This window comes from Clostridium guangxiense (genome assembly GCF_021043395.1).
In the GTDB taxonomy this organism is placed as follows: domain Bacteria; phylum Bacillota; class Clostridia; order Clostridiales; family Clostridiaceae; genus Clostridium_S; species Clostridium_S guangxiense.
This window is the reverse complement of the sequence record NZ_JAJNKE010000001.1, coordinates 57,672-115,342: the sequence shown is the minus strand read 5'-3', so window position 1 is coordinate 115,342 and position 57,671 is coordinate 57,672. Positions and strand designations below refer to the sequence as shown.

70 protein-coding genes (2 of these 70 cut by a window edge) are annotated in these 57,671 nt (G+C 28.8%); 65 read left to right on the top strand and 5 right to left on the bottom strand.

Features of this window, described 5'->3' with window-relative positions; translation table 11 throughout:
- The 18 genes from LQK79_RS00690 to uraA all read left to right on the top strand — a co-directional run.
- A protein-coding gene (locus LQK79_RS00690) for a UDP-N-acetylmuramoyl-L-alanyl-D-glutamate--2,6-diaminopimelate ligase (protein WP_231015067.1) crosses the window boundary here: on the top strand, positions 1 to 931 show its 3' portion. The gene continues 518 nt to the left of window position 1, outside the view; only the last 931 of its 1,449 coding nucleotides appear in the window; the start codon falls outside the window, past its left edge; the stop codon is at positions 929 to 931.
- On the top strand, positions 932 to 2,308 hold the full coding sequence (locus LQK79_RS00685; RefSeq protein WP_231015066.1) for a UDP-N-acetylmuramoyl-tripeptide--D-alanyl-D-alanine ligase: 1,377 nt from the start codon (positions 932 to 934) through the stop codon (positions 2,306 to 2,308).
- Position 2,309: 1 nt separating this feature from the next.
- Positions 2,310 to 3,263 (top strand): phospho-N-acetylmuramoyl-pentapeptide-transferase, encoded by a 954-nt coding sequence (gene mraY / locus LQK79_RS00680; RefSeq protein WP_231015065.1) that lies wholly within the window; start codon positions 2,310 to 2,312, stop codon positions 3,261 to 3,263.
- Positions 3,264 to 3,319: 56 nt separating this feature from the next.
- The gene (gene ftsW / locus LQK79_RS00675; protein ID WP_231015064.1) at positions 3,320 to 4,432 is read left to right on the top strand and encodes a putative lipid II flippase FtsW; all 1,113 of its coding nucleotides are present in this window, start codon (positions 3,320 to 3,322) and stop codon (positions 4,430 to 4,432) included.
- 182 nt (positions 4,433 to 4,614) lie between these two features.
- On the top strand, positions 4,615 to 5,370 hold the full coding sequence (locus LQK79_RS00670; RefSeq protein WP_231015063.1) for a cell division protein FtsQ/DivIB: 756 nt from the start codon (positions 4,615 to 4,617) through the stop codon (positions 5,368 to 5,370).
- 11 nt (positions 5,371 to 5,381) lie between these two features.
- Positions 5,382 to 6,122 (top strand): DUF881 domain-containing protein, encoded by a 741-nt coding sequence (locus LQK79_RS00665; protein ID WP_231015062.1) that lies wholly within the window; start codon positions 5,382 to 5,384, stop codon positions 6,120 to 6,122.
- Between the two features lie 17 nt (positions 6,123 to 6,139).
- Entirely contained in the window at positions 6,140 to 6,478 is a 339-nt protein-coding gene (locus tag LQK79_RS00660) for a small basic family protein (RefSeq protein WP_231015061.1), read from the top strand.
- Positions 6,479 to 6,490: 12 nt separating this feature from the next.
- On the top strand, positions 6,491 to 7,222 hold the full coding sequence (locus LQK79_RS00655; protein ID WP_231015060.1) for a DUF881 domain-containing protein: 732 nt from the start codon (positions 6,491 to 6,493) through the stop codon (positions 7,220 to 7,222).
- A gap of 155 nt (positions 7,223 to 7,377) precedes the next feature.
- Positions 7,378 to 8,037, top strand: a complete 660-nt coding sequence (locus LQK79_RS00650) for a YggS family pyridoxal phosphate-dependent enzyme (protein WP_231015059.1) — start codon at positions 7,378 to 7,380, stop codon at positions 8,035 to 8,037.
- A 17-nt stretch (positions 8,038 to 8,054) separates the two neighbouring features.
- Positions 8,055 to 8,519 carry a cell division protein SepF gene (locus LQK79_RS00645; RefSeq protein WP_231015058.1) on the top strand — a complete coding sequence of 155 codons (465 nt, stop codon included), beginning with the start codon at positions 8,055 to 8,057 and terminating at the stop codon, positions 8,517 to 8,519.
- A 112-nt stretch (positions 8,520 to 8,631) separates the two neighbouring features.
- Positions 8,632 to 8,880, top strand: a complete 249-nt coding sequence (locus LQK79_RS00640) for a YggT family protein (protein ID WP_231015057.1) — start codon at positions 8,632 to 8,634, stop codon at positions 8,878 to 8,880.
- A 36-nt stretch (positions 8,881 to 8,916) separates the two neighbouring features.
- Positions 8,917 to 9,546: a DivIVA domain-containing protein gene (locus LQK79_RS00635; protein ID WP_231015056.1), complete on the top strand. Its 630-nt coding sequence runs from the start codon at positions 8,917 to 8,919 to the stop codon at positions 9,544 to 9,546.
- A gap of 160 nt (positions 9,547 to 9,706) precedes the next feature.
- Positions 9,707 to 10,399: a 5'-methylthioadenosine/adenosylhomocysteine nucleosidase gene (locus tag LQK79_RS00630; protein ID WP_231015055.1), complete on the top strand. Its 693-nt coding sequence runs from the start codon at positions 9,707 to 9,709 to the stop codon at positions 10,397 to 10,399.
- A gap of 92 nt (positions 10,400 to 10,491) precedes the next feature.
- The gene (locus tag LQK79_RS00625) at positions 10,492 to 11,097 is read left to right on the top strand and encodes a TraR/DksA C4-type zinc finger protein (protein ID WP_231015054.1); all 606 of its coding nucleotides are present in this window, start codon (positions 10,492 to 10,494) and stop codon (positions 11,095 to 11,097) included.
- A 42-nt stretch (positions 11,098 to 11,139) separates the two neighbouring features.
- Positions 11,140 to 11,592, top strand: a complete 453-nt coding sequence (gene lspA / locus LQK79_RS00620) for a signal peptidase II (RefSeq protein WP_231015053.1) — start codon at positions 11,140 to 11,142, stop codon at positions 11,590 to 11,592.
- Positions 11,589 to 12,500 carry an RluA family pseudouridine synthase gene (locus LQK79_RS00615; protein WP_231015052.1) on the top strand — a complete coding sequence of 304 codons (912 nt, stop codon included), beginning with the start codon at positions 11,589 to 11,591 and terminating at the stop codon, positions 12,498 to 12,500. Before lspA ends, LQK79_RS00615 begins: the two co-directional genes overlap by 4 nt.
- Before the next feature lie 143 nt (positions 12,501 to 12,643).
- Complete coding sequence (gene pyrR, locus LQK79_RS00610; RefSeq protein WP_231015051.1) at positions 12,644 to 13,180, top strand: bifunctional pyr operon transcriptional regulator/uracil phosphoribosyltransferase PyrR; 537 nt, start codon at positions 12,644 to 12,646, stop codon at positions 13,178 to 13,180.
- Positions 13,181 to 13,206: 26 nt separating this feature from the next.
- Positions 13,207 to 14,484: a uracil permease gene (gene uraA, locus LQK79_RS00605; RefSeq protein WP_231015050.1), complete on the top strand. Its 1,278-nt coding sequence runs from the start codon at positions 13,207 to 13,209 to the stop codon at positions 14,482 to 14,484.
- A gap of 126 nt (positions 14,485 to 14,610) precedes the next feature.
- Here the strand turns inward: uraA and LQK79_RS00600 are convergent, their stop codons facing one another.
- Positions 14,611 to 16,338 (bottom strand): Rqc2 family fibronectin-binding protein, encoded by a 1,728-nt coding sequence (locus LQK79_RS00600; RefSeq protein WP_231015049.1) that lies wholly within the window; start codon positions 16,336 to 16,338, stop codon positions 14,611 to 14,613.
- Positions 16,339 to 16,531: 193 nt separating this feature from the next.
- Here LQK79_RS00600 and LQK79_RS00595 point away from each other — a divergent pair, with 193 nt between their 5' ends.
- From LQK79_RS00595 to scpB, 41 genes are all read left to right on the top strand, one after another.
- Positions 16,532 to 18,031: a GspE/PulE family protein gene (locus tag LQK79_RS00595; RefSeq protein WP_231015048.1), complete on the top strand. Its 1,500-nt coding sequence runs from the start codon at positions 16,532 to 16,534 to the stop codon at positions 18,029 to 18,031.
- Positions 18,032 to 18,035: 4 nt separating this feature from the next.
- On the top strand, positions 18,036 to 19,229 hold the full coding sequence (locus LQK79_RS00590; RefSeq protein WP_231015047.1) for a type II secretion system F family protein: 1,194 nt from the start codon (positions 18,036 to 18,038) through the stop codon (positions 19,227 to 19,229).
- A 15-nt stretch (positions 19,230 to 19,244) separates the two neighbouring features.
- Positions 19,245 to 19,610, top strand: a complete 366-nt coding sequence (locus LQK79_RS00585) for a prepilin-type N-terminal cleavage/methylation domain-containing protein (protein WP_231015046.1) — start codon at positions 19,245 to 19,247, stop codon at positions 19,608 to 19,610.
- The gene (locus tag LQK79_RS00580) at positions 19,591 to 20,046 is read left to right on the top strand and encodes a pilus assembly FimT family protein (protein WP_231015045.1); all 456 of its coding nucleotides are present in this window, start codon (positions 19,591 to 19,593) and stop codon (positions 20,044 to 20,046) included. The genes LQK79_RS00585 and LQK79_RS00580 overlap by 20 nt, the downstream gene beginning before the upstream one ends.
- Positions 20,027 to 20,461 carry a type II secretion system protein gene (locus LQK79_RS00575; RefSeq protein ID WP_231015044.1) on the top strand — a complete coding sequence of 145 codons (435 nt, stop codon included), beginning with the start codon at positions 20,027 to 20,029 and terminating at the stop codon, positions 20,459 to 20,461. Before LQK79_RS00580 ends, LQK79_RS00575 begins: the two co-directional genes overlap by 20 nt.
- Positions 20,458 to 20,919, top strand: a complete 462-nt coding sequence (locus tag LQK79_RS00570) for a type II secretion system protein (RefSeq protein ID WP_231015043.1) — start codon at positions 20,458 to 20,460, stop codon at positions 20,917 to 20,919. Before LQK79_RS00575 ends, LQK79_RS00570 begins: the two co-directional genes overlap by 4 nt.
- A complete protein-coding gene (locus LQK79_RS00565; RefSeq protein WP_231015042.1) occupies positions 20,877 to 21,074 on the top strand; it encodes a hypothetical protein in 198 nt (65 codons plus the stop codon). Before LQK79_RS00570 ends, LQK79_RS00565 begins: the two co-directional genes overlap by 43 nt.
- 19 nt (positions 21,075 to 21,093) lie before the next feature.
- Positions 21,094 to 21,822, top strand: coding sequence for a hypothetical protein (locus tag LQK79_RS00560; RefSeq protein ID WP_231015041.1), 729 nt, complete (start codon positions 21,094 to 21,096; stop codon positions 21,820 to 21,822).
- Between the two features lie 12 nt (positions 21,823 to 21,834).
- A complete protein-coding gene (locus LQK79_RS00555) occupies positions 21,835 to 22,278 on the top strand; it encodes a hypothetical protein (RefSeq protein ID WP_231015040.1) in 444 nt (147 codons plus the stop codon).
- Entirely contained in the window at positions 22,275 to 22,664 is a 390-nt protein-coding gene (locus LQK79_RS00550) for a hypothetical protein (RefSeq protein ID WP_231015039.1), read from the top strand. Before LQK79_RS00555 ends, LQK79_RS00550 begins: the two co-directional genes overlap by 4 nt.
- A 270-nt stretch (positions 22,665 to 22,934) precedes the next feature.
- Entirely contained in the window at positions 22,935 to 24,002 is a 1,068-nt protein-coding gene (locus LQK79_RS00545; protein ID WP_331000613.1) for a M24 family metallopeptidase, read from the top strand.
- A 68-nt stretch (positions 24,003 to 24,070) separates the two neighbouring features.
- Positions 24,071 to 24,634, top strand: a complete 564-nt coding sequence (gene efp, locus LQK79_RS00540) for an elongation factor P (RefSeq protein WP_231015038.1) — start codon at positions 24,071 to 24,073, stop codon at positions 24,632 to 24,634.
- Between the two features lie 124 nt (positions 24,635 to 24,758).
- Positions 24,759 to 25,679, top strand: coding sequence for a stage III sporulation protein AA (gene spoIIIAA / locus LQK79_RS00535; protein WP_231015037.1), 921 nt, complete (start codon positions 24,759 to 24,761; stop codon positions 25,677 to 25,679).
- A 2-nt stretch (positions 25,680 to 25,681) separates the two neighbouring features.
- Positions 25,682 to 26,200: a stage III sporulation protein SpoIIIAB gene (gene spoIIIAB / locus LQK79_RS00530; RefSeq protein WP_231015036.1), complete on the top strand. Its 519-nt coding sequence runs from the start codon at positions 25,682 to 25,684 to the stop codon at positions 26,198 to 26,200.
- A gap of 12 nt (positions 26,201 to 26,212) precedes the next feature.
- Positions 26,213 to 26,410 (top strand): stage III sporulation protein AC, encoded by a 198-nt coding sequence (gene spoIIIAC, locus LQK79_RS00525; protein WP_231015035.1) that lies wholly within the window; start codon positions 26,213 to 26,215, stop codon positions 26,408 to 26,410.
- 9 nt (positions 26,411 to 26,419) lie between these two features.
- Positions 26,420 to 26,803 carry a stage III sporulation protein AD gene (spoIIIAD, locus tag LQK79_RS00520; RefSeq protein WP_231015034.1) on the top strand — a complete coding sequence of 128 codons (384 nt, stop codon included), beginning with the start codon at positions 26,420 to 26,422 and terminating at the stop codon, positions 26,801 to 26,803.
- Between the two features lie 9 nt (positions 26,804 to 26,812).
- Positions 26,813 to 27,952 (top strand): stage III sporulation protein AE, encoded by a 1,140-nt coding sequence (gene spoIIIAE, locus LQK79_RS00515; RefSeq protein ID WP_231015033.1) that lies wholly within the window; start codon positions 26,813 to 26,815, stop codon positions 27,950 to 27,952.
- Positions 27,953 to 27,973: 21 nt separating this feature from the next.
- Complete coding sequence (gene spoIIIAF / locus LQK79_RS00510) at positions 27,974 to 28,564, top strand: stage III sporulation protein AF (RefSeq protein WP_231015032.1); 591 nt, start codon at positions 27,974 to 27,976, stop codon at positions 28,562 to 28,564.
- 35 nt (positions 28,565 to 28,599) lie between these two features.
- Positions 28,600 to 29,220, top strand: coding sequence for a stage III sporulation protein AG (spoIIIAG, locus tag LQK79_RS00505; RefSeq protein ID WP_231015031.1), 621 nt, complete (start codon positions 28,600 to 28,602; stop codon positions 29,218 to 29,220).
- A gap of 78 nt (positions 29,221 to 29,298) precedes the next feature.
- Positions 29,299 to 29,841, top strand: a complete 543-nt coding sequence (locus tag LQK79_RS00500) for a SpoIIIAH-like family protein (protein ID WP_231015030.1) — start codon at positions 29,299 to 29,301, stop codon at positions 29,839 to 29,841.
- 553 nt (positions 29,842 to 30,394) lie between these two features.
- Positions 30,395 to 30,790 (top strand): Asp23/Gls24 family envelope stress response protein, encoded by a 396-nt coding sequence (locus LQK79_RS00495; protein WP_231015029.1) that lies wholly within the window; start codon positions 30,395 to 30,397, stop codon positions 30,788 to 30,790.
- A gap of 187 nt (positions 30,791 to 30,977) precedes the next feature.
- Positions 30,978 to 31,391, top strand: coding sequence for a transcription antitermination factor NusB (nusB, locus tag LQK79_RS00490; protein WP_231015028.1), 414 nt, complete (start codon positions 30,978 to 30,980; stop codon positions 31,389 to 31,391).
- Positions 31,392 to 31,427: 36 nt separating this feature from the next.
- On the top strand, positions 31,428 to 32,264 hold the full coding sequence (locus tag LQK79_RS00485) for a tetrahydrofolate dehydrogenase/cyclohydrolase catalytic domain-containing protein (RefSeq protein WP_231015027.1): 837 nt from the start codon (positions 31,428 to 31,430) through the stop codon (positions 32,262 to 32,264).
- A gap of 1 nt (position 32,265) precedes the next feature.
- Positions 32,266 to 33,462 (top strand): exodeoxyribonuclease VII large subunit, encoded by a 1,197-nt coding sequence (gene xseA / locus LQK79_RS00480; RefSeq protein WP_231015026.1) that lies wholly within the window; start codon positions 32,266 to 32,268, stop codon positions 33,460 to 33,462.
- 13 nt (positions 33,463 to 33,475) lie between these two features.
- Complete coding sequence (locus LQK79_RS00475) at positions 33,476 to 33,706, top strand: exodeoxyribonuclease VII small subunit (RefSeq protein WP_231015025.1); 231 nt, start codon at positions 33,476 to 33,478, stop codon at positions 33,704 to 33,706.
- Positions 33,699 to 34,568: a polyprenyl synthetase family protein gene (locus LQK79_RS00470; protein ID WP_231015024.1), complete on the top strand. Its 870-nt coding sequence runs from the start codon at positions 33,699 to 33,701 to the stop codon at positions 34,566 to 34,568. Before LQK79_RS00475 ends, LQK79_RS00470 begins: the two co-directional genes overlap by 8 nt.
- A 742-nt stretch (positions 34,569 to 35,310) precedes the next feature.
- On the top strand, positions 35,311 to 35,895 hold the full coding sequence (locus LQK79_RS00465) for a hypothetical protein (RefSeq protein WP_231015023.1): 585 nt from the start codon (positions 35,311 to 35,313) through the stop codon (positions 35,893 to 35,895).
- Positions 35,896 to 35,897: 2 nt separating this feature from the next.
- Complete coding sequence (dxs, locus tag LQK79_RS00460) at positions 35,898 to 37,757, top strand: 1-deoxy-D-xylulose-5-phosphate synthase (protein WP_231015022.1); 1,860 nt, start codon at positions 35,898 to 35,900, stop codon at positions 37,755 to 37,757.
- A gap of 24 nt (positions 37,758 to 37,781) precedes the next feature.
- Positions 37,782 to 38,597, top strand: coding sequence for a TlyA family RNA methyltransferase (locus LQK79_RS00455; protein ID WP_231015021.1), 816 nt, complete (start codon positions 37,782 to 37,784; stop codon positions 38,595 to 38,597).
- A gap of 12 nt (positions 38,598 to 38,609) precedes the next feature.
- Positions 38,610 to 39,461: an NAD(+)/NADH kinase gene (locus LQK79_RS00450; protein WP_231015020.1), complete on the top strand. Its 852-nt coding sequence runs from the start codon at positions 38,610 to 38,612 to the stop codon at positions 39,459 to 39,461.
- A complete protein-coding gene (locus LQK79_RS00445; RefSeq protein WP_231015019.1) occupies positions 39,461 to 39,913 on the top strand; it encodes an arginine repressor in 453 nt (150 codons plus the stop codon). Before LQK79_RS00450 ends, LQK79_RS00445 begins: the two co-directional genes overlap by 1 nt.
- An 11-nt stretch (positions 39,914 to 39,924) precedes the next feature.
- Complete coding sequence (gene recN, locus LQK79_RS00440; protein ID WP_231015018.1) at positions 39,925 to 41,631, top strand: DNA repair protein RecN; 1,707 nt, start codon at positions 39,925 to 39,927, stop codon at positions 41,629 to 41,631.
- A 160-nt stretch (positions 41,632 to 41,791) separates the two neighbouring features.
- Positions 41,792 to 43,003 carry a SpoIVB peptidase gene (gene spoIVB, locus LQK79_RS00435; protein ID WP_231015017.1) on the top strand — a complete coding sequence of 404 codons (1,212 nt, stop codon included), beginning with the start codon at positions 41,792 to 41,794 and terminating at the stop codon, positions 43,001 to 43,003.
- Between the two features lie 352 nt (positions 43,004 to 43,355).
- Positions 43,356 to 44,201 (top strand): sporulation transcription factor Spo0A, encoded by an 846-nt coding sequence (gene spo0A, locus LQK79_RS00430; RefSeq protein WP_231015016.1) that lies wholly within the window; start codon positions 43,356 to 43,358, stop codon positions 44,199 to 44,201.
- 280 nt (positions 44,202 to 44,481) lie between these two features.
- Positions 44,482 to 45,132 carry a stage II sporulation protein M gene (spoIIM, locus tag LQK79_RS00425; RefSeq protein ID WP_231015015.1) on the top strand — a complete coding sequence of 217 codons (651 nt, stop codon included), beginning with the start codon at positions 44,482 to 44,484 and terminating at the stop codon, positions 45,130 to 45,132.
- A complete protein-coding gene (locus LQK79_RS00420; RefSeq protein ID WP_231015014.1) occupies positions 45,126 to 45,353 on the top strand; it encodes a hypothetical protein in 228 nt (75 codons plus the stop codon). The genes spoIIM and LQK79_RS00420 overlap by 7 nt, the downstream gene beginning before the upstream one ends.
- Before the next feature lie 46 nt (positions 45,354 to 45,399).
- Positions 45,400 to 46,278 carry a site-specific tyrosine recombinase XerD gene (xerD, locus tag LQK79_RS00415; protein WP_231015013.1) on the top strand — a complete coding sequence of 293 codons (879 nt, stop codon included), beginning with the start codon at positions 45,400 to 45,402 and terminating at the stop codon, positions 46,276 to 46,278.
- Between the two features lie 38 nt (positions 46,279 to 46,316).
- Positions 46,317 to 47,132 carry a purine-nucleoside phosphorylase gene (locus tag LQK79_RS00410; protein ID WP_231015012.1) on the top strand — a complete coding sequence of 272 codons (816 nt, stop codon included), beginning with the start codon at positions 46,317 to 46,319 and terminating at the stop codon, positions 47,130 to 47,132.
- Between the two features lie 86 nt (positions 47,133 to 47,218).
- On the top strand, positions 47,219 to 48,427 hold the full coding sequence (locus tag LQK79_RS00405) for a D-alanyl-D-alanine carboxypeptidase family protein (RefSeq protein ID WP_231015011.1): 1,209 nt from the start codon (positions 47,219 to 47,221) through the stop codon (positions 48,425 to 48,427).
- A gap of 71 nt (positions 48,428 to 48,498) precedes the next feature.
- Positions 48,499 to 49,245 carry a segregation/condensation protein A gene (locus tag LQK79_RS00400; protein ID WP_231015010.1) on the top strand — a complete coding sequence of 249 codons (747 nt, stop codon included), beginning with the start codon at positions 48,499 to 48,501 and terminating at the stop codon, positions 49,243 to 49,245.
- Positions 49,232 to 49,822: an SMC-Scp complex subunit ScpB gene (scpB, locus tag LQK79_RS00395; protein WP_231015009.1), complete on the top strand. Its 591-nt coding sequence runs from the start codon at positions 49,232 to 49,234 to the stop codon at positions 49,820 to 49,822. Before LQK79_RS00400 ends, scpB begins: the two co-directional genes overlap by 14 nt.
- Positions 49,823 to 49,983: 161 nt before the next feature.
- Here the strand turns inward: scpB and ytfJ are convergent, their stop codons facing one another.
- Together ytfJ and LQK79_RS00385 are read right to left on the bottom strand one after the other, a co-directional pair.
- Positions 49,984 to 50,436 (bottom strand): GerW family sporulation protein, encoded by a 453-nt coding sequence (gene ytfJ, locus LQK79_RS00390; protein ID WP_231015008.1) that lies wholly within the window; start codon positions 50,434 to 50,436, stop codon positions 49,984 to 49,986.
- 44 nt (positions 50,437 to 50,480) lie between these two features.
- Positions 50,481 to 51,020 carry a DUF2953 domain-containing protein gene (locus LQK79_RS00385; protein WP_231015007.1) on the bottom strand — a complete coding sequence of 180 codons (540 nt, stop codon included), beginning with the start codon at positions 51,018 to 51,020 and terminating at the stop codon, positions 50,481 to 50,483.
- A gap of 215 nt (positions 51,021 to 51,235) precedes the next feature.
- On the opposite strand from LQK79_RS00385, the gene LQK79_RS00380 reads away from it, so the two are divergent.
- Positions 51,236 to 52,339: a D-alanyl-D-alanine carboxypeptidase family protein gene (locus LQK79_RS00380; RefSeq protein WP_231015006.1), complete on the top strand. Its 1,104-nt coding sequence runs from the start codon at positions 51,236 to 51,238 to the stop codon at positions 52,337 to 52,339.
- Positions 52,340 to 52,420: 81 nt separating this feature from the next.
- Here LQK79_RS00380 and LQK79_RS00375 read toward each other — a convergent pair whose 3' ends face one another.
- Positions 52,421 to 52,678, bottom strand: coding sequence for a helix-turn-helix domain-containing protein (locus tag LQK79_RS00375; RefSeq protein WP_231015005.1), 258 nt, complete (start codon positions 52,676 to 52,678; stop codon positions 52,421 to 52,423).
- Between the two features lie 225 nt (positions 52,679 to 52,903).
- On the opposite strand from LQK79_RS00375, the gene LQK79_RS00370 reads away from it, so the two are divergent.
- The 3 genes from LQK79_RS00370 (at position 52,904) to LQK79_RS00360 (ending at position 56,227) form a co-directional block, all read left to right on the top strand.
- On the top strand, positions 52,904 to 53,317 hold the full coding sequence (locus tag LQK79_RS00370) for a hypothetical protein (RefSeq protein WP_231015004.1): 414 nt from the start codon (positions 52,904 to 52,906) through the stop codon (positions 53,315 to 53,317).
- A gap of 513 nt (positions 53,318 to 53,830) precedes the next feature.
- On the top strand, positions 53,831 to 55,000 hold the full coding sequence (locus LQK79_RS00365) for a S53 family peptidase (RefSeq protein WP_231015003.1): 1,170 nt from the start codon (positions 53,831 to 53,833) through the stop codon (positions 54,998 to 55,000).
- A 429-nt stretch (positions 55,001 to 55,429) separates the two neighbouring features.
- Positions 55,430 to 56,227: a S1 RNA-binding domain-containing protein gene (locus LQK79_RS00360; RefSeq protein ID WP_231015002.1), complete on the top strand. Its 798-nt coding sequence runs from the start codon at positions 55,430 to 55,432 to the stop codon at positions 56,225 to 56,227.
- A gap of 48 nt (positions 56,228 to 56,275) precedes the next feature.
- Here LQK79_RS00360 and LQK79_RS00355 read toward each other — a convergent pair whose 3' ends face one another.
- Positions 56,276 to 56,695 carry a helix-turn-helix domain-containing protein gene (locus LQK79_RS00355; protein WP_231015001.1) on the bottom strand — a complete coding sequence of 140 codons (420 nt, stop codon included), beginning with the start codon at positions 56,693 to 56,695 and terminating at the stop codon, positions 56,276 to 56,278.
- 143 nt (positions 56,696 to 56,838) lie between these two features.
- On the opposite strand from LQK79_RS00355, the gene LQK79_RS00350 reads away from it, so the two are divergent.
- Entirely contained in the window at positions 56,839 to 57,210 is a 372-nt protein-coding gene (locus tag LQK79_RS00350; protein WP_231015000.1) for a sigma-70 family RNA polymerase sigma factor, read from the top strand.
- Between the two features lie 13 nt (positions 57,211 to 57,223).
- A protein-coding gene (locus LQK79_RS00345) for a sigma-70 family RNA polymerase sigma factor (protein ID WP_231014999.1) crosses the window boundary here: on the top strand, positions 57,224 to 57,671 show its 5' portion. It continues 284 nt past the right edge of the window; 448 of the gene's 732 nt are visible here — the first part of the coding sequence; the start codon lies at positions 57,224 to 57,226; its stop codon lies beyond the right edge, outside the window.

Here is a 57,671-nt window from a genome sequence, read left to right as displayed (position 1 = left end):
TTGTGTTATGGAAGTTTCATCTCATTCTTTATATTTAAATAGGGTATATGGTATTCAATTTAATCAAGGCATATTCACTAATTTAACAAGGGATCATCTTGATTTTCATAAAACCTTTAAAAATTACTATAAAGCTAAAATGATACTTTTTCAAAATAGTAAAAATTCTATAATAAATATTGATGATAAATATGGTAAAAGGGTTTTTGATGATGTTAAAAACTCCAAAATTACATATGGAATAGATAATGCTTCAAATATAAAAGCAGAAAATATAAAAATGAGTTCTAAAGGAACAGAATTTGAATTAAACTATAATGGAAATAGAATAAAAACATTTATAAATATACCTGGTAAATACAATGTATATAATGCACTTGGAAGTGCAGCGGCTTGTCTTGCAGAAGGTATTTCTTTGGAAAAGGTAAAGGCTGGACTGGAAAGATTATCTGCTGTTCCTGGAAGATGTGAGATAGTTTCAAAAGGCTATAATGTTGGCTTTGATATTATTGTTGATTATGCGCATACTCCCGATGGACTCCAAAACATACTTTCAACTGCAAGAGAATTTACTAAGGGGAAACTTATTTCTGTATTTGGTTGTGGTGGAGATAGAGATAAAACAAAGAGACCTATAATGGGTAAAATTGGCTCCGAGATGAGTGATATTGCCATAGTCACTTCAGATAATCCAAGAAGTGAGAATCCTTCTGATATTATAAAGGATATATTAAAAGGAATAGATAAAAATAATTACATAGCGGTTGAAAATAGAATGGAAGCAATAAGAGAAGCGTTAAAAATGGCAGAAAAAGATGATGTTATAGTTATTGCAGGAAAAGGACATGAAGACTATCAAATATTAAAAGATAAGACCATTCATTTTGATGAAAGAGAAATTGTTGGAAAGCTAGTAAAGGAGCTGTTTTAATTGGAATGTTTAACTTTTGATCAAATTTTAAATGCTGTAAATGGTAAAACTTTAGTTCGCGGAAAAAAATCCTTATTTAATAAAGTAAGCACAGATACAAGAAAGATAGAGGAAGGTTCAATTTTTATAGCATTAAAAGGCGAAAATTTTAATGGAAATGAGTTTATTTGTAAGGCTATAGAAAATGGAGCTAGTTTATGCATAGTGGATGAAGTTTTAGAAAAGAACGCAAAACAGTATGGAGATTCTTCAGTAATAGTTGTAAGGGATACTAAACAGGCACTTTTAGATTTGGCTGAGTATTACAGAAAAACTCTAAAGAATATAAAAGTAGTTGGAATTACAGGCTCAACTGGAAAAACTTCAACGAAAGATATAACTTGTTCTGTTCTTCAAAGTGAATTTAAAGTTTTTAAAACCTCTGGTAATTTTAATAATGAGATAGGGCTTCCGCTTATGATTTTTCAGCTTGATAATACATATGATGTGGCTGTACTTGAAATGGGAATGAGCAATTTAAATGAAATACATAGAATGGCTAAGGCTGCAAGACCAGATATAGCTATTATAACAAATATAGGAATATCTCATATAGAAAATTTAAAAACTCGTGAGAATATATTGAAGGCTAAACTTGAAATAACAGATTTTTTTAATGAAAATAATATTTTAATAGTAAATGGAGATAATGACCTTTTAAGTTCCATTTCTTCTTCAAAATATAAAATTATAAAGACATCTGCAAGTGGAAATGGAGATTTTAATGCTATTAATTTGGAGTTAAATGAAAGTAGTTCTAGTTTTAAAATAAGTTCACATGGTAAAGTTGAAAAAACTAAATTTAATATAACAGTACCAGGTAAGCATAATATTGAAAACAGCTTGCTTGCAATTGCATGTGGAAGAAAACTTGGAATTGATTATAACAAAATAAACAGTGGATTAGAAAATATTGAAATGACATCTATGAGACTTGATATTGTTAAAAGAGAAAAATTTACAATAGTCGACGATTCATATAATGCAAGTCCAGATTCTATGAAAGCTGCAATCGAAGTTGTTAAAAATATACCTGGTGAAAGAAAAATAGCTGTATTTGGAACTATGAGAGAACTAGGGGAAGAAGCCTTTAATGGGCATAAAGATGTTGGAGAATATGCTGCTTTAAATGGAATAGACTTACTTATAACTGTTGGAGAATTTAATAAAGCTTATGGCGTTGGATTTAACAACATAAATAAGCATAAAGAGTTCTTAAATACCGAAGAGGCTACTAAATATATAGAAAGTATAATTAATAAAGGTGATGTGGTACTTGTAAAAGCATCTAGACTCATGAAGTTTGAAAATATAGTAAAAAGACTTAAGGAGATATAACATGGGAGTAATAATTTATTCAGTATTAATTGCATTTTTGTTGTCCATTCTTCAAGGACCTTTGCTTATACCTATTTTACATAAATTAAAGTTTGGACAGAACATAAGAGAAGAGGGACCAGCTAGTCATAGGAAAAAAGCAGGTACACCTACCATGGGAGGAATAATATTTATAACAACAGCAGTAGTTTCAATGCTTATTATGAATAAAAATATAAATAGCAATGTGATTTTTGTATTTTTATGTTTCTTAGCATTTTCACTTATAGGTTTTTTAGACGATATGCTTAAAATTGTTCATAAACAAAATGAAGGATTGACTGTAAAGCAAAAATCTTTGCTCGAACTTATAGCATCATGTGGTGTTGCTTATTATTCATATTTTCATTTTGGAACAGATATTTATATTCCTTTTCTTAAAATAAGTATGACACTTAATCCAATTATATATATTTTGTTAGTGATTTTTTATATGGTAGCAGTTACAAATGCTGTTAATTTAACCGATGGGCTTGATGGACTTGCTTCATCAGTAACGCTTCTTGTTATGACTTTCTTTGGTGTAATATGCTTTTCATGGCATGAATATTCTCTTTCTGTATTTTGTGGAATTATTATAGGAACACTTTTGGGGTTTCTTAAATATAATTCCTATCCAGCACAAATTTTTATGGGAGATACAGGATCACTTGGACTTGGTGGAGCAGTAGCTGCAGTAGCACTTGTATTGAAATTACCTATTTTGGTTATAATTGTAGGTGGAATATATGTTATAGAAGCGGCTTCAGTAGTAATACAGGTTACATACTTTAAGCATACAGGAAAAAGGTTCTTTAAAATGGCCCCTATTCATCATCACTTTGAAAAACTTGGCTGGCATGAAACTAAAGTTGTATCAGTATTTTGTATTGTAACTGTTGTACTTTGTCTTATTTCATTTTTAGCTTTATTTTAGAAAAACTAAAGTTAATGTGATGGATTAGGTTAAATAATTTTATGGGAGGATTGGGTATGGCAAAACCAAAACTTTTTCAAAAGGTTGAGGTGGATTTTATACTTCTTGCAACAGTTTTACTTCTTGTTGCAATTGGTGTAGTAATGGTGTATAGTGCAAGCTCTTACAGTGCACTTAACAGCTCTGACTTTAAGTATGACGATATGTTTTTTTTAAAGAAGCAAGGGTTTGCAGCAATAATAGGATTAATAGCTCTTTTTGTAGTAGAGAAAATTGATTATCATAAAATGAAAAAATTCACTGGTATTATTATTATTGTAACTGTAATTTTGCTTTTAGTGGTTCTTATGTTTCCAGCGATAAATGGTGCCAAAAGATGGATACCAATACCTGGATTCAATTTGCAGCCGTCAGAAATAGCAAAATATGCAGTGGTAATTGTTTTAGCAAAGGCAATCGAAAAAAATGGGAATAGAATAAAGAGGTTTTTTCCTAATTTCATAGTTTATCTTGTTATGGCAGCTTTCTTTGCAGGACTTGTATATATTGAAAAAAACCTAAGTATTGCAACTGTAATAATGGTTGTAAGTATAATAATAATGTTTGTTGGAGGAGCAAAAATAAAACATATTGCATTTGTACTTGCTTGTGGGGTGGTTCCACTTGGAGTATTTTTTACTATGTCAGTTGGATATAGGCATACTAGATTCTTGGCTTTTCAAAATCCATGGAAATATTCTCAAAGTTATGGATATCAAACTTGCCAATCATTACTAGCATTAGGTTCTGGTGGTCTTAAAGGATTGGGACTTGGACAATCGAGACAAAAGTGTTATTATATACCTGAACCTTATAATGATTTTATATTTTCTATAATTGGAGAAGAACTTGGATTAATAGGATGTGCTTTTATAATAATGTTGTTTTTAATATTAATCCAAAGGGGAATACGAACAGCTATGCGTTCAAAGGATATGTATGGGACCCTTCTTGCAGTTGGTATAACCTCTGTAATTGCTGTTCAAGCAATTATTAATGTAGCTGTTGTTACTAATTCAATGCCAGTAACTGGTGTACCACTTCCATTTATAAGTTATGGAGGTTCTTCATTGCTATTTAATTTAATTGCTATTGGCATACTTTTAAACATATCATCCCAAACTTCGTGAATTATAAAAAAGGAAAATTTGTAAATAAATATTCATAAATTTTTGAGTTGAAAACTGATATAATATAAAAAACAGTAAAAATAAAAGTAGAATGTGGAATCACATAATTTAGTGATTTTATATTCTACTATTGCTTAATAAGGAAATTCACATAATAATATTTTAGAAAATAGGGTGAATCTATGGTAAACGAAAAAAATGAGCTTATAGAAAAAAGAAGAAAAAAGATAAGAAGAAAAAAATTAATTTTATTTAGTATTATATTAATTTGTGTGCTTGTAACATTATGCCTTAAATTATCGTATTTTAATATAAAAAATGTAGTGGTAAATAATAATTATATTATAAGCTCTAATGAGATAATAAAACAATCAGGTATTATAAAAGGGGTAAATATATTTACTGTTTCTCTTAAGTCATATAAAGGCAATATAAAACAAAATCCATATATAATGGATGTGAATATACATAAAGAATTTCCAGATACTATTAGCATAACGGTTAAAGAAAGAAAAGCAGTTTTTTATGCGCAAAATCAAAATAAATACATTATTATAGATAAAAATGGTATTATACTAGAAAAAAGGGACAATCTTGATGGAATGAAGCTTATACGATTAGATGGTTTTAATACTAGTAGTTCTGAGATTGGTAAGATAATAAAATGTGATGATGAAAGAAAGCTAAAAAGTATATCGATGCTTACGGATGCTGTTCTTCAAAGTAGTGGTTTAAATTTAACAACTGTTGATGTATCAGATGGAGTGAATTTAAAGGCTTATATTAATAATATGTGTATAATTTTAGGTTCGCCAGAGGAATTAAGTGAAAAATTGAATAAAGCAATTAATATAGTGCTTCAGCAAAATCTTAAAGATAAAAAAGGGTATGTAGATGTAAGCTTTAATGGAAATCCTGTATATTGTATTCAAAATTAGGTGGTGAAGAGATGAAAAAGCTAGGTTCTCAGATAGCTGTTGCTGCTGTGTGCTGTATTCTTGGATTTATGATAGCACATCAGCTTAAAATTGTAAGTATTCAAGAGAACAGTGAAAATGCGAGTAGAAGTAGCACCGAAATTTCTGGGGAAGTTGATAAATTGTCAAAAGAAAAAGGTGAACTGCAAAAAAAGGTTGATGACCTTCAAAAACAGGTTAAAGGATATCAAAGTGCAGCAGCGGATAGCAGTAGTACAAACAAGCAAATACTTGATGAATTAAATAAGGATAAAATGGTACTCGGAGTTGTAGATGTATCCGGACCAGGAGTAGAGATAGTTATAACCCCACAAAACATATCCCATTCCAATAATTCAACTTCGGACAATACTTCTGATAAAGGAGATCCTATAAAGGGGGAAGATATTGTAGATCTTATTAATGAACTTAATTTTTCACAAGCAGAAGCCATTTCTATAAATGACAATAGAATAACGGCGCTAACAGGAATAAAAAGTTCAAGTGGTGGCTCAGATATATTTATTGGAGATGATAGAATATCCCCTTATGAAAAGATAACAATAAAGGCTATTGGAAATAGCAAACTTTTATATTCAGCTCTATCTTATCCTGGTGTTTTATCTATGATACCTGAAAATTATAAAGTTGAATACAACAAAGTTGATAATATTAAGATTAAAAAATCAAGCAAGATTATAAAGTTTGACTTTGCTAAACCTTCAAATAAATGATAAGGAAGTGATTAATTATGATTGCTGTTTTTGGGCTACTTATTGGAATAATAATAGGAGTAGTTTGGAATGTGCCTATTCCAGATAAATTTTCACCGTATCTTTCAGTGGCTATTTTTGCATGCCTTGATTCTGTTTTTGGAGCAATAAGAGCTGGACTTGAAAAGCAATTTAAAGCAGATGTTTTTATATCAGGTTTCTTTGGAAATGCAGTTCTTGCTGTAGCACTTGTTTATCTTGGTGATAAGCTCAGCCTTCCAATATATCTTGCTGCTGTCATTGTTTTTGGAACAAGGATATTCAACAACTTTGCTTCGATAAGAAGAATTCTACTTGAAAAAGCTAAGATTCACTAATGAGGTGATCCAATGAAAAACAATGAAGCCTCTATATTTATTTTTATTGCTTCAATTTTTATAGGTATACTTATTTCATCTAGCATTACTTTTGGAAATACTAAAAAAACAGTGTATCTTAATTCAAAACAGTATCAGGACGTCTATAGGGAAAGAAGTAAGCTTATAAGTGATATAAATGATTTGAGAGAACAATATTTTGATTCGAAACAAAAAATTATTGATTTTAGTAAAACTACAAATGATATTTCAGAGACTAATACACAGATGCAGGATGAACTAAAACTTTATAGAATGGCACTTGGAAAAGTTGATATAGAAGGAGAAGGCGTTGAAATAATTTTAAATGATAGTGGAGGAGAGTTTACAGGAACTGTAAAAAGTTCTAATAATGTTGGAGAAATGCTTCACGATTATGATATTAGATATGTACTGAATGCTTTAAAATCTGCTGGAGCAGAAGCTATTTCTGTAAATGGTCAAAGAGTTTTAAGTAATAGTGAAATATATTGCAATGCAGAGTTTATATTAATAAACGGGATTAAAACTGGAGCTCCGTTTAACATAAAAGCTATTGGAGACGAAGATAAATTAAAAAGTTATATGCTTGCTGATGGCAGTTATCTTAAGTTTTTAGAAATGAGAAGTAATGGAAATATAAAATTTAAATTGAGCACTAATTCAGATGTGAAAATGTTCTCAAGCAACAATAATATTAAATATAAAAATATGAGCGCAAAATGACTATTTTTATAAAAAGTTATAATTTAGTAATTAAATTTTTTCTTAATTTAAAATGATTAAAAAAAATATTAATTATTTTAGAGGATTTTCTAGATTTATGGAGAATATATCTAATAATAAGAATTCTACTTTTTTTATTTAAGGAGACGGTTAATTTGAGTATAGCAGAAAATTTAGAAAAAGTTAGGGCTAGCATTCCAGATGGTGTCAAACTTGTAGCTGTATCAAAAACTAAACCTGTGGAAGATATTAAAGAAGCTTATGATCTTGGAATTAGAGATTTTGGAGAAAATAAGGTACAGGAGTTTTTAACCAAGTATGATAATTTTGGAAGTGACGTTAGGTGGCATATTATTGGTCATCTTCAAGCTAATAAAGTAAAATACATTGTTGGAAAGGTATTTTTAATACATTCTTTAGATAGTGTAAAATTGCTTAAAGAACTTGAAAAAAGATATTCTAAAGAAAATCTTTTTGCTGATGCTCTTATAGAAATAAACATAGGTAGAGAAGAAAGTAAAAGTGGAATTTTATTGGAAAATTTGGATGAACTTCTTGGTGAGTGCCAAAGATGTAGTAATGTAAGAGTCAAAGGGCTTATGACTGTGATTCCAATTGGAGATGAAGAAAGCAACAAAAAATATTTCTCACAGATGAAAAGTTTATTTGAGAAATTAAAAGGTATGAAACTTAAAAATGTTGAAATGAAATATTTATCTATGGGAATGACAGGTGACTATAAAACCGCAATACTAGAGGGTGCTAATATAGTAAGAATAGGCCAAGGGATATTTGGTAAAAGAAATTATAATTAATATAGGAGGGTAAACTAATGGCTAGTAAAGTTTTAAACAAAGTAATGGGTATCATAGGACTTAACGATGAGGAATATGAAGAAGAAGAAAGTGAACTTGAAGACAACAAAAATTTAGAGGAAGAAGAAGCTTATGATTATGACAATAGTTTAATTCAAAATAAAAAATCAAGTAAGGTGGTAAATATACATACGGCTAATTCTATAAAAGTATCTATAGTTAAACCAAGCGATTATGATGAAGCAACTCAAATCTGCGATGATCTTAAAAATAGGAAAATAGTTGTAGTCAATGTATCTGAACTTGAGCCTAAGATAGCTCAGAGGCTTTTGGATTTTATGGGTGGAGCAAGTTACGTACTTAATGGTGAACTTCAAGAAATTGAAAAAGGTGTTTATTTGCTGTCTCCTTCTAATGTGGAAGTTAGCAAAGATTTAAAAAATGAACTTTCAAGTAAGGGAATATTTAGCTGGAGTAAATAAACTTTATGTATAATGAAATGCCATTTTTTATATATTTTGATACACATGAATTTGAATTTCAAGAGGTATGAAACTTTAATGTGAGGAGAATTTTATTGCTATGGTTATTACTATGCTAATATATTTAATAAGATTGTTGGAATGGGCTGTAATTATAGATTGTGTTCTATCGTTTTTACCAATAGATTCATTATATGATTTTAAAAGGATAATTAGAACTATAACTAATCCATTTCTTGAACCATTTAGAAGTATTCAAGAAAGGTTTATGCCTAATTTTATGATTGATTTTTCTCCATTTTTTGTTTTGATTTTATTTAACATAATTGAAAGAATAATTATTACATTAGCTTTAAGGTGATTTTTAGAGAAAAACTTATGAGATTGAGGTGATAAAATGAGCAGCGATAGGCTTACTGCTATGGATATAACTAGCAAGGAATTTAAAAAAACTTTAAGAGGCTTTGATCCAGATGAAGTGGATGAATTTTTGAATCAAATTGCTGATAGTTATGAGGAATTGTATAAAGAAAATTCTAATCTTAAGGAAAAAAATGTTATTCTTAAAGAAAAGTTAGAGCATTATGCGCATATTGAAGAGACTATACAAAATACTCTTGTTTTAGCACAAAATGCGGCGGAACAGGCAAAGCAGTCTGCAAAAAAAGAAGCAGAACTTATGGTTAGGAATGCAAATGATTCTGCACAAAAAATAATTGATAAGGCAAATGAGGACGTTGTTAAAATTAACGAGGATTATGATAAAATAAAGCAGGAATTTGTAAAATTTAGATCAAAGTATAGAACTTTTATAAATGCACAAATGGATATGTTTAATTCTCTTGAAAATGAATTTGATAAAAATTATAGCATCGCTACTTTAAAGGATGAAGAAGCTATAAATGCAAAAGAAATAGAAAAGAATGATAAGGAACAAATTATTAAAGAGGAAGCTAAGGCTTTAAGTGAAAGTGAAGAAAGCTTTACAAATGACTTAAATGAAATAAAGAGTTTTTTTGTAAAATAGAAACAGTTTAAAGCTTTAACTTTAATAAAAGTAAAAGGACTGTATCAAAATTTGAATTGTATTATTTTGATGCAGTTCATTATTTTGATTAAGGATATGTTTTAAATAGGTGTTAAAATTAAAGCAAAGCCTTGATTAAAAAATTTGCGGAGGTAATAAAATGAATATTGGAATTATAGGGGCAATGGATGAAGAACTAGAGCTTCTTTTAAAAAAAATAGAACTAGAAAAAACTGAAGATAAAGCAGGGATGATATTTAATTTTGGCAAAATAAATAATAAAAATGTGGTAATAGTAAGATGCGGTATAGGAAAAGTAAATGCTTCAATATGTACTCAAATACTTGCAGATGATTTTAAAGTTGATTGTGTTATAAATGTTGGAGTTGCTGGAGGAATAGGAAAAAATGTATATCCTGGTGATATAGTGATAGCTAATAACTTAGTTGAACATGATATGGATACCACAGCTTTTGGAGATAAACATGGGCAAGTACCAAGAATGGATACTTTCGATTTTAAATGTGATAAAGCATTAGTAGAAAAGGCTAAGGAAGCTTGCAAAAATTTTAAGGATTATAATGTTTTTGTAGGTAGAATTGTTTCAGGAGATCAATTTATTGCTGATGTTGATAAAATAAGATGGCTTGAAAAAGAATTTGGTGCTATGGCATGTGAAATGGAAGGTGGAAGTATTGCACATACCGCTTATCTTAATAAGATACCTTTCGTTGTTATAAGGTCGATTTCAGATAATGCTAATAATGGTGCTAGCATGGATTATGAAAAATTTAAACCTATTGCAATAAAAAGTTCTACTGTCATTTTGGAAAATATGATTAATTTAATATAAATTTAAAGTTATAATATTATTTGTTTTTTGAAATAATAATTCTAAAGACTTCGTACACATTAAATTTTAGGTATTGGAGGAATAGAATTATTATGGAAAAAAATAAACTTGATTATTATGAAAAAAAACTTATAAATGAGAAAAAAAAGGTTAATGATTTGCTCGAAAATATGAGAAAAAACGAAACAATTGATTCTAAAAGTGAAATAGCCTCTGAATTATCATTTTACGATAACCATCCTTCAGATTTAGCAACGGAAATAAGTGATATAGAAAGAGGAATGGCATTTAGAGAAAACGAAACTACTATATTAGAAAAAATAGATGCAGCTATCAATAGAATACAGGATGGAAGTTATGGAATATGTAAAAATTGTGGCAAAAAAATAAGTGAGGAAAGACTTGAATTTTTACCTTATGCTGAAAATTGTGTAGAGTGTCAAACAAAGATATCAAGCATAAAACCTAGGCCAGGTGAGAATAGACCTGTTGAGGAAGAAGTTTTGGGATATCCTTTTAGCACTGGATTCAGGAGATATAGTAGTAAAACAGGTTTTGATTTAGAGGATAGCTATGATGCTGTACAAAATTTTGATAAACGTCCTAATACTATGGATGATTTTATTGATGATGATGAATATGTTGATTTTATGGATAAAGTAAGCAATGCTCAATACAAAGATCAGCTCCCAGATTGACATTAGTTTATTCTCAAGTTTCACTTTTTAAGGGGGAAATTAATGGAGTTAGTAGTAATAATAATAGGATTTTTATTAGATAGAGTTACAAAACTATGGGCTGTGAGTTCGCTAAAAGATTCAAATGAAATGGTTATAATAAAAGGATTTTTCAGTTTAACCTATGTTGAAAATAAGGGCGCAGCATGGAATATATTTACTGGTAAAACTATATTTTTAATAGTATTTACATTTGTAATATTATGTGGAGTAGTGTTTTATCTTATAAAATATAGATCTAAAAACAAATTTATGACAATGGCGTTAAGTATAATAATTGCAGGAGCACTTGGAAATTTAGTGGATAGAACTATCTATAAGCATGTAGTTGATTTTATTCTATTTCACTATAAAGACGTGTATTATTTTCCGGTATTTAATATTGCCGATGTATGTGTTGTTGTAGGAACTTTTTTGCTTTTAATATGTATGCTTAGGGATGATAAAAAGAAATGAATATGCTTAAATTTGTAGTAGATTCTTATAGTGAAGATTTAAGACTTGATGTCTATCTTTCAGAAAATATTAAAGATAAATCAAGATCATACATCCAAAATCTAATTAGAAGTGGAAAAGCATCAGTTTGTGGAGGCATAAAGAAGGGCAGCTATAAATTAAGATTGAATGATGAAATTGAAGTTGAAATTCCAGAAAATGAAAAGCTTAATGTAGAACCTGAAAATATTCCTATTGACATAATATATGAGGATAGTGATGTAATTGTAGTTAATAAGCCGCAGGGAATGGTAGTTCATCCGGCGCCTGGAAATTACACAGGCACATTAGTAAATGCACTTTTATATCACTGTACTGATTTATCAGGTATAAATGGTATATTAAGGCCTGGAATAGTTCACAGAATAGATAAAGATACATCAGGAATATTAGTTGTTGCAAAAAATGATATGGCTCATAAAAAGCTAGCAGAGCAGCTTAAAGAGCACTCTATGAATAGAATTTACAATGCGCTTGTGGAAGGTGTTATTAAGGAGGATACTGGTACTATAGATAAACCTCTTGGAAGACATCCAAATCAAAGAATAAAGATGGCAGTGGTCAAGAATGGAAGAAGAGCGGTTACACACTATAAAGTTCTTAATAGATATAAAAATAATACGCTTATAGAATGCAAGCTTGAAACAGGAAGGACACATCAAATACGAGTTCATATGGCGTATATGGGTCATCCTATTGTTGGAGATCCTATTTATGGATATAGTAAACAAAAATTTAAGCTTAATGGGCAGCTGCTTCATGCCAAAAAACTTGGTTTTATACATCCATTGACAAATAAATATATGGAATTTGACAGTGAACTTCCGGAATATTTTAAAAAGGTAATTGAAATAATAAGTAATATGTGATAATATAAAAAATGTTGATTTATTTCCTTTAAATGATCCTGTGAGGTCGTAAGGTACAATAATGGATTTTAAGAATGCAAACCCTACCTTACTATGGTTGGGTTTTTTTTATGCAAATTATATTTTACAGGAGGTGCTTTAGTATGTTATTAAAGGCTGTGCTTTTAGATGAAAAAGCTATGAAAAGAACTCTTACCAGAATCTCACACGAAATAATAGAAAAAAATAAGGGAATAGAGAACATAATACTACTAGGAATCAAAAGAAGAGGAGTTCCAATTGCAAACAGAATAGCAGATATTATTGAAAGTATTGAAGGCAAAAAGGTTACTGTAGCAAGCGTAGATATAACTTTATTCAGAGATGATTTAATAAGTTTAGATGAGCAAACCTCAATAAAAAGCAATAATATAGAAATTGACGTAAAAGATAAGATAATAATTTTGGTTGATGATGTTCTATATACAGGCAGAACAGTTAGAGCTGCAATTGAAGCAATTATACATTCGGGAAGGCCTGGTATGATACAACTTGCTGTATTGATTGATAGAGGACACAGAGAACTTCCAATAAGAGCAGATTATGTAGGGAAAAATGTTCCTACATCAAAAACTGAAATGGTATCTGTTAAAGTTTCAGAGTTGGATGGAAATGATTCCGTAAGTATTTACGAAGCTTAAAATAAAATATTTGATGGAGGAAATTTATGAAAAAATATGTGGATGTAGAAGAGAAAATGCCGCTTCTTAAGACAATACCTCTTAGTTTTCAACATTTATTTGCTATGGTTGGTGCTACTATTTTGGTTCCTATTCTTACAGGAATGAGTCCGGCTATTGGTTTATTTTGCAGTGGAGTTGGTACACTTTTGTATATTTTATGCACTAAAGCAAAACTTCCTGCTTATATAGGTTCTTCTTTTGCATTTATAGGACCTATGATTGTTGCCTCTAAAAATTATGGGGCAAATTCAATGCTTTCTGGAGTTATTTGTGCAGGTCTAGTATACATATTGGTTGCAACAATAATAAGATTTACAGGAAGTGATTGGCTAAATAGAATACTATCTCCTGTTGTAGTTGGTTCAGTAGTAATAGTAATTGGATTAAGCCTTGCTGGAAATGCTATAAACTGGGCTGGATTAAATCCTTCCTATGCTATATCTCAAAGTGTTCCAAGATGGGCATGGATAACAGTAGCAGTAATAACTCTTGCAGTTGGAATTATTGGTACAATGTATTTTAAAGGCTTTTTAGGAGTAATTCCAATACTTATTGCTATGATATGTGGTTACATAGTTGCCTTGTGTCTTGGAGTAGTACCAGATAAAACAATACATAGTATCTTAAGCGCAAAATTATTTCAACTTCCACCTTTTATAACACCAAAATTTAATTTAAATGCAATGATTATAATGGCACCGGTTTCGTTTGTTACAATAGCAGAACATATTGGACATATTTATGTAACTAACAATGTAGTTGGAAGAGATTTTACAAAAGATCCAGGACTTCATAGATCTATTTTAGGAGATGGAGTTGCTACAATTTTTGCAGGACTTGTTGGAGGTCCTCCAAATACAACTTATGGAGAAAATATAGGTGTTATGGCTATAACAAGAGTTTATAGTGTTTGGGTAATAGGTATTGCCGCTGTAATTGCCATAATACTTTCATTTATTGGACCTGTAGCAGTTTTAATAGCAAATATGCCTTTTCCTGTAATGGGTGGGGTAAGCATACTTCTCTTTGGAATAATAGCATCTTCAGGATATAGAATTTTTGTAGAAGATAAAATAGATTTCTCACAGAAAAGAAATTTACTTATAACTTCTGTAATAATAGTTTTAGGAGTAGGTGGAGCATCAATTAAATTTAAATTTAATGGTTCTGACGTAGAAATAGCTGGGGTTGCTCTTGCAACAATAGTTGGAATTATACTTAATTTAATATTGCCTCAGAAGAGTCTTTCGGAAAAAGAGTAGAGTGAAGGATAATTTCTGTTGTCACAGAAAATTTTGAGTTTGAAAGTAGCTGGTGCACTATGTAAGTACAACAGCTGCTTCGTTTTATTTGATGTAAAAAGAATAAATTTACATTAACTGTACTCTCTACTCTGTACTCTCTACTCTGTCTTTTGGTGCTTTGGGATTTATATATATTGTTTTATTTGTATAGTATATGACCATTCCAGGTTTTGCACCAGAAGGTTTTTTTACATTCTTAACCTCTGTATAATCAACTGCAACATTTAAAGATTCTTTTGCTTTACTGTAAAAGGCGGCTAAGGATGCAGCTTCCTCAAGAGTGCTATCTGGCACCGAACCATAATTTTTAATTATAACATGTGAACCAGGTATATTTTTAGTATGAAGCCATATATCTCTTTTGTCTGCAAACTTTAAAGTTAAATAATCATTTTGATAATTGTTTCTGCCTATGTATATATCTATATTATCCTTTGATTTTATATGCATAGGTTTTGAAGTCTTACTTTTTCTTACTTTATTTTTCTTTGAGAACTTTATATATCCAGTTTCAATGAGTTCTTGTTTTATTTCTTCTATTTCTGCATAAGTTTCACTATTCTCTATATTGGTAAGTACTGACTGTAAATATTCAAGTTCATTATTATTATTTTCTATTTGAATAAGTGCATTTTCTTCTGTTTTTTTAAGCTTATTGTATTTTTTAAAATAAGCTTGAATATTTTCAGAAGGAGTCTTGTTTTTATCCAGCTTTATATCTACGCATTCACTATTTTCGCTGTAATAATTTAAAACATTTATAACTTTGTCACCTTTTTTTATTGAGTATATATTTGAGGTTAGTAGTTCGCCATATATTCTAAATATATCTTTATTATCACATTCTTTTAATTTCTTATTATAAATCTCATCTTTTTTTATGCATCTTTCAATATTGTTCTTTATTATTTTTTGTAAATCTGAACTCTTGTTGTTAAGTCTGTCTATTTTATCTTTTTCTGCATAGAAATCATCTAAAAGCTCAGAAGGAGAATCATAAACTTTTTCATCCATTTCATTTAAATAAAGGAGTTTTATGCAGTAAAAATCCTTTACTGATTTGTTGTATGAATATAGTGAAAAATTGAAATTGTTATTTTTAATATTTAAGAAAAATTTACTTAAGTAAATATAAAGTTCATTATTAGACATAATGTCCTTGGTATTAAAATAAAGTTCTTTTGAAAGAGTAGAACTTACACCTGTAAACAAGCTAGAAAACATTTTTTCGCTTTTATTTATATTTTTATCTAAAATAAACTTTTCAAAATCTTCAAATGAGAAATTTAATGGATTTAGTTTTGTGCTTTCAGGTGGATATGTAAATTTTAAGCCTGGAAGCAATGTTCTATACCTATTTATATCTAAAGTTAGATGTTTTATACTGTCCATTATAGTATTGTCTCTTTGTCTTATAAGAGTAATATTACTGTGCCTGCCCATTATTTCTATAAATAATTGATATATGCTGTTAAATCCTAATTCATCAACACTTTCAACATTTATGATTAGTATTCTATCAGTTCCAAGTTGTTCAATATTTACTATTCTAGAATTCATAATATGCTTTCTTAATACCATACAGAACATTGGTGCCTTTATAGGGTTGGTCTTATTTAAATTTGTAATATGTATTTTAGGATATGAGGAACTAGCACTAATAAGTAATTTTACATTACTTAAAGAAGTGGTCCTAATCGTTAAATTTATTTCATCCTTTTCAGGCTGATTTATTTTAGTTATTCTACCATTTATAAGTTTATTTCTTAACTCATTTAATATTGCATGTAAGTATATTCCGTCAAGTGCCATATATATCAATTCCTTTCAATTCAGTTGCTCTCTATCTATAGTATACCATTTGTAGATCTATCTACTCAACAGTATATAGTAAAACTACACAGAATCTTTAAAGGGCAATTGTTAAGAAATATTTTGGCTTAAAGTTTAAAAAATACAATAATGTAAATAATATATAAAAATGTTATTTGTAAAGGAGTAATATATGGATGACTGTAATTCCTTAGAGGAAGTGGATTTAGACGAATATGAAATTAGTAAAAATAATTTCAATAACATAGATATGGATGCTATATGTAAACATGAAATTTTCCCATTTTACTTTGAAAATAAAAGTGTATATATAGCAACATATAAAGAATTATCTTTAAATACAATTAAAGATTTGAAATTTATATTTAAAAAAGAACTCATAATATTTAAAGGCAAAGAAAATCAAATAAAAAATTATATAAACTTGTATGCAAGCATTAAATCTGGTGAAAAAGCTATAAAAGACATTGAAACTGAAAAAACTTTAAAAAGCAACAAAATAGTTTATGAAAGCAGTGAAGAGAATTATGTGCCAGCTGTTAGGCTTGCGGATTCAATAATTAACTTAGCTTTAACAAGATCAGCTAGTGATATACACCTGGAACCATTTGAAAATATTGTTCGTATAAGAATTAGGGTGGATGGAATTTTAAATGAGCTTATGGAAATTCCTACAGAGGCATATGAAGCTGTTCTTATAAGGCTTAAAATAATGGCAAAGATGAATATTGCTATAAAAAAGCTACCTCAAGATGGAAGAATTGAGTATAAAAGTAAAGAAAAAAGTTATGATTTTAGAGTATCATCAATGCCTACTTTATTTGGTGAAAAACTTGTTATAAGAATATTATATAAAAACCAATCCTTTTTTACATTTGAAGAAATTACTGAAAATAAAAGTGAGCAAATTATAAAATTGCTCAAAAAATCTCATGGTATAACTCTTCTTTGCGGACCTACTGGAAGTGGAAAAACTACTACTCTTTATTCCATGATAAAAAAATTAAATAATATTGAAAAAAACATAATTACTATTGAAGATCCTGTTGAAATATTACTGGATAGAGTAAATCAAATAAATGTAAATGAGAAATCAAGTTTAACTTTTGCTAATTGCTTAAAAAATGTGTTAAGGCAAGATCCTGACGTAATAATGGTTGGGGAAATAAGAGATGAGGAAACCGCTGAAATAGCTATAAGGGCAGCCATAACAGGACATCTTGTATTAAGTACGCTGCATACCAATGATACATTTTCGGCAGTTTCAAGATTAAACGATATGAAAGTAGAAAAATATTTAATTGGAGATGCACTTAACGGTGTAATATCTCAAAGATTAATAAGAAAAATATGCCCTAATTGTAGATATGAGTATGAACCAAGTAAGTATGAAAAAGACATATTAAACCTAAAAGCTGGAGACAAACTTTATAATGGAAAAGGATGTTCAAAGTGTAATTTTACAGGGTATTCTGGAAGAAAGGCAATCTTTGAGATTATGATACTTGACGATGAAAGTAAAGAGATAATTTATAAAAATAGAGATTCATCAGAACTAAAAAATTATTTTTTAAACAAAGGTATGAAGTTAATTGAGGATAGTGCTGCAGAACTCGTAAAAAATGGTCAAACTACATTTACAGAGCTTATAAAGATTAGAGATAGTTTATAAGGAAGTGATTAAAATAAGTTACATTTATGAAGCAATAAATAATGAAGGCAAAAAGATAAAGGGTTATTCAATGCTAGATAACAGGAGAGAACTTGCTAATGAGTTAAGGGAAAAAAATTATTATCTTATACTTTACAAAAGGAAAAAAGAAGTAAGTTATTTTATGAAAAAAGTAGGCAGCAAAGATTTATATATTTTTTCAAATCAGATGAGTTATATGCTAAATGCTGGTTTCAATATATGTGAATGCCTAAATATTATGTATAGTAAATTTAACGGAATTTTAAGAAAGAATATTGGCATAATAAAAATCAATATACAAAGTGGTAAAACTTTATATGAAAGTATATGCTGCTGTAAAGATAGTTTTCCTTATTTTTTTAAACAAATGGTACTTGTTGGCGAAGAGGGGGGAAACTTGGATGTAATATTCAAAAATATAGCAGTTTATTATAAAAAAATATATAAAACTAAAGATGAGATAAAGAACATGATTGTATATCCAATAGTTGTATTTATATTAACTATAGTACTAACTATTTTTTTAATAGTTGATATAATTCCGAAATTCTCTGAAATCTTAAATGGATTAGGTGGTAAACTTCCAGGGAGCACTCAAACTATTATGAATATAAGTACTTTTATAAGACAGCATTTAATTTCTTTTATACTTAGCTTAAGTATAGTAATTACTATATTAAATTTGCTATGTAAATCAAAATTTATGAAAAAGAAGTTAGATAAAGCCCAATTTAAAATTCCATTTATAAGCAATATCTATAAAAAGGAGATTAGTAGAAGATTTATTTTTTCTCTTTCTATATTAATTAAAAGTGGAATTTCTATTATAGAGGCTATGGATATAGCATCACAAACAGTCCAAAATGCATATGCTGAAAATTCAATAAATAAGTGCATTATTAATATAAGGAATGGAAAAGGAATAGGAGAAAGTTTTGAAAATACGGATGTTTTTTCTAGGTTCACTGTAGATATGTATTATATGGCTGAGGAATGTGGAAATATAGATGAAGTTTTAATTAATATTGCTGAAATTTACGAGGAAGAAATAAATAATGAAGTAAAAAGAGCTGTTAGCTTATTTGAACCTTTTACAATTGTAATTCTCTCCATTTTTATAGGATCAATAATAATTTCTGTCATGATGCCAGTTATAAATATCATGAATTCAATATAGAAAGGAATGGAGCTAATGGGTAGAAATAAAGGGTTTACGCTTATAGAATTAATAACTACAATTTCTATAATTTTAATATTGAGTTCAATGTTAGTTCCAAATGTTTTAGGGTATATTAGCAAAACCTATGAGAAAAAAGCTGAAGATACAGCAGGGTTGGTATTTTCATCGGCGATGGAAAGTTATATGAGGAAGGATGGGTTTATAAAAGAAGATGTGGAAGAATGTTTAAATGAAAACCTTAAAATAAAAGATATAGACTTCACAGTAAGTGACACAGAAGACCAAACAGATATAAGTGTAGATTTTAACTATAAAAATGTAAATTATGAAGTTCAAATAAATGGGGAGGACTGCAGTTATGTTTTTAAAAAGAGTTAAAGCAGGATATACATTAATTGAAATGGTTTGCACAATAAGCATACTTATTATTGTATCCTCTTTCGGAATCATAGCAGTTAAAAGTTACAATGGTTTAAAAAATCAAATAGAATATAAATACGTAAATAATCAAATATTGAATTTTATTAATAATAGTAGGCATTATTGTAAAGGGAGGAAGTTAGAGGGAAAAATTTTTGTAGATGCCTCGCTAAATAGATTTATTTTTTATAAGGGTTTTGATAAATGCATAGATAGATTTTATTTTCCAGATGGATTTAAAGTGTATCCTATTCAAAACAGCCATGGCGAAATTAGCATAGATGAAAATGGAATGACTTCAGATGCATGTACAATCCAGTACATAGACTTAAAGAAAGGATTGCACACAATTACAATTTGTGTTGGAACAGGTAATGTTGAAATTAAGGAGTAAAAAGGGATTTACGCTAGTAGAAGCATTATGTTCAGTAAGTATATTTTCAATACTATTAATGTTTACAATTGGAATTAAAATAAGCGAAATTAGATTAAGCAAAATAAATTATGAAACTGTAAGATATACTTATTTTTTGGAGGCTTTAAAAAATGAACTAATTTCAAATACATCTAAAGAACAAATAAGAAATTTGGAGAGCAATGGAAAAATATATATTTCAAGTGATGCAATAAAAAGCGATAACTCAATAATTGACATAAATTCTATCTTTTTAACTGAAAACCATAGTAATAAATTTCCATATGTTATTTTAAGTTCATATGAAAAAGATGGCAATATGGAGGTTACCTTAAATATGTACGTAAAATTTTATGGAAAGGAAAAAGTTTATACATGCGCATTCACAAAATGAAAAAATATAAGGGATTCATATTAGTAGAATTGATAGCTTCACTTTTGATTTTTAGTATATTTGCAGTTTTTAGTATTTCAATCTTAGGTAGTTTTATGAAAGGTTACATAAAAGAAAGCAAAATTGAAAATGAAGATCTATATGTTTCTGAGGGAATGACTATACTTGATAGTTTGCTAAAGCAAGGTAATATAAAAGTTACAAATAATGAAATAGAAATTACGAAAAGTGACAATACACATAGTAATATAACGTTTAATAGATATACGCAAAAAATTATAGTAGATTATTATGAGAATAATGTAAAAGTAACTTCAAATAATGTGATGTTAAAAATAAAAGAATTTAATGTTTTACAAAATAAAAATGCTTTTTATATATTTATAACTTGTAATGATGGAAGGAGATATAGAAGATGCTTCATTTTAAAAACTCCAGAAGACCAGGGTACAGCATGATATATGGACTTATTTTAGGAGGATTGTGCGTTATATTAGTGCTTACTATTTATAAGATAGAAATTCAAAGGAAAAAGTACATGTTGGATTTTCAAAAATCAATATTGAAAAGCGAAAATGTAGATTTTAGGGTTGATTACTATAATGGAAGGTGATTATGTGAATGTAATTTATATGGTTAATAGTGATAAAGTGACAGAAATAGACTTAGGAAAGTTTAAAAACATAAAAAAAAGAATAAGTTTTAATGCAAATAAACAAGTTACACAAAAAATACATGATAGAACTATAGAAATAAATTTAAATAATAAAAAGACATACATACTTATCGAGGGAGAAGAAATATATATTAAATATTTTACATTTCCTAAGGTTAGTGAAAACAAGTTATATGATCTTATAAACGATGAACTAAATTATTTATACAGAAATGAAAAGTTTATATTTAATTATAAAAAGGCTAAAGAATCAAAGGATGGGGTAGAGGTAATTGTATTTTATTTAAGGGCTGAAGGCTTGAATTTAATTAATGAATTTGTAGAAAAACAAGAATTAAAAGCTGTAAGACTATTGCAAGTATGCTTTTTAAATTATTATAGGAAAATTATAAAGGAGAAGGATTATTTTTTGTTTTTTCAGTATGATTCCAATAATTATATGTTGTTTGTAAAAAATAACAGTATTTATTCAAATGAGGTGTGCCATATGGATGAAGATAAGAAATATAGTAAAATAAAAAGGTTCTTTGTTTCTAACTATGTAAAAGCAAATGATATAAACAAAATTTACATTGTAGGACAGTTTATTAAAGAACAAAATATTGTTAAATTTTTTGAAAAGTATGGTCAGATAAATTTTTTAAAGGATATAGATATAGGTAAAATAACAAAGTTAATAGTATGAAAGGAGAATTTTATGGAAAAAAATAATTTTTTACCCTATGATATAAGGAAAAAAAGAGAAGTTCTAAAAAATAAGCTTATTAATTTAGCTATATTAATTTTGTTTCTGGCTGATGTTATTTTTCTAATAAATTTATATTTTGAGATATTAAATTATAAAAATAAGATTAATATAAAAGAAGGAACTAGCATCATAGTACAAAATAACAATACAGATAATAAAGCCTCTTTTAAAGATGCAGATGTTTTAAAATTAATTTCTGAAAAAATCAAAAATGTGAACTACACAAATATTTCAATAAAGGATGAAAATGTAGAAATTGAACTTTTATCAAACGAAAATTTTCAAAGGCTTGTGAGTGATATAGAAAATAATCCTAAATTAATTATAAAGAGTTTAGTAAAATCCCAAAGTAGTGATAAATACAATGTAGTCATAGGGGTGAGAAGTATTTGAAAATTAAAATTGCATTAATACCCATATTGATTTCTGCATTTTTGTGTATTTTCGTGGTGAATAATGAAATTAAATTTAAAAGTAATAATATAAAAACACCTAGGAAAACAGTAATGAAAAAGTATAAAAAAATTAAATTTAGCGAAATATTAGATACTTTAGAAAAATATAAGGGGTTGAAAATAGATGAAGTAAAATACGATAATATGGATGCGTATGCCAACGTTTCAATAAATGGCAATATTAAAGATATAAATAATATGGTCAGCAATTTTAGACAAGAAAAAAATTTGATTGGAATTAAGGAAATCAATGTTACCAAAACCTCTGAAAATGAGAGAGCTAAAATGAAATTAGTCTTTAGGCATTATGAAGAAGTTAATTAATATATAATATATCATTTTATGTGGTTTATTAAAAATTAATGAAAATAAATTTGCAAATATTTATAAGTTTTGATAAAATATCATTGTCTGTATTTGTGGATTAAATTGCACTATAATAAACTGGTATAGTGTTTTTAAATCATGTATAATTACATATTAAAACAAATAAACACTTTTTATATGAAACTTTTAACATTAACCTGTTTTGTGTCAATGCTATTTATTTCATAAGCTGTATATGGTGTATAAGTTAGAAGGGGGAACGTTAAAGTGTATAAAAGCAGAATAGATAAGCTAAGAAGTGCCATGAAAAGTAAAAAATTTGATGGAGTATTACTTGTAGGTGATCCTAACAGAAATTATATGAGTGGATTTACTGGAGATGAAAGTTTTTCTATAGTTACCTTAGACAGAGCTATTTTTATAACAGATTCAAGATTTACTGAACAGGCAAGACAGCAAGTTGAAAATTATGAAGTGGTTCAATATAATACTACTTTTTCTGAATTCTTAGGAAAGATGGCGGAAGAGCTTGGAATAAAAACTCTTGCTTTTGAAGAAAATGTACTTACTTTCTCAACTTATAGTGAATATAAGAAAAACTTAAAATGCAACTTTGTTCCACTAAATGGTATAGTTGAGGAGCTTAGACTAGTTAAGGATGAAACTGAAATAGAAAAGATTAAGCAAGCTGCAGCTATAGCGGATAAAGCTTTTGAGCATATGCTTCATTTCATAAAAAAAGGAATGACTGAAAGAGAAGTAGGTCTCGAACTAGAATTTACAATGAAGAAGATGGGAGCAAAAGACTTATCTTTTCCTTCAATAGTTGCAAGTGGTAAAAGGTCATGTTTGCCTCATGGTCAGGCAACTGATAAGGTTTTAGAGGATGGAGACTTTCTTACTTTGGACTTTGGATGTATATATGAAGAATATTGTTCAGATATGACAAGAACAATAGTTATAGGTAAGCCAAGTGATAAAATGAAGGAGATTTATAATATAGTGCTCAAGGCTAATGAAGCAGCTATACCTGCAATAAAAAGTGATGTGGTATGCAAGGATATAGACAAAATTTCCAGAGATATAATTTCATCCTATGGATATGGTGAGAATTTTGGTCATGGTTTAGGTCATGGAGTTGGAAGAGAAATACATGAAGAACCTAGATTAAGTCCAAGAGGAAATGTTGTTCTAAAAGAAGGAATGATTGTTACGGATGAACCAGGAATATATATACCTGGCTTTGGAGGAGTAAGAATCGAAGATTTAATTTTAGTTAAAAAAGATAGTTGTGAAGTTATATCAAAATCACCTAAAAATTTAATATGTATATAGAATTTTGTATGAATTTCACACAAAAATGTAATAATATATAATGAATTAATATTTTGGAGGGATACCTAATGATATCAGCAGGAGATTTAAGAAAGGGAACTACATTTGAATCTGAGGGACAAGTTTATACTGTAATTGACTTTTTACATGTAAAACCTGGTAAAGGAGCAGCTTTTGTTAGAACAAAATTAAGAAATGTTATTTCTGGAGGAGTAACAGAAACAACATTTAACCCAACTGCAAAGTTACAGGATGTTGTAATAGAAAGAAAAGAAATGCAATATCTTTATTCAGATGGTTCACTATACTATTTTATGGATCAAGAAACATATGAACAAATACCTTTAAGCTTTGAACAAGTTGAAGGCGCAATTAAATTTTTAAAGGAAAATATGTTTGCAACAATAAAATTCTATAAGGGAGAAGCATTCTCAGTAGAAGCTCCTAACTTTGTAGAACTTCAAATAACATCATGTGAACCTGGAGTAAAAGGAAATACAGCAACAAATGCTATGAAGCCAGCAACACTTGAAACAGGAGCAATAGTTCCAGTTCCTTTATTTGTAAATGAGGGAGAGATAATAAGAGTAGATACTAGAACAGGAGAGTATATGGAAAGAGTTCAGGGATAATATGAACTAAATAGTCTATATATAATGCATAAGAATTATAAATTAATTCTTATGCATTTTTTATTTTTTGTAATAATTTTTGATTTGTATAAATAAAAATTAAGTATGAGAGGAGGATGAAAAAGTGGTTAACCTTGATAATATTTTTTTTATACTGCCCGAAAAAATAAAAAGTGAAGTAAGGCTTATAAAAGAATATTCTGATTTGCAGGAAATCAGAATAAAAGTAAACAAGCCCCTGATTATCCAGGTGGGTAAAAATGAGTATGTAAGTCAGTATAAGGCTACAGAAGATGATATGAAAAAGATATTAAATAAAATGAGTGGGTATTCTATTTATGCTATTGAAGAAGAACTGAGACAAGGATATGTAACTATAAAGGGTGGACATAGAATTGGCATTTGTGGCGAATGTGTTACAGAAGGTTTAAGAGTAAAAACCATAAAAAACGTTTCTTCAATTAATATAAGAGTATGTAAAGAAATAATAGGCTGCTCAAATAAGTTAATGAAAAATATAGTATTTAGAAATAGAGTATTTAATACAATAATAATTTCTCCACCTAAGTGTGGTAAAACTACCATTTTGAGGGACATGACAAGAAATTTATCTAATGGAATTACAGAACTAGGATTAACAGGGAAAAAGATAAGTGTCATAGATGAGAGAAGTGAAATAGGAGCTTGTGCAAATGGAGTGCCGCAGATGAACATAGGAATTAGAACCGATATTATGGACAACTGTCCTAAAAGTATAGGTATTATGATGGCTATAAGAAGCATGGCCCCTGAAATAATTGTTTGTGATGAAATTGGAACTTATGAAGATATGAAAAGTGTGCTTATGGCAGTTAACTGTGGAGTAAATATAATTACGACAATACATGGATTTGGAATAGAAGATTTATATAATAGAGATGTATTTAAGGATATAACTCAAAATAATGTATTTGAAAAGGCAATAGTATTGGATGCAGCAAGGAGTGCAGGAAGTATTGATTATATATATGATTTTAAAAGTTCTACAAAAGAAAGGAGTTTTTAAAGGTGATAAAAATCTTTGGCTGCATGATTGTACTAATAACATCTACTTTAGCAGGATTTGTTTATGCCGAAAAATTCAAAAGTAGAGTAAGGGAACTTAATGAAATTCAGGTTTGTATATATCAACTTAGAAATCAAATAATATATACTCATACTCCTTTAGTAGAGGCTTTGATGAATGTAGCTGATAAAACTATTGAACCTTTAAAGTCATTTTTTAAAATCATTTCCTCAAATCTTTTGAGCAAAAATTGTGATAGTGTATATGAGGCCTTTAAAAATGCATTTGAAATCAGCAGTAGCCATATGACAATGGTTAAAGAGGATAAGTTAATAGTATTAAATTTATCTAAGAGCCTTGGAGAAACAGACATAGATGGGCAAATTGCAGTATTTGAACTTACTATTGAAAACTTAAAGAAGCAAATAAAAAATGCAGAAGAAATAATGAAAAAAAGCGTTAAAATGTACAGGTATTTAGGATTTTGTATAGGAGCTATGCTTGTAATTATGCTTGTGTAGGAGGTGTGTTAGTTGCTTGATGTGAGTCTTATCTTCAAAATTGCAGCTGTTGGAATTTTGATGATTATAATAGATAAAATATTAAAATCAAGTGGTAAGGATGATTTTGCTGTAATAACCAATTTGGCAGGAATAATTATAATTTTGATGATGGTAATAAATCTTATAAGTAAACTATTTACCGCTGTAAAAACTATGTTTCAGTTATAGGTGGTTATTATGGATATTATAAAAATAGTAGCATTTGCTTTTATAGCACTTATGATAACAATTGTTTTTAGAAATCAAAAGAGCGAAATAGCAGTGCTTATAAGTGTTATTGTAGGTGTTTTGATTTTTCTATTTATGCTTTCAAAAATAACAGCAGTCCTTGGACTTTTGCAGAAGCTTGCATTAAAGGCCAATATAGACTTTGTTTATTTAACTACTGTATTTAAAATTCTTGGAATTGCCTACCTAGCTTCTTTTTGTAGTGAAATATGTAAGGACTCTGGAGAAAGTAATATAGCTTCTAAGGTGGAATTTGCAGGAAAAATACTTATATTGGTACTAGCTGTTCCAATACTAATGGGGCTGCTTGATTCAATATTAAAGCTTATGTAGGTGTTATTTATGAAAAAAATAATTTATATTTTGCTTATAATAACTTTATTTATGATAATATGTCCAACCAGTGTAAAAGCAGAGAGTAATTCTAATGACGATGCTCAAATAAATGAGCTTTACAATTACATGACTAATGTAAAAGACAAATATGAAATTTTAAAAGATGTTGATATAGTAACTTATGTTAAAGATTATATGAAAAATGGCTCAGGTAGTATATCTTTTTCAAAACTTGTAAAAGCAGTACTAACGTATTCTATTAGAGACATTATTTCCAGTATTAAGTTAATATTTATGCTCATAATTATATGTATTATTTGCTCTTTACTTACCAATTTTCAAAGGGCTTTTTCATCTGAAGGAGTTACAAACATAGCATACTTTGCTTGTTATTCTGTTATTATCACGATTATTTCAAAAAGCTTTTATACGGGAATAACTTTGGCTAGAGGAAGTATTGAGGATATAAGTAATATGATGAACGTACTAATTCCAGCATTGCTAGCGCTTCTCGCTGGATCTGGTAATGTTATTCAATCTGCATCTTTGGATCCAATAATACTATTATCTATAAGTATTAGCACAACAATATTTAAAAATATATTGATGCCAATTATTATAATGACTTTTGTACTTCAGTTCGTAAATAATTTATCCAAAGATTATAAAATAGATCAATTAGCAAAACTGCTTAATCAAATTGTGATGTGGATTCAAGGGATTGTAATGACTATATTTATAGGAATAATAACAATAAGAGGTATAAACTCAAAAGCTTTGGATGGAGTTACTGGTAAGACAGCTAAATTTGCAGTTGATAATTTTGTACCGATAGTTGGTAAGTGCTTATCTGATGCGGTGTCAACAGTAGCCGGTTATAGTGTTCTACTTAAAAATGCTGTTGGAACTATAGGACTTATTATACTAGTTGTTATGATGATATTTCCTGTGATTAAGATATTTGTTTTAGCATTCATGCATAAATTTACTGCTGCACTTGTACAACCTATAAGCGATGAAAGAATAGTCAAGTGTATAGCAAGTGCGGGAGATACTCTTATATTGATAGCATCATGCCTTATAGGGGTATCTGTAATGTTTTTTATAATGATAGCAATAATTATAGCTGCTGGTAAAGTTTCATAGATGATAAGAAGGTGATTGAAGGTGATAGCTTGGCTTAAAAGCTGGATAGTTACAATATGTACCGCTGTTGTGTTTATTACTGCTGTTGAAATGATACTTCCAGACAATAAGATGAAAAGTTATGGAAAATTTGTTATGGGATTAATGCTAATGGTTGTAATAATGACTCCAATCATAAAGATACTAAATAAAAATATAAATATAGATGAGTATATAAATAAAGCAGAAAAAAGTTTTAGTGCAGAAAATAATTATAAAAGTAGCATTGAAAATTATAAAACAAAAGATGAGGAGGATACTAAGAAGCAGTTTAAAGAAAATTTAGAGGCCACATGTACTAAGATTCTTAAGGAAAAGTTTCCAGATGCAGATTATTCAGCTAGTGTTGAAATCAGTGAGGATGAGGATAGTAAGGTACTTGCAATAAAATCTATAAGTATTGGAGTAAAAGAAAAGGGAATAGAAAAGATTAGTAAGATACAGATAGGAAAAAATAGTGAAAGAACTACTTCAACTCAAAATTTAAATGATAGCGAAAAAGAAAAGATAAAGAACTTTATAAGTAATGAAATTAATGTATCAGATAAAGACATAAATGTATATAAACTTTAAAAATAACATGAAAAACTTATAGGGAAGGGGATAGAATGGATTTCAAGAAATTGATGAATTATTTTAAAGATGAAAAGAAAAAAAAGAATGCGTTTACAAATATTCTTATAATTGGTCTTATAGGAATATTAATAGTAATAGTAGCTAGCTTTTTTAACAGTACAGAGAGTTTCTCACAATCGGAAAACAGCAAAAAAGAGCAGACAACAAGCCAAAGTCAAAGTCAAAACCAAAATCAAAGTAGCAGTGACAGCATTGAAAGTTATGAAACAAATGTAGAAAATAAGCTTAAAAATACATTAGAGCAAATGGATGGTGTAGGTAAGGTGCAAATAATGATGTATTTTTCAAGTGGTGAGGAGCAAGTTCCAGCTTTTAATGTTAATAAGTCTACCTCTGTTACCGATGAAACGGATAATTCAGGTGGAAAAAGAACTACAACGCAGAATTCAGACGGAGATACTGTTGTTATGTCTAAAGATGGTGATAAGGAATCTCCACTAATTCTTAAAACGTATAAGCCTAAAATAACAGGAGTGTGTATAGTAGCTGAAGGAGCTGAAGATGAAAATACAAAATTAAACATAACAAATGCAGTTGTAGAATTATTTGGAGTACCAGCAGATAAAGTAAATGTTTATCCTATGAAGAAATAAATTTTGAGAGGCCATGTGGTATATAGAAGTGTGAACAAGCATATAATTTTTTTGAGGATTAGATAGGGGGTAAAGAAAATGAATAAAAAACAAGCTGTTATTATTGTAACGTTGCTAGTGCTTATAGTGTGTGCAGCCGTTTTAGCTACAAAGTTTAGAAGTCCATATTTATATGTTAATGATACTGATTTGGACAATGATAATAAAAGTACAGTATCTATGGACAAGGATGCTTCTAAGAATACAAGTTCTTCTAGTACTAGTACAAAATCAGATTTATTTTCACAGGGAAAGCTTGATAGGGAACAAAAGGACCAAAGTGAAATACAAACATTAAAAAATGTTATTGATGACAAGAGCATGAGCAGTTCAACAAGAACAGCAGCAGAACAAAAACTTATGGCATTAACAGATAATGATGCAAAAGCCACTAAAGTTGAGACACTTCTTAAAAGTAAGGGGTTTAAAGATGCACTTTGTACAATAAATAATAATAAGGTTATTGTAAATGTAAAAGCTAGTAGTTCTAAACTTAGTGATGTTCAGCTAAAAGACATAAAAGATGTTGTTAATAATGTTACAGGAATTAGAAACATAGACGTTTTACCAATTACTAAATAACAAAAATATTTTATAGATGGACAACTTGAAACAGAGTACAGAGTAAAGAGTAGAGTGAAGGATTATTTTTCTCCCACTCTACTCTTTACTCTCTACTCTCTGCTCTACAAAAATTCACACCTAAAATTCCGTAGTCACGGAGGAATTTTTTCCTTGCACTACTGTGGAAGCGAAGTAACGATGCTGAAGGAACAGTTTAAAAAAATCTAATAAATCTTGGTAAAAAAATCGTAAAATACTTAGATATTTTAATTTGTCTGAGCATTTTCTCAGCGAGTAAACATGCATGTGGCATGGGCTTTGCCCATTATTCTTCTATACCTTGAGCAGGTACTTGTCTAAAATCACCACCAAGATTTATAGGATTTATTATTAAAAGTCCTTTTATATTATTCTAGAAGGATAATGGGATTACATCCCAAACCCCGCGTATGTGTATGTGACGAAGCATTGTTACTTCTCACTATTTTAATTTGTAAAAAAATAAGTAATTTGATATAATACACTTAAATACACTACGCCTTGGTTATTCAGGGCAAAGGGGGTAATAATCATGGAAGAAGAAACAAAAGATCCTGAGATAGGCATAATTAAAATATCAGACGAGGTAGTTGGAGTAATTGCTGATTTGGCAGCATCTGAAATAAAAGGTGTTGTTGGAATGAGCTCAGGGATAGTTGGAGGAATAACACAAATATTAAGTGGAAAAAAGAATCTTACAAAGGGTGTAAAAATTAATATTGAAGAAGAAAGTGCATCAATAGATTTATACTTAGTTATTGAGTATGGGCTTAGAATACCTGATGTAGCTTCTAAAGTACAGGAAAATGTTAAAAGAACAGTTGAAAGTTTAACAGGTTTAAATGTTTCAGCTGTGAATGTATTTGTTCAGAATGTTGCGCTTCAAAAGCCAAATGAAGAGGTAAAAGAAGAATACACTGAAGAATAATATTATTTAAATGAAGCATTTAGTTTTCCATTTAACTATATTTATGCATAAGCATCCTTTAAGATAGGATGCTTTTTTGCAATAAACTTTTTAAAAAGTATGGAAGTTTATTATAATATATAGTAATATAAACTTTGTGTCTATATATTAAATTTTATGGTGGTTTTACATAAATAGGAGGAAAAACATGAATAGAAGAAAAAGTAGAGAAATAGCAATGAAGTTATTGTTTGAGATTTCATTTAATAAAAATAACTGTGAAGAAACTATAGAAAATTTTAAAGAGGAAAATGATTGTAAGGATATAGATTTTGAGTATGTGACAAGAATAATAAATGGTGTTATAGACAATAAAGAAGCTATAGATAAAAAAATAGAAGAAAGTTCGAATAAGTGGAAAATAGATCGTATATCTAAAACTAATTTAAGTATACTTAGGTTAGCAACTTATGAAATACTTTATGAAAATGATATACCAACTAAGGTTTCTGCAAATGAGGCTGTTGAACTTGCTAAAAGTTATTCAGAAGAAAAATCATGGTCATTTGTAAATGGTGTTCTTGGAAGTCTTATAAATAATATTGAAAACAAAACGGTGTAGAACGTATTAGTTAAAAATTACAAAGGAAGTGTAAATGTGGGGCAAATAATAGATGGAAAACTTCAAGCAAAGAAATATAGAGAAAAAATAGCTAGCTTTGTAAAGGAAAGAATAAATAATGGGCTACAAATTCCTTGTATAGTGAGTATTATGGTTGGAAATGATGGCGGTTCTATGTATTACTTAGAAAATCAGAAAAGATTATGTGACAAATTAGGTGTGAAATTTCAAAGCATAATATTAAATGAGAATTCGGCTGAAAGTGATATTATAAGCTTAATAATCAAACTAAACGAAGATAAAAATGTAAATGGTATTATGCTTCAACTTCCTCTCCCAAGACATATTAATGAAAAAAATGTAACTTCAATAATAAGCGAAAGCAAGGATATAGACAGTCTTACATATGAGAATACTGGTAAATTTTATAGAGGAGAAAAAGCATTTGTGCCATGTACGCCTAGAAGCATTATAGAGTTGATTAAAAGTACAGGTATAGATATAGCTGGCAAAAATGCGATAGTTATTGGAAGAAGTAATATTGTAGGTAAACCAGTTTCCCAGCTTCTTCTTAATGAAAATGCTACAGTTACTATATGTCATTCCAAGACAAAAAATTTAAAGGAGATATGCAGTAAGGCTGATATATTAGTTTCGGCAGTTGGAAATCCTGGATTTATTACAGGAGAATATATTAAAGAGGGTGCTGTAGTTATAGATGTGGGCACTACTGTTGTAGATGGAAAGCTTAAAGGAGACATTTGTTTTGATGAGGCTTTGAATAAATCTGCTTTCATTACACCTGTACCAGGGGGAGTAGGAGCAATGACAACAACGATGCTTATATTAAATGTTTGTGAGGCGCTTTGGTAATATGTATATTAAGGTTTTAACAGTTTCTGAGCTTAATAGTTATATAAAAAAGGTTATGGACAGTGATTTTATCCTAGGAAATGCTTATATAAAAGGCGAAATATCAAATTTTAAACTTCATACCAGCGGTCATGCTTATTTTTCCTTAAAAGATGAAAATGGAAAGATAAACTGTGTTATGTTTAGGAGTGATGTTCAAAGTTTAAAGTTTATGCCTGAAAATGGAATGAAGGTTAATGTGAAAGGCAGAGTTTCAGTATACATAAAAGATGGGGCATACCAGCTTTATGCAAGTGAAATAGAACTTGAAGGCATGGGAGAGTTATACATAGCGTTTGAAAAATTAAAGGAAAAGCTTTCAAGAAAAGGTATATTTGATGAGGAGCATAAACAAAGCATTACATTGTATCCATCAAAAATAGGAGTTATAACTTCTAAAACAGGTGCTGCTGTAAGAGATATTATAAATGTTTCTAGAAGAAGAAATAAAAATATAGATATAGTAATATATCCCGTTTTGGTTCAAGGGGTAAAGGCCTCAAAGGAGATTATAAAAGGAATTGATTACATGAATAATGCAGATGATGTTGATACAATTATAATTGCAAGAGGTGGAGGATCTATAGAGGAACTGTGGGCATTTAATGATGAGAATCTAGCATATGCAGTTTATAATTCAAAAAAACCTGTTATAACTGGAGTTGGTCATGAAACAGATTTTACAATAGTAGATTTTGTGAGTGATATGAGAGCACCAACGCCGTCAGCAGCTGCTGAAATTGCAGTTCCAGACTTATCTCAATTTAGTGATAAAATTTATACAATGAAAAAACGCCTAAGTGCAGATGCATGCTATTATCTTGAAAGCAAGAGAAAGGACCTTGAACTAAAGAAAAAATTAATAGAAAATAATAGCCCAGAGGCTTTTATAGTAAATGGATACTCAATATTAGGCAAATTACAGGAATTACTTTTTATTAAAACTAAAAGAACACTCGAAATTGAAAAAGAAAAAATTTCAAAATATAAATATATTTTAGCTTCTAATAATCCTCAAAATGTTCTTAACAAAGGATATTCAATAATAAAGGATAAAGATGGAGAATTTATAGATACTGTAAAGAAGCTAAAAAGTGTAAATGATGTGGTTATTACAATGAAGGATGGATATGTTGAAACTTCTTTAATAAATAAGTAAGGGAGGAATTAAATTGCCAGCAAAAAAAGAAACTTATGAAAATATGCTTTCAAAGTTAGAAAAAATAATATCTGACATGGAAAATGGCAATCTTACTTTGGAAAAAACTTTGAAAAATTACGAAGAGGGTATGACATTATACAATAAACTATATAAAATGTTAAATGAGGCAGAAGGTAAAATCAAAGTAGTAACGGAAAATGGAGAAGAAGACTTTATGAAAGAGGGTGAAAAAGATGAATAATCAAATTTTAAAAGATGAAATAGAAAGCTATTTGAAAGAATGTTTTAAAAACCAAGGCACTTATGATAAGGAATTGTATGAAGCTATGGATTATAGTTTAAATGTAGGTGGAAAAAGAATAAGACCACTTTTATTTATAAATACATACAGCGTATATAAAGATAATTATAAAGATGTTATGGATATTGCTGTTGCAATTGAGATGATTCACACATACTCGCTTATTCACGATGATCTTCCATGTATGGATAATGATGATTTAAGAAGAGGAAAACCAACAAATCATAAGGTTTATGGTGAGGCCATGGCACTTCTCGCTGGCGATGGTCTTTTAAGTGAAGCTATGAGTACCATGTTTAAATATTGTAGTGATAAGGACATGAATGCAGTTAAAGCATGTGGTTTAATAGCTAAGGCTTGCAGTGCCTATGGTATGGTAGGTGGGCAGGTTGTTGATATGATTAGCACAGGAAAAGAAATAAGTAAAGAGCAGCTAAAATATATGCACAGAAAAAAAACAGGAGCACTTATTGAAGCCGCTATTTTAAGTGGAGCAATTTTAGGTGAAGCTCCTAATAATGAGTATAAACTTTTTAAAGAGTTTGGAGAGAAGGTTGGGCTTGCCTTTCAGATAAAAGACGATATTTTAGATATTGTTGGTGATTCAAAAACTATGGGTAAAAAAGCTAAAAGTGATATAGAAAATAACAAAACTACATATGTGACTACTTATGGTCTAGAAGAATGTAAAAAAATGTGTGCTTACATAACTGAAGAATGTATGGATATACTTTCTCAAATAAACGGAGATACAGAAGGGTTAAAAAAAATAACAGAATTTCTCCTTGAAAGGAAAAAGTAATTTTACCAATGAATAATTAGTAAAATTATTATAAATTATTTTTATATTTTTGAATATTTAAAAATACTATGATATAATCATAATTAATATATTTTAATATGTGGTGCAGTATTCTAGTCAGGTAAGTGTTTTTTGAAGGCGGGGCTAAAAATCCGCTAAAGGGCATATCGATGAAGTTCCTGGTGCTGGCCTAGAACGCCCAGTTTTGGGCTTGTGCTGGGAGTTAAGGGAGCTGGGGCACTCACAATGGCATGTGATTCTGACCCTACTCCCGTGGAGACCAATTATTGTATACAATGCGAGAGGCTTTGTATACGAAATTGGGTTAAACCTGCATTGTGGTTAATAGCTATGTGCAGTGTAGCCTGCCTTGAGTGGTAATGGGAGAGGAGATAAAACAGGTTTTGGGATTTTCGGCCGGAAATCTTAAACTTATTGTACTCTGAAACCATTGCTGCAAAAGAGGATATGAAAACACCTAACTGTTGAGGAAAACTCCTAGACTGTTTTACTAAGGCAAAATAAGGATTGCAGTGCGGACTTAGTGGCAATTCAGTCCTAAAATTGGCAACATTTTAGTTTTGGAATTAAAAGGAAACTGCCATACGGCGACGTATGGTTACCAAAAGGGAAAACCTACTGAACCTATGCCGCAAGATTTACTTATTTTGTTACCACATATTATAATTACCTATTGATTTTATCATTTGAATGTAAATTGAAATGATATATACGTGGAGGAATGGGTGTGACCAAAAATAAAAATAAGGGTAATGCTAAGGAAAGACGTAAATGGCTGTTAAAAATATTTTTATGGTCAATTACTATAAGTAGTAGCATTTCTCTATTAACAGATTCGCTACTAAATAGAGTAAATACATTAGTAGCTTTTATTTTGTTGATTTTTATAATAAGTCTTGGAATATTTTTTGATATAATAGGAATTGCAGTTACTGTTGCTGACGAAAGGCCATTTCATGCCATGGCTTCAAAAAAAATACATGGAGCTAAAATAGCAATAAATATGGTAAAAAATGCAGATAAGGTATCTACATTTTGTAATGATGTAGTAGGGGATATATGTGGTATTGTAAGTGGAACGATGGGAGCGGTAATTGTTGCAAAAGTCATTTTAATTTTTAGAAATTTTGATTTTAGTGTAAGTGAAAATATTATGTCTAGCATTATAAGTGTAATAATAGGGGCACTCATTGCAGCTTCCACCATATGTGGAAAATCGCTTGGAAAAACTTATGCAATTAATAATAGTAACGCTATTGTTTCAAAAGTTTCAAAACTATTGTACCTGATAGCAAAGGATAGATGATAATGTATAAAATACTTGATAAATATAATAGCATTGAAGAAATAAAAGATATGAATAACAGCAAGTTAAATGAATTTGCTAAGGAAATAAGAAATTTTTTAATACATAAGGTTTCTAAAACTGGAGGACATTTGGCATCTAATTTAGGTGTTGTGGAGCTTACTTTAAGTTTATATAAGGTTTTTAATTTTAATGAAGATAAGATTATATGGGATGTAGGGCATCAGTCCTATGTGCATAAAATTTTAACAGGTAGAAAAGATAAATTTGATACTTTAAGACAATATGGTGGAATAAGTGGTTTTCCTAAAAGAAAGGAAAGTCCTTATGATTTTTTTGAAACTGGACACAGCAGTACATCACTTTCAGCGGCAGCAGGTTTTGCGAGAGCTAGAGATCTATCAAATGCTTCTTATAATGTTGTTGCAGTGATTGGAGACGGCGCATTAACAGGTGGTATGGCATTTGAAGCACTAAATGATATTGGATATAGAAAAACTAAAGTTATAATTATACTTAATGATAATCAAATGTCTATTTCAAAAAATGTTGGAAGTGTTTCAAAATACCTAAATAAAATAAGACTAGATCCTAAATATAATAAAATTAAAGAAGAAGTAAATGAAAAACTTAGAAAAACAAGTATTGGCTCTGAGGTTGCTAATTCAATAAAGAAAATAAAAGGTGGTTTAAAGAGGATAGTAGTACCAGGAATGTTTTTTGAGGATATTGGTATAAAATACTTAGGACCTATAGATGGGCATAACATTGGTGATTTAATAGATGTTATAAGCAAGGCTAAAGAGATTAAGGAACCTGTAATAATCCATGTTATAACCAAAAAAGGAAAAGGATATGATTATGCTGAGAAAAATCCTAATAAGTTTCATGGGGTAGGACCTTTTAATTTTGATAATGGAGAGATTTATTCTTCCTCTGGAATTACGTATTCAAAGGTTTTTGGCAAAACTATCGTTGATATTGCTGAGAAAAATGATAAAATAGTTGGCATTACAGCAGCTATGCCAGATGGTACAGGTTTGTGTGAGTTTTCTAAAAGGTTTCCTAAAAGATTTTTTGATGTAGGAATAGCAGAGCAGCATGCAGTTACTATGGCAGCAGGATTTGCAGCGTCAGGTTATAGACCTATTTTTGCCGTTTATTCTACTTTTCTTCAAAGAGCTTATGACCAGATATTGCATGATGTATGCATTCAAAACCTTCCAGTAGTATTTGCTATTGATAGAGCTGGTATAGTTGGAGAAGATGGAGAAACACATCAGGGAATTTTTGATTTGTCATATTTAAGCAGTATGCCTAATATGACTATTATGGCACCTAAAATCACAGATGATTTGAAATTTATGCTCAATTGGGCAGTAAAGCAAAATTATCCAATAGCTATAAGATATCCGAGGGGAACAGATACTGAAGATGCTAATCTTCCACAACTTAAAGAGTTAAAATTAGGTAGGTGGCAGACTATAAGTGAAGGAAAAGATATTGCAATAATAGCAGCAGGTAAAATGGTACAGCATGCATTTATGGCATCGAAAAGATTGCTCAAAACTGGTATAAACTGCACTGTTGTAAGCGCTGATTTTATAAAGCCAATTGATAAGGAGCTATTAACAAAGCTTGCAAGAGAAAATTATAAATTTGTAATTATCGAAGAAAATGTTTGTCACGGAGGACTTGGAAGCAGTATTCTTGAATATTTAAACAGTAAAAATATTAAAAATAAAGTTTTAATGCTTGGACTTAAAGATGAATTTTTAGTTCAAGGAAAAACTAATATATTGTATAAGGTATGTGGACTTGATGTAGAAAGTATATACAATAAAATTCTTACTTTTGCATAGATGTTAGGAGAAGAGGAGTATATTATGTCACAAAATAAAGAAAGGTTAGACATACTTTTGGTACAGAGGGGTATGTTTGAATCTAGGGAAAAAGCAAGAGCTAGTATAATGGCAGGAGAAATATATGTAGACAATGTTAGGGTTGATAAATGTGGAGAAAAGATAAAGGATGATGCGGCTATAGAATTTAAAGGAAAAAAAATGCCCTATGTAAGTAGAGGTGGGTATAAGCTTGAACGAGCAATAAAATCTTTTGATATCGAACTTGAAAATAAAGTTTGTTTTGATATAGGAGCTTCTACTGGAGGATTTACAGATTGTATGCTTCAAAATGGTGCAGCTAAGGTGTTTGCTATCGATGTTGGATATGGACAATTTGCTTGGAAACTCAGAACTGATTCTAGAGTTGTATGCATGGAGAGAACAAACGTAAGATATGTTACTAATGAACAAATTGGTGAATATGGGAGTTTTGCAAGTATAGATGTATCCTTTATATCCTTAAAAAAAGTTATACCAGCTGTGGTTAATTTGCTGTGTGATGACGGAGAGATAGTTGCTCTTATTAAGCCCCAATTTGAGGCAGGCAGAGAAAAGGTAGGAAAAAAAGGCGTAGTAAAAGATCCAAATACTCATATTGAGGTAATAAGTGAAGTTGTTAAATTTATAAAAGAAAATAATTTTATAATCCTTGGTCTTGATCATTCTCCTATAAAAGGGCCTGAGGGAAATATAGAATATCTAATATATTTTTCTAAAGCTAATAATATAAACGCACATGAACTTGATGATGATGATATAAAAAAAATTGTTGAAATAGCACATGAAAATCTTGATTAGGAGAAATTTTCTATGAAAATAGTAGGTGTAAATATAAATAAAGATAAAGATTGTGATGGAAAAATACGAAATTATATTAAGAATATTTTTGAAGAACAAAACAGAAGGATAAATGTTCAATTTTATGATAGTTTAATTGATTTTGAGAAAGTTTTTAAAGATATTCCGGATATATTTATCGTATTGGGTGGTGATGGTACAATTTTAAATGCGGCTAGAAAGCTAGCCTCCAGCGAGGTACCTATATTTGGCATTAATATTGGACATTTAGGGTTTTTAACCTCTATTGAAATTTCTGAATTAAAAAAGTCTTTAGGTAAAATAATTAATGGAGAATATTATATAGAAGATAGAATGATGCTTAAATGCTCATATATACAAAATAAAACATTAAAAGTTTTCTATTCACTTAATGAAATTGTTTTATCAACGGGAATTTTGGGAAGAATATTTAAGTATAGGGTAAAAGTTGATAAATCATTTTATATGGATTTTAAAGCAGATGGCGTAATAGTATCAACACCAACTGGTTCTACGGCGTATAACCTTTCAGCTGGAGGGCCAATAATATATCCTGACCTTGAATTAATATCTGTAACTCCATTATGCCCTCAAGGAATAAACATGAGAACAAGTGTTTTTGATGGCAAAAGTAATATAGTAGTATGTAATATAAGAAATAATGAGAGTGTAATGATATCAGTAGATGGACAAAAGCCTATGGAGATATATGATGTGGATTATATTGAAGTAAATAAGCTTGAATATAAATGTAAACTTTTAAGGATTAAAGATTATGATTACTTTGATATTTTAAGAAAAAAAATAATACTTAGAACTACAGAATGTGAAGGTGATGATTAATGAAAATATCTAGGCATACGAAAATATTAGAGATTATTAATTCAAAAGATATAGAAACGCAGGAAGAACTTGCAGAAGAACTAAGAAAGAGTGGAATGGAAATTACTCAAGCTACAGTTTCAAGAGATATAAAGGAATTAAAGTTAATTAAAGTTCTTTCACCAAAAGGAAAATATAAATATGCAACTATTTCTCCAACTGAGGTATTTCTTTCAAATAAATTAGTCGCTATATTTTCTCAAACTGTAATTAATATAGATAGTGTCGATAATTTTGTTGTGGTAAAGACCATAACTGGTTCTGGAAATGCAGCAGCAGAAGCTATAGATTCTTTGAATTTAGATGGTATAGCAGGAACTATAGCAGGTGATAACACTATTTTTATATTAGCAAGGTCAAAAGAAAAGGCATATGAATTAGTTCAAAAATTAAAGAAAATGATGAATGAATAAGGAGATGTGTTATGCTTCTTCAGATAAGTATACAGAACTTTGCTTTAATAGAAAAACTTACTGTAACTTTTGATAAAGGATTCAACATTTTGTCTGGTGAAACTGGAGCAGGAAAATCCATTTTAATTGATGCTATAAATTATGTTTTAGGTGGAAAATCAAGCAGAGGGTTTATAAGAACTGGAACTGAAAAGGCTTATGTAGAAGCTGTATTTACTATTGAAAATGACAAAACTGAATTAGCACTTAAAGAAATGGACATAGAATATGATGATTTAGTAATAATAAGTAGAGAAGTGTTTAGATCTGGTAAAAGTATTGCTAAAGTTAATGGAAAATCTATTCTGGTATCAAAGCTTAAAAGTATAAGTCATACACTTATTGATATACATGGTCAGCATGAAAATCAAAACTTACTTGAGGTTTCAAATCATATTTTATATTTGGACAATTTTGGAGAAGAGGATATTTTAAAACAGATAGAAAATTATTCTGTGCTTTACAAGGAAGTAATGGATATAGATAAAAAAATTAAAGAACTTAAGGTATCCGATGATCAAAATGGTAAAATATCTGATTTTTTGAAATATCAAATAGATGAGATTGATAAAGCAAACTTAAAAATAGGGGAAGACGAGGAGCTTGAAGAGAAATTTTCAGTGATATCTAATAGTGAAAATATATCTAAAATTTTCTCTGAAGCTTCTGAAATTTTATATGATGGAACGGATAATAGTAAATCCATATATGATTTATTAGGGTACATAGTAAGTAGGTTTAGAAGTATTGAAGGTAAAAGCGAAAAAATTAAAAATATAGCTGATTCACTTGAAGGATTTTATTACAGTACTCAGGAGATTGTCCAGGATATAAGAGATATAAAAGATAACATAAGTTTTGATGAGAAAGAACTAGAATATGTAAATAGTAGATTGTTTCAAATTGATAATTATAAAAAAAAATATGGTAAAACTATAGAAGAAATTTTTAAATATAAAGAAGAAATTCAAAATAGATATAGCGAATATATAAACAGAGAAGCTATAATTAAAGATTTAGAATTAAAAAAGAATAAAATTTTTGAAAAGCTTATTTATGAGGCAGGAAGACTTCACGAAATGCGTGTTGAACTTGCTAAAACTCTTGAAGTTAAAGTTAAAAATGAACTTAATTATGTAGGTCTTGAAAAAAGCATATTTAAAATAGATGTAAATTTTGATAAAAATAGTATAGGAAGTATTGGAGCGGATAAAGTTCAATTTTTGATTTCAACAAATCCTGGAGAACCTTTAAAATCTCTTGAAAAAGTTGTATCTGGAGGAGAACTTTCTAGAATAATGCTGGCAATAAAAACTGTATTTGTAGATAAAGATAAAGTTCCTTCTGTTATATTTGATGAAATAGATACAGGAATAAGTGGTAGAATAGCGCAGAGCGTAGCAGAAAAAATGTATATAATTTCAACAAAGCACCAAGTATTTTGTGTAACTCATCTTGCACAAATTGCATGTATGTCTGATATACATTTTTTAGTTTCAAAAAATACTGAAAATGGAAAAACATATACTGATGTAAAACGAATTGATAAAGATGAGAAGAAAAAGGTTTTAGCACTTATGATTGGTGGAACTGAAGTAACTAGAATTACAATAGAACATGCTGCAGAAATGATAGAAATGGCAGAAAAAAGGAAAAAGCAAATTACTCAAATAAAATGAAGATTTTCTTTTATTGAAAAACATGAATAATAAATTCATGTTTTTTTTATTATTCAAATTTAGACATTAAAATAAAAGAAATGGCTTTAAATGAAACTATATAATAGCATAATATAATTTTAAAATGGGAAATTTAAATGTAGAAAAGGAGGTTAAAAACATGAAAAAAATTAAGCTTATAGTATTGTATTGTGTTTTAACTCCTATTATAATTATGAGTATTTTAACTTATAATAGAATTAGAAACATTCCTAAAACTATATTTATAAGACAAGGCGAAGGCATAAGCAAATATAGCTTTTTATCATTTAAGCCTTATGAAAGTTCAAATTCTAGAAATAAAGTTAATTTAAAAAAAGATAAAGTTAATGTTAGTATATTAGGAATATTACCGGTAAAGACTGTAGATTTGCAATCTGTTCCTAAAATAAAATTATATCCTGGAGGACAGCCGGTAGGAATAAAACTTAGCACAAAAGGTGTGCTTATAGTTGGTTTTAGTGATATTAATGCTTTGCAAGGAAAGGTTCCTAGTCCTGCAGCTAAAGCAGGTATACAAATTGGTGACAGTCTAGTAAAAGTGAATAATGAAGATGTGCTAAATTCAAAAGATTTATCAAATAAAATAAGCAAGAGCAAAAAAGAACAATTATATTTAACAGTAGAAAGAAAAGGAAAACTCATAGAAAAAAAAGTGGAAAAGATAAAAAGTGAAGACGATGAAAGTTATAAAATAGGACTTTGGGTAAGAGATTCAACAGCTGGTATAGGCACATTAACTTTTTATTATGATAAAGATAATCAATTTGGTGCGCTTGGCCATCCAATTACCGATGTTGATACAGGAACAATTTTAAAAATAAACAGTGGAAATTTAATAAATTCTTCTGTAGTCTCTGTAAGGAAAGGTGTTAAGGGAACACCAGGAGAAATAAGAGGGATTTTTATAAATGAAGAAAACCCGATAGGAAAAATATATAGAAATACTATATGTGGGGTATTTGGTAAAAGTACAGTAAGCATGAGAAATAGTAATTTTAATAAACCACTTGAAATAGGTCTTAGAAATGAAATAAAAATAGGGAAAGCCCAAATATTAACTACTGTAAATGGCGATAAACCTGAAATGTACTCGATACAGATAGAAAAATTGTTTGATCAGCAAGAACCAGGACCTAAAAGTATGATAATTAGAGTTACTGATGAGAGGCTTTTAAATAAAACTGGAGGAATTGTTCAAGGAATGAGTGGAAGTCCAATAATACAAGATGGTAAAATAGTAGGTGCAGTTACTCATGTACTTGTCAATAAACCAGAAGTAGGTTATGGAATTTACATTGAATGGATGCTTAAATCTGCTGGTATCCTGTGATTTGACAAAATAAACATTTAGCTTATGCATATTTAAAAATGGCAATTTTTAAATAATTATGAGACTAGCGTAAGTTAAATGTTTTTTTTAAATAGAATGATTGTATATGCTGCTGCTACTTATGCTGTATGTTTTGTTAATAAATGTAACATATATAATAAATTATTTCGAAATACAATCTATGACTTGATTTTTTGCTTTTTTAGTAATAAAATGGAAAAAAAGATACAAATTGAATTAGCGATTAAATAATAAAAATATTTTATTTAAAAAAGGGAAAAAAATAGTTTTGTCGAATACTTACAATAGCTAATGTTAATTAATGGTAAAAAATAATAAAGGGGAGTCAGAAATGGAAAAAGAAAAAATAAGTGTTTTAATTGCAGATGATAATAAGGAATTTTGTAATATTCTTAATGATTATTTGCTTAATCAAAGTGATATATTCGTTGTAGGAGTAGCTAGAGATGGTATTGAAGCATTAAAGTTAATTGAAGAAAAAAAACCAGACTTAGTTGTTCTTGATATCATTATGCCTCATTTAGATGGCCTAGGAGTCCTTGAGAGACTTAATAATATGAAATTAAGTAATCTTCCTAGAATAATAATTTTATCAGCTGTGGGACAAGATAAAATAACACAAAGAGCTATTACTCTTGGAGCAGATTACTATGTAGTAAAACCTTTTGATATGGAGGTTTTTATAAAAAGAATTAGAGAGATGTTTAATAGCGTTATAGACACTGCTAATAATAGAGGCATGTCATCAGGTTTTACCAATTCAGAAGTAAAGCACATGCCTTCAAGTTTTGCTAATACTTCAGAATATTCCTCAAATTCGCCGCTCAATCTTGAAGGTGAAATAACATCAATAATACACGAGATAGGTGTTCCAGCGCACATAAAGGGTTATATGTATTTAAGGGAAGCAATTACTATGGTGGTAAATAATATAGAATTGCTTTCAGCTGTTACTAAAGAGTTATATCCATCTATTGCGAAAAAATATAATACTACAGCAAGCAGAGTTGAAAGAGCAATAAGACATGCTATAGAAGTTGCATGGTCTAGAGGACAAGTTGAAACTATAAACAAGCTTTTTGGCTATACAATACATAATAGTAAAGGAAAGCCTACAAATTCAGAGTTTATTGCCATGATTGCAGATAAATTAAGACTTCAAAATAAAGTTAGTTAAAAGTTTTATAATATCATTTAAAAATAAAAAATTACGAAGTAACAGTATTTTGAGATGTTAAATGAAAGCTATAAATCTAAAATTTATTAGCTTTCATTTAAATCATCTCATCAATACTGTTACTTTGCTTACTTTTTGAATTAAGATTAAATTAATTTAATTTTTAGTGCGACAGACTTATTACATATAATTAATATTATTTTTAGTAGATGTTTAAGTTATAAATTTCTTTTGCTAATCATAAGATTTATCAAAAGCGATTAACAAAAGGAGTGATACAATGAAAAGATTTGCAATAAAAAATGTTGTCAATACTCATCTTAAAGAAAATTTTTTGCTATATATACTTAGTGCGTTATGTATTGGTATAGGATTTGTTATAGGAGTATATATAGTAAAATATATGACAACATCAGATAAAAGCAATTTGATAAGTTATCTTGCGGACTTCATAAAAGGTAAGAATGGAAATTCTGAAAATTCAAAAATGATTCTTTTTCAGGCAATAAAAAATAATATTCCATTAATTTTAGTAGTATGGTTTTTGGGATTAACAATGATAGGAATTCCAATTATACTCATAATAGATGTTTTAAAAGGATTTACCATAGGATTTACTGTTGCTTTTTTCATAAGTGGATTTGGAATTAAAGGAATAGGCATGGCTATGTTAGGAGTAATACCACAGAATATAATTTATATACCATGTATTATTTTTTTGTCAGTGATAGCTATGGAATTTTCTATTAAGCTTATTAAAGATAATTCGAAAATGTCTATGAGGAGAAGATTTTTTTCTAATATCGGTTCTTATTCTTTTATGTTTATAATAATAACACTAATTATGTTCATGGGTTTTTTCTTTGAAACCTACTGCACTCCTAATATTATAAAGATAATAGCAATGAATGTGTGGGTAATTAATTGTTGAAGAAAGAAGATGAAGTATATATTTTAATTTTAACCTTAATAAAGTGTTTTCTAGTATTAATTATATTTGGTATGTTACTGCCCGAGATGATAGATAAAATAACTACGTATTTTACTTTAAAAGCTAAGTTAAATAGCGATAGTGATTTTGTATATAACATTATTAGCAGTAAAGAAACTATAGTAAAGTTTATTTATTTTTTTAGACTGTCAATTAGATAAATTATGTGGTATCATAAGATAAGTCTGTTATAATGGGAGATTATATATGAATAGTTTTGTTGATGATTATATTACTGAACTAAAGAATAAAAGTTTAAGTGTAAATACCCTTGATGCTTATATAAGGGATATAAAAAGATTTTATGAATTTATTAAGGAAAGAGACGAAAAAGTAGAGGAAATTGAAGTGGTTACAATAATGGCATACGTTCAATATCTTCAAAAAAAAGGACGCGCTAATAGTTCTATAGTAAGAAATATTGTATCTATAAGAAATTTTTATAAATATCTTGTAAAGTTAGGAATAAAAGGTGATAATCCTGTTATACAATATGAAGCCCCAAAGATAAAAAGAAATCTTCCTGAGATTTTAACTGTAGATGAAGTAGACAAGCTCTTAAGAAGTCCTGATGAAACTACAAATAAAGGGATAAGAGATAGGGCTATGCTTGAAATAATGTATGCAACAGGAATAAAAGTTACAGAAATGCTAAATCTAACTATATATGATGTTAATTTAAAATTGGCTTATATAAAATGTAAAGGTATAAAGGAAAAAGAAAGAATTATACCTATTGGATCATATGCAGTGAATTGTCTTGAAAGTTATTTGAAAATTAGAAGTAAAATTAATATTTATAATTTAGATTTTATTTTCTTTAATCTTCAAGGTACTAAAATGACTAGGCAGGGATTTTGGAAACTTGTAAAATTATATGCAAAGGAAGCAGACATACATAAACCTATAAATTCTTATACATTAAGGCATTCCTTTGCAGTTCACTTGCTTCAAAATGGTGCTGATATAAAAACCATACAAGAATTATTAGGACATAGAGATATGGCTACAACTCAAATTTATTCTGGAATTTATAAAAAAACTAAAATAGCAGAAGTATATAAAAATACTCATCCAAGAGCATAATTATGAAAAGTTACATTATTTATCATGGAGGAATCTTAATGAATTATCAAGATATTTTAGAAGCATCAAAGTACATAAAGGAACAAATAAGCATAAGTCCTAAGATAGGAATAATATTAGGATCTGGACTTGGTGACCTTGCAAGGGCAGCAAGTGAAAGCAAAATTATAAAGTATAAGGATGTTCCACATTTTCCAATATCAACAGTTAAAGGTCATGCTGGACAATTTGTATTTGGAAAGTTAGATGGTGCAGAAGTAGTAATGATGGAGGGGAGATTTCATTACTACGAAGGTAATAGAATGGAAGATCTTTCTCTGCCAATTTATGTTATGAAAACTTTGGGGATTGAAAAAATTATAGTTACTAATGCAGCCGGTGGAGTGAACACGAAATTTAAACCTGGGGATTTAATGATAATCAGGGATCATATAAATTTTACTGGCAATAATCCTTTAATAGGTAAGAATATAGACGAAATGGGAGAGAGATTTCCGGATATGTCTAATGCATATGATAAAAAGTTAATTGAAATTGTAAAAAAAGTAGCTAATGATTTTGAAATAGATGTTGTAGAAGGGACTTATTTCATGATGACAGGGCCTAGCTATGAAACTCCAGCTGAAATAAGAATGATAAGAATTCTTGGAGGAGATGCAGTAGGTATGTCCACAGTTCCAGAAGTTATAGCTGCGAACCATTGTAAAATTAAAGTTATAGGAATATCATGCATAACTAATATGGCAGCGGGAATACTTGATGAGCCTTTAAACCATAAGGAAGTAATTGAAACATCAAATAAGGTAAAGGATAAATTCTCAAAATTAGTTAGAGGCATTATTAGCGAAATATAAACTTTTTTCTTCATTTTGTGATAATTTTTTTTAACATGGTAAAAATAAGTTTATAAACTTGATAGTTAGAAAGGATGATACACAAAATGAAAAAAAAGGGGTTTATTATAACAACACTGGCTTTGATAATAATTTTTCTTCAAAGTATATTTTTGCCTGTGTATGTAACTGCTTTTGCACCAAATGATAATAAAAATAGTACTGAAAATCAAGGTGGGATTAAAGTAGATGCTAGATCTGCAATTTTACTTGAACCTACTACTGGAAACATTATTTATGAAAAAAATTGCCATGAAAAATTTGCTCCAGCATCTGTAACTAAAATAATGACTATGCTTCTTACAATGGAGGCAGTAGATAGTGGAAAAATTAAGCTTTCTGATAAGGTTACTATAAGTGAAAATGCAAAAAAAATGGGTGGAAGCTCTATGCTTTTGGATACGGGAGAAATTAGAACTGTAGAAGAACTTTTAAAAGGAATAGCTATTGCATCAGGGAATGATGCGGCAGTTGCAATGGCAGAGTATTTAGGTGGAAGCGAAGATAATTTTGTAGTTATGATGAATAAAAGAGCACAAGAATTGGGAATGAAGGATACTACATTTAGAAATTGTACGGGATTAAGTTCAGATGGTCATGTTACTACAGCTTATGATATTTCTTTAATGTCTAGAGAATTATTAAAACATTCTAAAATTTTAAAATATACAGGAACTTATATGGAAACTATAAGTGAGGGTAGGAAGAGCCCAATAGGACTTGTTAATCATAATAAATTAGTTAGATTTTTTAAAGGTTGTGATGGGCTTAAAACAGGATTTACTGATGAAGCTAAATATTGTATAAGTGCTACAGCTGTAAGAGATGGAGTTAGAATGCTTACTGTAATTATGGGTGCACCTACATACAAAGTTAGAAATAAGGATGCAAGTATGCTTATGAATTATGGTTTTTCAAAATACCAGCAAAAGAAGATTGTTTCTAAAGATGATGTAGTTGCTAAGATAACCTTAAATAAAAATGGCGATAAGTTTTTTATAGCAAAATCTAATGAGGATTTAACCATAGTAATGCCAAAAGGTAATAATGGTAAGATTACAAGTAAGTGTTTCTTTAACATTAAAAAAGATAGCAAAATAGTAAAAAAAGGAAGTATAATAGGATATTGTGAGTATTATTTAGATGCTAAAAGTATAGGAAAAGTAAAGATATATTGTGACAGAGATATTAAAAAAGGTGGCTTTTTTGAAAATTTAAGAAAAGATTTTAATAAGGTATTTGATAATTCTATATAGACTATGTTAGAATAGCTGTGAAGTTAAACTTTGCAGCTATTTTTTTATGCTATTTAATAGGGGAGATTTTTATGATACTGAATATAAATATAAATAATTTTCAAGGTCCCTTTGATTTATTATTACATCTTATTAAAAAAAATGAGATGGATATATACGACATAAAAATTCATGAAATAACAAATCAATATATGGAATATTTAAACGAGATGAAGGAAATTGATTTAGAAATCACTTCTGAATTTATTGTTATTGCAGCGACTTTGTTAGAGATAAAATCCAAACTTTTGCTACCCAAAAACAAAGAAGAAGAAGAAGAAGAAAATGATCCAAGAGAAGAATTGGTTTCCAAACTTTTAGAATATAAAAAGTTTAAGGCAGTTGCAAGTTATTTAAGACAAAGGCAGGAAGAAAGTGGACTTGTATTTTCAAAAAAACCAGAAATTATAGATGATAAAGATGACATTAAAGGCAAAGACATATTAAAGGGAGTTACAATGCTTGAATTATATAACTTATTTTGTAAACTCATGAATAATTATGATAATAAGCTGAATGATAACAATGTGTATTTAAGTGAAATTTCTGTTGATGAGTATAAAGTAGAAGATAAAATGAATTATTTATTAGACGGAGTTAAAAATAAAAAAACTTTATATTTTTCAGATATTATTAAAAAATGCTGCAATAAGCTTGAAATGGTAGTTACTTTTATGGCACTTTTGGAGCTTGTAAAGCTGAAAAATGTAAAAATATATCAGGAAAATAATTTTAACGAGATATTCATGGAGAGGATTGAAAATAATGAAAAAAATTAATATAAAACAGTTAGAAATGCAAGGTATTCCTGATGGAAGTAACTATGAATCTATAATAGAAGCGGTTTTATTTGCTAGTGGGGAGCCTTTAAAAATTAAGCAAATTGCTTCAATTATTGAGTGCAATGAAAAGCATGCAAAACGAATTTTAGATAATATGATTATTAAGTATAATGACGAAAAAAGAGGTATAAAACTTATTTGTATAAATGATAGTTATCAGCTTGTTACGAAGCCAGAAAACAGTAATTATGTAAGTAAACTTTTGAAGACTAATTCAAGACAATCATTATCTCAGGCTGCCATGGAAACTTTGGCGATAATATCGTATAAACAACCAATTACAAGAATAGATGTGGATGAAATAAGAGGTGTTAAAAGTGATAGAGCAATATTAACACTTCAGGATAAAGGGCTTATTAAGGAAAACGGAAGACTTGATGTTCCTGGAAGACCAATTTTGTATTCTACTACAGATGAATTCTTAAAAAGTTTTTCTATAGGAAACCTAGAGGAACTGCCTCATCTTGATGAATTTTTGATAAAAAATGAGGATTCAGATGATAAGGACTTATAGATAAAACGCTTTAACTATTGAAATTGATGTGCACCATAATGCACAGAAGACGGCATTTTGGTATAAATAAATTTCAAGTTTTAGGGTGCTTTATCTTTATTTAGTTAGTATTTTAGAATAATTATATCTGCTGTTATGGCAGATATAATTATTAGAAGTTTTTAAAAGCCAACTTCTTCATCGTGATATTTAGATTTCTTTACTTCATCCTTAAGTTTTGAATCTTTTTTATCACAACTATGTGAATGTGTCATATTTTTTACCATATCCATAACTTGAGGCACCAAATCAACAATTTTTTCATAAGTATTTTCCGCATTTAAAGGTAACAGTCTTACGGAATCATCTTTTAATACTAAAAATGCCACAGGTTTTATTGAAATCCCTGAACCTGAACCTCCTCCAAATGGATAATTTTTTTGATTTTCAGGTGAAAGAGAAGTGTTAAATTCACTTCCTCCTGAAACGAAACCAAAGGATACTTTAGATATAGGTATTATAAGTGAGTTGTTATCTCCTTTAATTGGGTCACCAATGATGGTGTTCACATCGACCATTTCTCTGATATTTTCCATGGTGCTTTTCATTAAATTTTCAATAGGATGATTATCCATAATACGATTCCTCCTAAAATTTTATAAATACTTTAAAAATACAATTAATTATTTACATACTTTAAATGTTTATAATTAATTCTTTTATATTTATTATGAGTTTTAATCATGATAAATAGTATAGAAATTACTATATATATAGTTTTAGCTATATTTATCCAGATTATACTATGAATTTTAATTTCTAATATGTTTTTTTTAAAATCAGGATTTATTTTATAATCTATATCTTTTATTTTAAAAAAGTTTTTTGAAAATAAAAAAGCAAGTTGAATAAAGTAATTCATAAGTCCAAAAATTTCAGCTGTTTTTGCGGCATCATCCAATCCTAGTATTATATTTGCATGAACTTTTAAATGAGGTTTAAAATGAAATCTTTTAATTTCTCTTATGTAGTCAAATGGAAAGAAAAAGTGTTTTCTTTGCAAATCATGTTTTGTCTCTTGTACTCTATTAAACAATTGTATTTCTTTAATCGATCTATTATAAAGTTTTAATATAATATCGTAATCTTTATAAAAAAAATCTAATATTACTGGAAATGGTATAAAAAGAAGCATCAAGATAATCAATAAAATGTACATGTATAAACCTCCTAAATAGGATATATATAGATATTATAACCATATTAGTATTTTTTTATAATTATTTTATAATGTAACCATGAATATTTGTGAGTGACGTATGGAAAAATAATATAAGGTGATAGATATTTGTTTAAATATAATCATATTTATTAACATAACTATAATTATGTTAATAAAAATTAATGTAAACAAAAGAAAAGAAGGGAATAAATTTGAAAGTAAAAAAATTAAATACCTTTATATGTATATTATTAGCTCTAAATATTCTATCAAATACCACCTTTATTAAAGCAGAAGATAGAAATTTAAATATTGATGCAAAATGTGCAATAGCTATAGACAGTAAAAGTAAAGCTGTTTTATATGAAAAAAATTCTAATATGATTGTTCCAATGGCCAGCACAACTAAAATAATGACAGCACTTGTGGCGATGAAGTATGGAAAACTTGATCAAAAGTTTACTGTTTCTAAAAATGCAGTATCTATAAGGGGTTCTAAAGTTGGATATAAGCGCGGAGAAAAGATTACTTTAAAAGAACTTCTATATGGACTAATGTTTAGGTCAGGTAATGATGCAGCGATTACAATAGCTGAAGGAATATCTGGAAGTGTAGAAAATTTTTCAAAACTCATGAATGAATGTGCATGGGAGATAGGTGCTTTTAACACGCATTTTATAACACCTCATGGGTTAGATAAAGAATTCCACTATTGTACGGCGTATGATTTAGCCATTATAACTTCAAAGGCTAAGGAATATAAATTATTTAATGATATCGTAGGAACAAAGGATATGGCTGCAAATCAATGTGGATTTACGAGAAGTTATCACAATATAAACAAGATATTAACTCTAATTCCAGGTGCAAATGGTGTTAAAACAGGATACACTGGTAAGGCTGGTAAGTGCCTTGTGACCTCTATAAATGTTAATGGTCACGATGTTATCTTTGTTGTATTAAATTGTACTCCTAGATGGGCTGAAACTAAAAAGATGTACAATTATGTTGTGAAAAATTATACCTATAGAAAAATAAATTCTAAAGGAAATAAGGTATATGAAGGCAATGTGAAATATGGTAAAAACAAGCTGGAACTCTATGTTTCACATGATATAGTTATTCCATGCAAAAACAATGAAGCTTATTCAACTAAAATTACTGTTTCAAAAGAGTTAAAAGCTCCTTTAAGTAAAAATAGTAAAATAGGTAGAATTGATGTGTTTGTAAAAGGAAAATGTGTATATACAGATTATTTGGTATCAAATTCAGTTAGAAGCATACCCTATATAAAAAGAATATTTAGTAAAGATTAGTACTTAATTATGAGTAATACGTGATAGATTTTGACTACAAGGTTTAACATCTATCACGTATTACTTATTTAGATTTAAAAATTAAATTTCATCTTTAATTTCATTTGGAAACTTTCTACAGTGGTCACATGTGTTGTTTTTACACCCTAATAGATTACTAGGGCATATACATAAATGATATGCAATGTTATACAATACATTGATAGATGGTAGTTTGTTCCCATTTTCAATATCCGACAAATATCCATTACTTTTTTTTATTCTAAAGGCCAATTCTTTTTGAGATATATGTCTAGATTTTCGTATTTTCCTTATGTTTATTCCTATGTTTGGGTTCATAGCTCTCCTTTCATAATGTTCTTTAATAAAAACTATAATTTAATATATTAATTGTATAAAATTATGATAAAAGTAAAATTTTTTTTTGACATGTATCACAATATAGTTAAAAAATATAGGGAAAAATATGTTATTGTTTCTCTATAAGTGAAATTATAGGTGTTATACTAATATTATACACAAATAAGTATAAGTTTGTTAATTTTGGGGGAGGGAAATTGTATTATGAAGATTGATGTAAATAAATTTGATTTAAATGTTAGTGATGATTTTGATAAAAAAGTAGGAAAATTAACTAATAATGAAATAGTCAAGCTGCTTAAGGTTATTGAAAATAATTTAATGAATAAAAAATATATAGATGAAAATGTATTCTTTAGGCTGATTAAAATAATTAAAAATAGATCAGAGTATGCACAAACATTTTTTGAATATAAAAAGCTGCTTATTTGTATTGAAAAGCTATTATGGTTAATTAAAAAAAATATAGACTGCGAATATAATGAGAAACAAGAAAAGGAGTACGATAATATTATGAAAATAGATCCTGATGTTAGAAATTCAGTAATTAGGTTGTTAGATTTAGAAAATGAAAGAGAAGAAAAGCTAATGTCTTTCTTCAAAATTCATAATTCATAGGTATAAAGCAAATTATCAATTTATTGGAACTACAAATGGTATTGAATAAACATCATGTTTGTTAATATTAGAAATGCGATACCATTATTTAAAGATTGTAGGCCATAAAAAATTATGATAGAAAATAGGACTACTGCACTAAATAAAAAATTGATAAGTCATAACTAATTTTTAGTGCTGCAGTCTTATTTTTTATGATATCTAGTTAATAGTAAAGATGTTTGTTTTACTGTAATAAATGCTCAATATTCACAGTTCAGTTTTTTTATAAGTAAATAATTTATTTTATATAATTTAAGTTGATTTATTAATAATTTTTTGCTTACTTAACATAAATTTTATTAAGTATATTGCTATTTGTATAACATGGTGCTATAATCCATTTAAATACATTATTTTAATTATTTGTAGCAACAGTAAAATTAAGTATAATATTTTACTTAATTGTTACATTTAAAAATATTGTATTAGACATAAGTTTATTGGCACAACAATAAAAAAGGGGGGTCTATTATGAACAAATCATTAAAAAAACTTCTTTTGTTGGGGCTTATTTCTTCCACATTACTTCTACCACAAAGTGCTTTTGCTAGGTCAACTAGTAGTCTAACTAACACAAAACTACACACTCACTGGGAAGGCAGAACAACAATAAAGGTTAAGAGAGCATCATCTTCAGGACCTGTGGGTTATACACCTTCTCAAATCAGAAAGGCCTATGGCGTAAGCAATGTTTCTTCTACAGGCAATGGTGAAACAATAGCTATTGTAGATGCTTATGGAAGTCCAACTATGCAAAGTGATTTAAACGCTTTTTCATCGGAATTTGGTCTTTCAAGCGCTAATTTAACTATTGCTTATCCTAATGGAAAACCTACAAATACTGATGGTGGATGGGCGCTTGAAACTTCTATGGACGTCGAATGGGCTCACGCAATTGCTCCAGATGCTAAGATTCTTTTAGTGGTTGCTAAATCTGCTTCCGATACTTATTTAATGAGTGCTATTAACTATGCCACTTCTCATGGGGCTGAGGTTGTATCAAATAGCTGGGGTGGTTCTGAAGCATATGATGAAAACAATTATGATTCATACTTTAACCATTCAGGCGTAACTTATTTGGCTTCCTCAGGTGATAGTGGTTCAGGAGTAGAATGGCCAGCATCATCTCCTTATGTGGTTTCTGCTGGTGGAACTACACTAAATATCGATTCAACTGGAACATATGAGAGTGAAACTGGTTGGTCAGGTTCAGGTGGTGGCTTAAGTACTTATGTGTCAGCACCTATTTATCAAAAAAGCGTATCTAGCATAGTAGGAAATTATCGTGGCAATCCTGATATATCATGGGTATCCGATCCTAATACTGGAGCAGCTGTTTATGATACTACACCAGAGGAAGGTGAAACTGGTTGGTTTCAAGTTGGTGGTACAAGCCTTAGCTCTCCAAGTTTAGCTGGTGTTGTAGCATTAATTGATCAAAGTCTTGGACATTCTCTTGATAGTTATGATTTTTTAACAGATCTTTATGCAGCCACAAGTTCAGGTTATAATACTGACTATCATGATATAACTAGCGGAAGTAATGGTGATTATAGTGCTGAATCTGGTTATGATCTTGTAACAGGAATAGGAAGTCCAAAAGTAGACAAGCTTATAAGCTACTTTGACACTAACTACTAGCTTGCAAATCACTTTTTATTAATATATTATAATAAGTTGCTGAACTAGTAAAATGAACTGTTTTCTATTAAGTAGACAGCATAAAAAAATAAAATTTTTAAACAGGTGTTATTGCTTAGCACCTGTTTTTTTTAAAATTGACCATAAATATCTTGTTAGTGTATTAAAAACTGGATTATTGTGGAATATAAATTTAAACTTTCTTTTTTTACATATATATTTTGAGATTAAAACTAGAGTTAAGTAGCAAACCCTTTTATAATTAATATCTTTATGATATTCTCGTCTTATCTTTATTACTATGTGGCAATATTCGTGTAGTTTTGAGACACAAATATGTAAAAAAATAGATAAGATGTAAAATTAATAAATGATATATAATGTCTTTAAAGATGAAATAAATCTATAAGTAATAAGGGGATGATGCATATGTCTTACAAAATTTTGGATAGAGCTTTATGTGAAATTATGGCATCTAAACAAAGCAAAAAAATACTTACAGGAATTTTAGCGGCTGTAGAAAATTTTAAGGTTAGTGATGATGAGATTATTGATTGTGGTGTTGTATTTCTTGGTGAATTTAAAATAATTATACCAGCCAAGGATATGAATATAACAAGACAAGACAAAAAAGTAATTAGAAGTATGCTTGGTGCCGAGATTGATTATTTAATAAAAGAAATTGATGAAACAAATAAAATTGCCATTGCTTCACGGTTTAAGGCTATGGAACTTAGAAAAAATATAGAATTAAAAAAATATAAAGTTGGAGATAAGGTTTTTGTTAGGGTTACATCTGTGGGTAGAAAAAGCTGTACAGTTGATTGTTATGGGGTTGAATGCAGTGTTCCAATATCAGAAATTGATTATGGTTACATAGATGATATAAACAAACATGTAAAAATAGGTGACAAGATTCAAGGTATAATAAAGAAAATTGATATTGAAAATAATGTTGTGGATATTTCACTGAAGGAAGCTAAAGATGATCCATATAACATATTAATAAATTCAATTAAAAAAGGTGGAGAATATGTAGCTGAAGTTACAGGAATACAGCCTTATGGAATATTTCTTACAATAAGAGAAGGGATGAATTGTTTATGTCCATTTCCAAATTGGTCTAATTTTTCACCTTCAATAGGAGAGAAATTTGTAGTTAAAATAAAAAGTATAAAATCAGATGATAGAAAAATTAATGCAAATTTAATGAGACAAATAAACTAATTTTATATTTGAAATCAATTAATATAAATATTAATTGATTTCAAATATTCAAGGTATTTGCTTATTTTTTATACCATACTTTTTTAATGTAAATTCCACGAAATCAATAGTCTCATCATTTATGTCTTGTAATGAATTTGCCCAGCCAAGTTTTTGAAGAGCTTCTATGATAATTTGCTTTATATCGTGGGCTTCTTCATTTTGTTTTTCATCTAAATATCCTGCAGCTATGAGCATTTGTTCTTTATCAATCTTTAGACCTTCTGCCAATTTAACTACTGTATATATATCTGGATTTTCGATTCCATGGTCTCCACCTTTTTCTATTCTAGATATTGTTGTGTTACTCAACGCTGTAATAGTAGATAATTTTCTTTGGGAATATCCTCGTAATTCACGTATTCTTTTTATGTAATTTCCAAATGTTTCAGAAGAATTTTTTAATAATTTATTTTCTATAATGCTCATCTCCTTTAATAAAATTACAAAATAATTGTATCATAAAATATCAATAACATGTAATATTATACAAGAAATAGTTGCATTATATAAAATATATGTTATATAATGTTTATATAGGGTGACACATGAAATAAAAAGGAGTTGTTTTTATGAGTTCAAGAATAAAGGATAAAAAAATAGAAAATATAGTATCTATGTACTATGCTGATATGCAAAATGCTGAAGCATATGAAAGTAAGGTAAGATACTACAATGAAAATAAACATAGGATGAAGCGTGATTTTACAAAGGAAATACAGGATATAAAAGAAATAGTGTCAGAGATAAGATTTAAAAATAAACATTTAGAGGAAATTATAAATAGTCTTGCACCAGAAGAAAAGAAATATGTAGAACTGAAATATAAGTGTAAATTTAGTGTTACACAAATAGAAGATAAAATGTATATTAAGGATAGAAGCTATTATAGAATTAGAAAGAAAATTTTAAATCACTTAGATTCAGCATTATATCTAAACTGATAGGAGGGTAAAAATGAATGATAGTATAGAGGATATAGTTTATAAAGCAAAGTGTGGAGATGATGAAGCTAAAAAATTTATTATAGAGTACAGTACCAAATACTTGAACAAGATATTAAATTATTTTTATAGGAATAACAGAAATTTACCTAAAGAGGATCTTAAACAGGATGGAATAATAGGCATAATCAAGGCGATAAATACTTATAACGAAGATAAAAATGTAAAATTCTCGACACATGTTTACAATACTATACAGTATACTTTAATATCACAAATAAAAAATAAGTATACGTTTATAAAAATTCCTGAACATGTAGTATCAAAGATAGTAGTTTTTAAAAAGAAAAGAGAAGAACTACAAAGAGATGGATATCCAGAAGAAGTTATATGTGGCAAAATGAAGATGAATTTTAATGAATATAAACATATGATACAATTGGTTGATTTAAATAATGTGT

Coding starts and splice junctions, on each gene's coding strand:
- LQK79_RS00410 (WP_231015012.1), top strand. CDS start 46,317: ATGAATTATCAAGATATTTTAGAAGCATCAAAGTACATAAAGGAACAA.
- spoIVB (WP_231015017.1), top strand. CDS start 41,792: ATGAAAAAAATTAAGCTTATAGTATTGTATTGTGTTTTAACTCCTATT.
- recN (WP_231015018.1), top strand. CDS start 39,925: ATGCTTCTTCAGATAAGTATACAGAACTTTGCTTTAATAGAAAAACTT.
- xseA (WP_231015026.1), top strand. CDS start 32,266: ATGTATATTAAGGTTTTAACAGTTTCTGAGCTTAATAGTTATATAAAA.
- dxs (WP_231015022.1), top strand. CDS start 35,898: ATGTATAAAATACTTGATAAATATAATAGCATTGAAGAAATAAAAGAT.
- LQK79_RS00465 (WP_231015023.1), top strand. CDS start 35,311: ATGGGTGTGACCAAAAATAAAAATAAGGGTAATGCTAAGGAAAGACGT.
- efp (WP_231015038.1), top strand. CDS start 24,071: ATGATATCAGCAGGAGATTTAAGAAAGGGAACTACATTTGAATCTGAG.
- LQK79_RS00445 (WP_231015019.1), top strand. CDS start 39,461: ATGAAAATATCTAGGCATACGAAAATATTAGAGATTATTAATTCAAAA.
- nusB (WP_231015028.1), top strand. CDS start 30,978: ATGAATAGAAGAAAAAGTAGAGAAATAGCAATGAAGTTATTGTTTGAG.
- LQK79_RS00615 (WP_231015052.1), top strand. CDS start 11,589: ATGAATATGCTTAAATTTGTAGTAGATTCTTATAGTGAAGATTTAAGA.
- LQK79_RS00560 (WP_231015041.1), top strand. CDS start 21,094: ATGGTTAATAGTGATAAAGTGACAGAAATAGACTTAGGAAAGTTTAAA.
- LQK79_RS00365 (WP_231015003.1), top strand. CDS start 53,831: ATGAACAAATCATTAAAAAAACTTCTTTTGTTGGGGCTTATTTCTTCC.
- LQK79_RS00360 (WP_231015002.1), top strand. CDS start 55,430: ATGTCTTACAAAATTTTGGATAGAGCTTTATGTGAAATTATGGCATCT.
- LQK79_RS00555 (WP_231015040.1), top strand. CDS start 21,835: ATGGAAAAAAATAATTTTTTACCCTATGATATAAGGAAAAAAAGAGAA.
- LQK79_RS00455 (WP_231015021.1), top strand. CDS start 37,782: ATGTCACAAAATAAAGAAAGGTTAGACATACTTTTGGTACAGAGGGGT.
- LQK79_RS00640 (WP_231015057.1), top strand. CDS start 8,632: ATGCTAATATATTTAATAAGATTGTTGGAATGGGCTGTAATTATAGAT.
- LQK79_RS00580 (WP_231015045.1), top strand. CDS start 19,591: ATGTTTTTAAAAAGAGTTAAAGCAGGATATACATTAATTGAAATGGTT.
- spoIIIAE (WP_231015033.1), top strand. CDS start 26,813: ATGAAAAAAATAATTTATATTTTGCTTATAATAACTTTATTTATGATA.
- LQK79_RS00570 (WP_231015043.1), top strand. CDS start 20,458: ATGAAAAAATATAAGGGATTCATATTAGTAGAATTGATAGCTTCACTT.
- pyrR (WP_231015051.1), top strand. CDS start 12,644: ATGTTATTAAAGGCTGTGCTTTTAGATGAAAAAGCTATGAAAAGAACT.
- LQK79_RS00355 (WP_231015001.1), bottom strand. CDS start 56,695: ATGAGCATTATAGAAAATAAATTATTAAAAAATTCTTCTGAAACATTT.
- spoIIIAD (WP_231015034.1), top strand. CDS start 26,420: ATGGATATTATAAAAATAGTAGCATTTGCTTTTATAGCACTTATGATA.
- LQK79_RS00385 (WP_231015007.1), bottom strand. CDS start 51,020: ATGTACATTTTATTGATTATCTTGATGCTTCTTTTTATACCATTTCCA.
- LQK79_RS00585 (WP_231015046.1), top strand. CDS start 19,245: ATGGGTAGAAATAAAGGGTTTACGCTTATAGAATTAATAACTACAATT.
- LQK79_RS00660 (WP_231015061.1), top strand. CDS start 6,140: ATGATTGCTGTTTTTGGGCTACTTATTGGAATAATAATAGGAGTAGTT.
- LQK79_RS00665 (WP_231015062.1), top strand. CDS start 5,382: ATGAAAAAGCTAGGTTCTCAGATAGCTGTTGCTGCTGTGTGCTGTATT.
- LQK79_RS00450 (WP_231015020.1), top strand. CDS start 38,610: ATGAAAATAGTAGGTGTAAATATAAATAAAGATAAAGATTGTGATGGA.
- ftsW (WP_231015064.1), top strand. CDS start 3,320: ATGGCAAAACCAAAACTTTTTCAAAAGGTTGAGGTGGATTTTATACTT.
- LQK79_RS00495 (WP_231015029.1), top strand. CDS start 30,395: ATGGAAGAAGAAACAAAAGATCCTGAGATAGGCATAATTAAAATATCA.
- LQK79_RS00565 (WP_231015042.1), top strand. CDS start 20,877: ATGCTTCATTTTAAAAACTCCAGAAGACCAGGGTACAGCATGATATAT.
- spo0A (WP_231015016.1), top strand. CDS start 43,356: ATGGAAAAAGAAAAAATAAGTGTTTTAATTGCAGATGATAATAAGGAA.
- xerD (WP_231015013.1), top strand. CDS start 45,400: ATGAATAGTTTTGTTGATGATTATATTACTGAACTAAAGAATAAAAGT.
- LQK79_RS00655 (WP_231015060.1), top strand. CDS start 6,491: ATGAAAAACAATGAAGCCTCTATATTTATTTTTATTGCTTCAATTTTT.
- LQK79_RS00575 (WP_231015044.1), top strand. CDS start 20,027: ATGTTGAAATTAAGGAGTAAAAAGGGATTTACGCTAGTAGAAGCATTA.
- ytfJ (WP_231015008.1), bottom strand. CDS start 50,436: ATGGATAATCATCCTATTGAAAATTTAATGAAAAGCACCATGGAAAAT.
- LQK79_RS00400 (WP_231015010.1), top strand. CDS start 48,499: ATGATACTGAATATAAATATAAATAATTTTCAAGGTCCCTTTGATTTA.
- LQK79_RS00370 (WP_231015004.1), top strand. CDS start 52,904: ATGAAGATTGATGTAAATAAATTTGATTTAAATGTTAGTGATGATTTT.
- LQK79_RS00670 (WP_231015063.1), top strand. CDS start 4,615: ATGGTAAACGAAAAAAATGAGCTTATAGAAAAAAGAAGAAAAAAGATA.
- LQK79_RS00625 (WP_231015054.1), top strand. CDS start 10,492: ATGGAAAAAAATAAACTTGATTATTATGAAAAAAAACTTATAAATGAG.
- LQK79_RS00630 (WP_231015055.1), top strand. CDS start 9,707: ATGAATATTGGAATTATAGGGGCAATGGATGAAGAACTAGAGCTTCTT.
- LQK79_RS00405 (WP_231015011.1), top strand. CDS start 47,219: ATGAAAAAAAAGGGGTTTATTATAACAACACTGGCTTTGATAATAATT.
- lspA (WP_231015053.1), top strand. CDS start 11,140: ATGGAGTTAGTAGTAATAATAATAGGATTTTTATTAGATAGAGTTACA.
- mraY (WP_231015065.1), top strand. CDS start 2,310: ATGGGAGTAATAATTTATTCAGTATTAATTGCATTTTTGTTGTCCATT.
- spoIIIAG (WP_231015031.1), top strand. CDS start 28,600: ATGGATTTCAAGAAATTGATGAATTATTTTAAAGATGAAAAGAAAAAA.
- LQK79_RS00350 (WP_231015000.1), top strand. CDS start 56,839: ATGAGTTCAAGAATAAAGGATAAAAAAATAGAAAATATAGTATCTATG.
- LQK79_RS00595 (WP_231015048.1), top strand. CDS start 16,532: ATGGATGACTGTAATTCCTTAGAGGAAGTGGATTTAGACGAATATGAA.
- scpB (WP_231015009.1), top strand. CDS start 49,232: ATGAAAAAAATTAATATAAAACAGTTAGAAATGCAAGGTATTCCTGAT.
- spoIIM (WP_231015015.1), top strand. CDS start 44,482: ATGAAAAGATTTGCAATAAAAAATGTTGTCAATACTCATCTTAAAGAA.
- LQK79_RS00600 (WP_231015049.1), bottom strand. CDS start 16,338: ATGGCACTTGACGGAATATACTTACATGCAATATTAAATGAGTTAAGA.
- LQK79_RS00635 (WP_231015056.1), top strand. CDS start 8,917: ATGAGCAGCGATAGGCTTACTGCTATGGATATAACTAGCAAGGAATTT.
- uraA (WP_231015050.1), top strand. CDS start 13,207: ATGAAAAAATATGTGGATGTAGAAGAGAAAATGCCGCTTCTTAAGACA.
- LQK79_RS00645 (WP_231015058.1), top strand. CDS start 8,055: ATGGCTAGTAAAGTTTTAAACAAAGTAATGGGTATCATAGGACTTAAC.
- LQK79_RS00375 (WP_231015005.1), bottom strand. CDS start 52,678: ATGAACCCAAACATAGGAATAAACATAAGGAAAATACGAAAATCTAGA.
- LQK79_RS00500 (WP_231015030.1), top strand. CDS start 29,299: ATGAATAAAAAACAAGCTGTTATTATTGTAACGTTGCTAGTGCTTATA.
- LQK79_RS00470 (WP_231015024.1), top strand. CDS start 33,699: ATGAATAATCAAATTTTAAAAGATGAAATAGAAAGCTATTTGAAAGAA.